Below are 57,671 nucleotides of genomic sequence, written 5' to 3'. Positions count from 1 at the left end.
AACAGAACGAACGGTCCAGACAACAGGCAAACATCGTGGTATTAAACGATCACGGCCGTCCCGCTTACGGCAACCATCAGCATGCCATCGCGAATGACTTCATAATCAATGTCGACTCCGACAATCATATTAGCTCCCATCCCTGAAGCTTTCTGAGTCATCTCAGCAAATGCCATATCTCTTGCTTCCTGAAGCTTGCCTTCGTAAGCGCCCGAACGCCCCCCCTACGAGGTCGGTAATCGAAGCCTTAAAGTCTCTGAATACGTTGGCTCCTATAATGACTTCACCGGTAGCAATGCCCAGATACTGCCGTATCGGGGAACCTTCAATAGTTGATGTAGTGGTTATAATCATAAATATCCTCCTCAATTGGCCTGGCTAAATGATAATACTTTTGTTGCTGTTTTCCGCTTCTGACCCCAACCGGCCTTTTTCGGATGAGCTCCTATTGGGCGCGAGTGTTCATCCAGTACATTCTGGAAAGCGCCCCATTAGAATCAACCGATGACCTCCCAAACGGGTTTGCCCAAAGTTGGCTTGACCCCGGTAGCTAATAAACTAAGCCTTTTTATGTCGAATAGCTTTCTCACCCCTATCCTACCAGCCCCAATGAAACAGAACCTAAACGGATAGACAAACATCAGCTTAATTTCACTCCCGCCGTTTAGGTTCTGTTAAAGTGATTATGCTACTATGGAAATGGGTGAAAACAATGACAAGTCTATCCGATATTAAAATCGCAATCGTCGACGACGAGCCTTCGATTGTCACGATGCTGCAAATGGTGCTTCACAGGGAAGGGTTTCATCAGCTGTATGCGGCCTCCACCTGTGCGGAAGCTCTCGATTTAGCGAAGCGTGAAGCCCCCGATATCCTCCTGCTCGACATCATGCTCCCCGACGGCAGCGGCCTGGAGCTCTGCTCCAAGCTCCGCAAATACGGGAATCCGCATATTTTGTTTCTGACCGCCAAGGCTTCTGATCTCGATGTCCTGCGAGGCTTCGCTATGGGCGGGGACGATTATATCACGAAGCCCTTCAATCCTCTGGAGGTGGCCGCAAGAATTCAGGCACGCATACGCCGACTGGAGCCAGAAACCTCGACGTCCAGTCCGGCGAAACGGCCCGATCCGGGGATTTATCGGTTTGGCCGCTTCACCGTCAACGAGGTGGAGGGCGAACTAATCGTGGAGGGACAGCCAGTTCCTTGCCCCGCGCAGGAGTTCCAGTTGCTGCTGCACTTCTGTAAGTTTCCCGGCATCGTATTTTCCAAAACACAGCTCTACGACAAGGTTTGGGGGATCAACGGACAGGGCGATGATTCGACGGTAATGGTGCATATCCGGCGCATCCGAGAGCGGATCGAGATCGACCCCGGTAATCCGAAGCTGCTGCTTACCGTACGCGGGCTTGGCTACAAGCTGGTGAAGGAGCCGCAGGAGCGATGAAGATCCAACAGCGCATGGCCTTCCACTTCACGTATCAATTGATTTTTTATGCCCTGCTTATGGTGGTTATTACTCTGGTTGCCTGCATCTTGTTTTTCCAGAACATGACGAGTAATGAGATACGCCGGAACTTTCCGGTTGGCGTCCTGCAACAGATCGCTCAAGAAGCTCATTACAAGGACGGGACGATTCAGATCTCCCCCGAGTGGGACAAGCTCATCGAGGAAAAAGGCATGTGGCTGCAGGTTGTCAGTGCCGAAGGAGAGGTGATCTACGCCGTCAATACAACTCCGCATCATACGCTGCCGGCCTCCTACTCCATCGCTCAACTGCTCGATATCCAAGAGACACGGACGTTTGAGACGTATGCCGTACACACTCAGCTTAATTTTGCTTTCCAAGACCCGCTTCTGTATATGCTGGGCTATCCTAGTCCTGACCTTGACCAGCTCGTTGCCTGGTTTGATGCCTACGGGCAGCTTGGAATCGTGCGTAGCGAAGCGGTTTCCCACTTGGACCGGCGGCTGCGCAAAACCGGCAGCTATCTGCAGGTCATCGACCCCGAGAGCCATATCGTACAAGGCATCGGCGATGGAGCATACGTGCAGAAGGCGTATCGACAGCTGGATATCCTGGCCATCCAGCAATCGCCCAGCAACTATGACACGAATATTGTCGCCCATCGGGACAAGCTGAGCGGAATGACGTGGATTCTCTATACACCCCATGCAGCGGAAGCCCCTCTGAAGCATCCTGTGATGGAAAAGGCAACGCGTGGACTCATCCGGATTACAGTTCTGATCCTGCTCTTGGCGCTGCCGATTTCCATCTGGCATGGCTACCGCTACGGTCAGCCGCTGATTCTGTTCGCAGGCTGGTTCGAACGTATGGGCCGGGGACAGTACGACCAGGTACTGACCGCCAAGGACATGCGCAAGGTATTCCGCCGCAACGGCATGATGCGCATCCGCTACAGGCTCTATAAGGAAGTGATTGAATCCTTCTATCAGATGACTCATCAATTGGCTCAGATCGAGAAGGAACGCGAGAGGCTGGAAAAGGCGCAAGCGGAGTGGATGTCAGGGATTTCCCACGATCTGCGTACGCCACTGGCCACAATTCAAGGTTATGGGTATATGCTAGAGAGCTTGCCTGAGCAATGGAGCCAAGAGGAGATGCGCATCATGGGCTCGACGATCCGGGAAAAGGGGGATTATATGCTGGAGCTGATCTCCGACTTCTCATTGATTCATCAGCTCAAGCAGGGCGATTCGATCTTGAAGTTTCGGGAGATCGACTTGGTTGAGCTGGTGCGCTGCTCCGTACTGAAGTATGTCAACGACGCCATGATGTCTGAGTATCAGTTTCACTATGTTGGGGAGGATTGTCCCTTGCTGATACAGGCCGATGAAACCTGGCTGATGCGGTTGATGGACAATTTGCTGTCCAACGCCGTGAAGCATAACCCGCCTGGCGTGATTGTCAACGTCTATGTCGGCAGGATGAACGACAAGGCATGCATACGAGTAATCGATAATGGCAAAGGGATGGACGAGGAAACGCTGCATCATTTGTTCAATCGCTACTACCGGGGAACGAATTCCGATGAATCGACGGAAGGATCCGGGCTCGGGATGAGCATCGCCAAAACCATCGTGGAAGCGCATAGCGGAGAAATCCAGGTAAAATCTAAAGTGTGGCAAGGCACGATAATTGAGATCTTATTGCCCAACTGAGCGTTTGGCTGGGAATGATTCTTCCCTGTGTAAACGCTCAGTTGAGCAAAATTCGAAGAGCAGCCCCCATGTAATACTGCCCGTCACTCCGCCCTTTTCATTCCGACAAATCGCTTTCCTTGAGCGTTGACCCCCAGAATACTTCCGTCGTGAAGTTATATCAGAAATTGGGGTTTGTCTATTGGGGCCTTTCCGGAACTTCATGGACCATGAAACTCGATGTTCAATCCCGTTAGGCTAATCGAGTACCTCCCTCAGACCATTTTGGCCGCTTGGCTACGGTAATCTCTACCTCGTTCATAGGCAGATTCGCCGTCCGCTCCCCCCTCTTCGCAACTAATCAAATTACAAAAAAAGACCCCTACAATTTAGCTTGTACGGGTCATTTATAAACATCGCCTCGCGAACCTATTGTTACGACATATGCAATTAAAAGAGCTTCTTTGATAGTGTAGAGAATGCGACAGGTCCCAACTCTTAAACGATAAAGGTTCTTTCTCCCTTGCAGCTTTTTGATATCAAGTTCAGCATGCCTGGGATTTTCGGCGAGTAGGGTTAAGTGATTTAAGAGCCTTATTCTGATTGGCTGATCCAGCTTGCGAAGGTACTTTGTCACTTCTGTACTTAACTCAATTTCGTAATTCATGCTCGATATCCTTAAGACGAATGGTTTTCCCTTGTCGGAACTCTAGTTCCGCTTGTTCAATTGCCTTTAAGTCGTCTTCTGTTAATTCTTCATCATCGAAGGGGATATGAGCATCAAGGGGATGACTAATGAGGCGTTTTAAGAAATCAGCTACGAGCGGAATATCTTTATCTGGTAATTGTTGAATAAGGTTAGCAATATCCTTCTTGGATACAGCCATATATAACAACCCCTTTCGAGAAGTAACTATAACCATTATAGCATCAGCTAACAACGTATTCACGCACCGGGTCTAGCTCACTTTGGTGCCACCTTCCCGCAACTGAGGTGTTCATCATCGGAGTGCATGTATCCTCGTTTTTCACCCTCGACTAAATTATAAAATCCGGCGTTTGGATTAGAGGTGTCGCTACCTTGAACATTCGAATCTACCGCAAGGAGCCCGCATCTCATACCAAGACGCGTGCTCCTCTTTCTACATAATCAATTACTACGCTCCCCCATCCCTACTTCAACTGCCACAAAGCAGGCACATTGGCCGGCTCCCATCCCGGAAGGGAAGTATGCGCCTGGATGCAGGTATAGACGCTGCCGTTGTAGGTCACCTGGTCGTTGACACTATAGGAAACCCATGCCTGCCAGGGTTGAGCTTCGCCCGGGTTATCCTGGGCTGTCGTTTTTCCTTGGACGGAGACAGCCGCGGAAGCATTGCCGGCGGCGTCTTTGGCAGTGACGGTAAACGTGTACGTCGTATTCGGAGACAAGCCGCTGATAGTCGCGGTGGTGGTGTTGACGTTCACGCTGCTTGTGCCGTAGACGACGGTGTATCCGGCAACGCCCACGTTATCTGTGGAAGCATTCCACACCAAAGTGATGCTATTCGGTGTAGTCGCAGTCACGCGAAGTTCACTCGGAACGGTTGGCGGCGTCGTGTCAGGATTTGGGTTAGGTTCTGGTCCCGGGTCCGTCCCGAGACCGTCCAGATAAGCCCGATGAGAGCGGGAAAATTCATAATTGGCTACTTTGTCCCAGTTGATCGACCAGGTCATCAGACCTTTGAAGCCGGGATAGCCTTGCGGATTGCGCAAGGTGTAGCTGCCTCCGAACGATTGGCCTTTCATAAGATAATCCAGTGCCTTGTGCACATTATCCGGCGTCGTATAGCCGCCGCCCGCTGCCGCTTGTGTGGCCGGAAGGCCGATGAGCAGCTGTTCCGGGCGAAGCGCCGGAAATTTATAATTCGCATTGCCGCCTACGTCAAATCCCTGCAGCAGCATTTCGGCCATGGCCACTTGAAAATCCGCTGTTCCTTGCGCATAGGATTTGCCGTCAAGCCCGGTCATCGGGCCGGAGTTGTAATGCTGAACATGCAGATAATCCAGTTGCTCGCGCAATGCGTAGATCACCGGCAAATAAGCGCCCCAAGGACCGCCGTACGCCACATACCCGCCTTGCACATATGCCGTTTCCGGAGCCATGGTCAGCATGAAGTCCGAACCGTAGCTGTTCAGAATATCCCGCACCGCAGAGATCAAGTTCACAATTTTCGGCGTCGTCGGGTTTCTGAAATCCGTGTCACCGCCGTTCAAGGACAATGAGCTTCCTTCCAGATCAATATCCAAGCCGTTAAAGCCGTAAGTATCGATAATATCCTTCATCGTCCTGACAAAATTTTGCCGAGCCTGCTCGGACGATAATTCTATGGTTCCGTTGGCTCCTCCGATGGAAATCAATACTTTTTTGCCTTGCCCTTGCAGTTGACGGATATCGCCCTGAAACTCGCTTACGGAAGCGTTATAAGGCTGAAATGCCATGCTCCCGCTCGTCGATCCTCCTGCTGGCTCTGCAAACGCTACCTGAATGACGTCAAAATCCGGGGAAACCTCTCTCAACCGAATATTGCTGGAACCATTATCAAAATTATGCCAATAGCCAACCAGCTTGCGGTCTCCCGCAGCTCCGGCAGGCTTGCCGTCAACAAATGCGGAAAACGAAAATAACGGAACAATTAGAGCCATAGCGAGCAGCCAAATACTTGCTTTACGGAATACTTTTGCCTGAGTCAATGTTTATTCCTCCCCGCAGTTTAATATTGTGCTCCCGGTCAGGAGCAGAAACTATCAGTCTATCCGTTGACCTCCTTTCCATAGATCGTCAATCTCTCAAGACAATCTAAAAAATGATTACATTTGATATATTTTACATATTCCTCCATGATTCCTGCTATAATTTTCTAAATAAACATAGTTATGAGAAAAACAAGCGGAATTAGGGCTCCTTATCTGTCGGGAATCTTACTCTACGAAAGGCTTGCGGGGAATTATGACAAAAAAAGAAACTATGAATTTGTCATAGTTTCTTAAATTTTCAAATTATGAGGTATATTTTTATCAGTCATGAGAGGTTGCCGGGGTCCGCTTGCGGTATTCCTTTGGCGAAAGCCCGGCTATTTTGTTGAACATATGCGTGAAGTAATTGGAATCATTGAAGCCGACGGCTTGAGCAATTTCGAAGACCTTCATGTCCGTGCTTTTGAGCAGGAGCTTTGCTTTCTTCACGCGCAGGTTTTGGATATAAGCAGTGACGCTCTCGCCGGTTTCTTTTTTGAACAGGTTGCTGAAGTAGCTGGGGTTGAGATGAACATGGGCCGCCACCTCGGCCAATCCGCATTCTTCCATGTACTTTTCTTCGATAAACCGGATTGCTTGCTTAACCGGATTGTCTTTTTTTCCGGCAAGCCAGTTATTATGGGAATCCAGAAATTCACGGATGTACATCTGCAGCCACTCGGTAATCTCTTCGGGCGTCTCGCATTTGTAGACGGAGCCCCACTCGATGGAACGTGAGGCCATCCGCCATTCGGGAAACTGTACCTGCACCAGCCGAAGAAGGGCTGCGGCCAAGAGCAGGGCTTCAATTTTGGCGGTTTGCTGGGGCATATTGCCGATTCGGGCCACTTGATCCAGAAGCTCCTTGTTCAAGCGTCCGTTGTCTTCCGACATCAGCCAGGACACGATTTCCTTCTCCTTTTCGTAAAGCGCCGTCTGGTTAAGTAAAGATTCATAGTCCGCGCTGCGCTCAGAGGCCGCCTCCCGGCCCGATCCGCTGCAATATCGCTCGTAAGCCTGGCGAAGGTCCTCCGCCGTGCGGCATCGTCCTTGTCCGCTGCAGGCAAGCGCCAGCTTCAGATAATGCTGAATCGAATCGGTGAGGGTCTGCAACCAGGTTGGGGGCATTTCCGGCCGGGACTCCTCTCCATCCACCAATAAAGCCCATTCCGATGAACTCAAGGAAAAGAGCCGAAAGCCTGCGCCATACCATTTATGCAAATGCTCTCTGACAATGTTGCCAAGAGCAAATTGCAATAGCGGCATATCCTGGGCAGAATATTGCTTTTCTGCGGAAATATAGGCAGGGATGCTAAGAAAGTAAAGCTCGCATTCCTTCATCCGTCCAAGCAAAGCCTGCACTTCTCCATTATTGCAGGACATGCCCATAAGCGCCGAACGAAGCTGGCTGTCCTCATGCTGTCGCTTCCAATCCTCCACCAACCGCCCGGACTGATTCTCTTCGATCAGCCGTACGTAGGTCTTGTCAAGCATGTTCAATATATCCGCTTCCACGCAGGGCTTCGTGATGAAGTCCAGCACTCCGAACTTGAGAGCGGACTGGGCATAAGCAAAATCCTTAAATCCTGTGATGATCACAATCTTGGTCCCCCAGCCGCGAGCCTTGATTTCCTCGGCTAGTTCGAGTCCATCCATATGGGGCATGCGGATATCGGTTAACAGCAGGTCCGGGACGCATTGCTCCATCGAGGATAGAGCGGCCCGGCCATTTGCCGCTTCTCCCGCCACTACCCACTCGGCGGACCGTTTCCCGGCCAGCTTGAGCAATCCTTTGCGAAAATTCGGCTGATCCTCGGCGATAAACAGCTTGGCTTTCACTCGGTTTCCCCCTCAAAGTTTTGTAAGTGTTACTTCCCGAGAAGCTTCGAGCATAACTTGCTTCGAAAGCACAGGCCTAGTTTTATGAACATTGCTTCCTCGACTCCTTATCATTCAATACTGCTTCAGAAGCATAAGCTTAGTATTCTTGCGGCATCGTCTGAACAGGAAGCCTGATGTGAACGGTCGTTCCTTTTCCCTTGACGCTGGAAATCTCTACTCCGTAAGGAGCCCCGTACACCAGCTCAATGCGCCGCAGCACGCTTTTAAAGCCGATTCCCGTTTTGTTGTTCTCCGGCAGCACATCCTCAACTTCCTTTAAAGCCCATAAAGTGCTGTCATCCATGCCGCAGCCGTTGTCAGCCACCTCGATATGAAGCGCTCCATCCTGTATAGCCGCCTTTACTCTGAGCACCCTGTCTTCATCCATATTGCGGAAGGCATGCACAAAAACATTTTCCACCACCGGCAGCAGCAGACATCTCATCATCCGCAGATTCAGTAACGCCTCTTCGGCCTGAATGATCGTTTCAACCTCACCGGTAAACAATTCGGTCTGAATTTTAATGTAGTTCCGTATCTGCTGCAATTCTTCTCCCAGCGTCGTATCGGTCTTGACGGATTTAAGCGAATACTTCAACATCTCCGAAATGGCATTGACCAGCAGCGCCGCCTCCGTCTGATCGTCATTATACAGCTTCCAGTACAGTTCATTGAACAGGTTGTGCAGATAATGCGGGTTCAACTGCGCCTGAATCGCTTTTAATTCCGATTCCCGCTGACTGATCTGGGCCAGGTACACTTTGTTGATCAGAGTGCTTACCTGCTCCGCCATGCTGTTGAAGCTCTCACCGATAAATCCCAGCTCATCGCCGGAACGGACGCTGATCCGCGCCGAGAAATCCCCTGAGCGCAATTTTCGCAGCCCCCTCATCAGATCGGCCAAAGGCTTCAGCAGGGTTCTGGTAGACAGCGTAATTAGCAGGGCGCTGAGAAGCACGACACCAATTCCGGCAAACACAAAGATATGAATGATGTCCTTGTTTTTGCGTTGAATCTCCTCCAGAGAGACCCCTCCGTATAGCGTGAAGCCTGCCGGTTCCAGGCGATGGCGGACAAATAAATAGGTGACCCCGCTCATCTTCGAATATTTGGGATCGCCTGCTTCGATCAAGCGCATGAGCTGCTCCGTCTCCTCCTGATTCGTATTGGAGTAGAGCAGTCCACCCAGAGGCTCCAGCAGCAGTACCTTGCCGTTGCCGTTCTCCGTAAGATCCCTCAGCACCTTGGATACCAAGCTTTCCTCCATGACCACTACCATGGTTCCGTACGGAATCAGCTTATCATTGAGCATCCGTCTGGCGGCAATCAGCACCGTCCGTCGTCCGCCGGGATCGACGGCACTGGGCAGACTGGCCCGTCCCCAGACCAGATTTCCCCGATGAGACTCCAGCTTGCCAGTTACCATGGCCATCTCCTCAGGACCGGGTTTTCCTGATGCCCCATTTTGAGAGAGAACCGCCAAATCTCCGTTTTCATTGAACAGAAAGATGGACCGAATCGACGGCGTATCCACTTGCAGCGTGATCAGCTGCTCCTCCACGTACTTACGGTTCTTGAATTGAGTATAGAGATCCCCTCCGGGATCAAGGCTTTCCGTGACGAACATTTCTATAGAAGGATTCAGTATAATGGATTGGGATACCCGGCTTACCTCCTGAAAGGTGAGCTCCAATCTGGCCAAAGCCTGTTCATTGGCAATCGAGAACTGCTTGCTGATCTCATCCTCCATCAATTGGACATTTAAGCGGGAGACCAGCCACCCCGCTAATGCAAAGGCTATTGTGACCATACAGGAGAGCAGTACAATCAGCTTCAGCTTGAAGCTGCCCTTCATTTTTCCGGCAATCCTCCCCGGCCAGCTTATCGGATTCAGCCTATCTCCCTCCCCGAAACGATGATGAAATCCAATTGTAACCCCTTACAAAGTAATTTTAAAACAAAACTTGGCCCGGCTGCTACCGGACCAAGTTCTTATTTACTTTTTTTACGGTGTTCCTTCCAAGCTTACTTTAAATAAATGTTCAAAAGGTCGGGTTTTCAGGACCAAGAAGGTTAAATGAAGCTAGGGACTGAGTAGCGCAGCGTAGCTGGAGGCTACGTGAGCAACGGAAGGCCCGGCTGAATTTAAGATTCGACGTCGAATCCGCTTCATGAATGGCTTCGTCATGGAAAGATGACTTTTTGAACTACTACTTCAGCTGAGAGCGAACCATCTCTAGTACATCATCGCCTAGGAAAGCAGTATCTTTATTTTCTTGATACCACGTATTCATGTATTCCTCAATCTGCTTGCCGCCGCCCTTCTCCCAGGCCGCTTTAGCATCCGCAATAGCTTGATCCGCCGTATATTTGGACCCGCCGATGATTCCTTTGACAATGATGTCGCTCACTTCTTTACTCACGTTGGTATTAATAACCACCAGATCGCTTGGCAATACCGGCATATGCTCGTAGTGGCTCAGAGCAGGATATTTGGCGTTCGGATTGAGCAAGAACTGATCCGCTTGCTGCATCATCTCCAGCCCTGCCTTCTGATCCGGATCCTCCACATTAAATGCCGACAAGGAAGTCAAAAATGGATTCTGCGGGAGGGAATAGAACATGGTGTAGTCCGCGGCCCAATCCACTTCCTTCGTATTCTTGTCGGGATCAATCACAACGGGCGCACCGTCCGCCCCCTTGTTCCAATGTTCTCCCTCCAGTCCTTTTCTCAGCGTGAGCGCCGTATCCGGCTGGAGCATGAAGTTGATATATTCCATCACGGCCTTAGGATCTTTGGCCGCAGCATTAACCACGGTCGTCATCTGAATCGGGTTGGTCACGTGATGGGTAAACTGTCCCATAGGCGACTCGGGCTGCATCATCGGGGCAATTTCCGCTTCCGGAACCACCCTTCTGATGGTCTTGATATCAGTGACCGTACTCTCAAACCAGTTATTGATTTGCGGAGGCAGGAAAACGCCCACCTTGCCGTTCAAATAATCCTGCTTTGCCTTGGAGCCGTTCGTGTCGGCCAGGTAATCCGGGTCGATCAGCCCTTCCTCGAACAATCTCTTCTTGAATTTCGTCGCCTCCAGCGTATTATCCCAGCTGCGGATGATTTTGTCATCAGCCGAGATCGCCCAGCCGCCCGCGCCGAACATGGAATCCACCATGCCGCCGGAGGTATAGCTGATATTCGTTCCGTACGTATCCTTCTTGCCGTTGCCGTCAGGATCCTGCTCTACAAAAGCCTTCAAGACTGTAATCAGCTCATCAGTCGTCTTCGGCACCTCCAGGCCCAGCTTTTTCAACCAATCCACCCGGATAAACGCCACGCTTTGCAGATGGGGCTCGTTAATTTTGCCGATTTCATAAAGCTTGCCGTCCGGCTTGGTGCCCACCTCGCGCAATTGAGGATACTTTTCCAGCAATTTTTCATATTCGGGGGCATACTGCAAGTAATCATCCAGAGGAAGCAACTGCTTCTGCTGGTAGAGGGAATCCCGGAAGCCCGTATCATAATCATTGACCATATCCGGCGCACTGCCCGAAGCGAACATCACATTCAACTTCTGGACTGCCTCCGACCGGAGCACGGGCACAAACTTGGCCTCAACCGGAGAATGCTCATTAATCCATTTGGTCCAGCGGTTCTCCTCCACGCTTCCCTCCGCGGCCGGGATATTGCCTCTGTCATAGTTAGATACGGTAATGACGGGCTTTTTTTCTACACTTCCTGTCTCTTCTTTGGGTTGGCTGCAGCCAACAACCCCCACTGTCAACACGATAGCCAGTACTGCGGATGACCAGACCTTTTTGTTCCACTTGGATGTTTGTTCAAACATTTGCAAGCTCCTCTCGATCTATGATCTATAATAAATGGATGTGTTGCCGCTAGCCTTTAATGGAACCGAGCATAATCCCTTGAACGAAGTACTTTTGCAAAAACGGATACACGACCAGCATCGGCACCACCATTACCATAACGCCTACCGCCTTGAGCTTCTCGGAGATCAGCTCCTGCTGCTGCATGATATCCATTGCCATCATGTTGTCCATGCTCTGAATCTGCAGCATGCTCTGCACGACTACCGTGAGATTCTGCAGTTCCGTCCGATTAATGTAAAGAATGACGTTCATGAACATGTTCCAGTAACCAACACCGTAGAATAGCGTCAATGTAGCCAGCATCGGCAGGGATAAAGGCAATATGACGCGCAGAAGCAGTTGCATCTCTCCGCAGCCGTCAATCTGAGCCGCTTCCGTCACTTCACCCGGAATGTTTTCAAAGAAGCTTTTCATAATCAACATATTATAAGTGCTGATCAGCCCTACAAACCATAGGGACCAATACGTATTCGTCAAATGCAGATTGTTCATCACCAGATAAGTGGGAATCATACCGCCGCTGAACAACATCGTGAACAGCGCGGCTGTTGTTAACGGCTTCCGGGCATATAGATAGCGGCGGGACAAAGGATACGCCGTCAGAACCGTCGTCAGCATGCTAAGCGCCGTTCCGCCCAAGGTGATGATGACGCTGTTGTTAAATGCCCGCAAAGCCGGCGTATTTTGAAAAAAATACTCATAAGCCGTAAAATCAAGGCCCACCGGCCAGAAGAAGACTTGTCCCAGATCCACCGCATGCCCTTCGCTTAAGGACAAGGCGATCAGATGAAGAAAAGGCAGAATACAGGTGAGTGCGATGATAATTAAAACCGTATGAATGAAAACCGAAAAAATCTTTCCGCCAGTCGACTCTCTCAATGTAGTTCCCCCCTAGAATAATCCCTGGTCGAATTTCCGGGCCAGTGCGTTCGCGGACAATAGCAGCACCAGGCCGACAAGAGACTCGAATAGCCCCATAGCTGTGGTCAGACTGAATTGGGCCTTCTGCAGCCCCACTTTGTACACATAGGTACTGATGACTTCGGCCTGCTCCAGGACTGTGGGATTCTGCAGATTGTAAACCTGATCGAACCCTACTTCCATCAAGCGGCCCATGCCGAGGATCAGAAGAAGAATAATCGTAGGACGGAGGCCCGGCAGCGTAATGTGCCAGATCTGTCTTAGCTTGCCCGCGCCGTCCAAGGCGGCGGATTCGTATAAGCTGGGATCGATGGACGAAAGGGCGGCGAGATAGATAATAGCGCCAAACCCCATTTCTTTCCACATCCCGGAGCCGATAAAGATTGCAACCCAGGATTGGATACGGTACAGAAAAGGCACCGGCGCCATTCCCCATTGCTCCAGCAGCTTGTTGACCGTACCGCCATCGATTGAAAACAAGGTGAGAACCAGCCCCGCTATAATGACCCAGGACAGGAAATGGGGCAAATAAATAATCGTTTGTATCCAGCGCTTCAGCCATCTTTTTCGAACCTCGTTCAGGGCGATGGCGATAATGATCGGCGCGGGAAAACCGAAGATCAGATTCAGAACACTCAGTTCGAGGGTATTCCATATGATCTGCAGCGTAGCGCTTGACTGGAATAATATTTTAAAATACTTAAGCCCCACCCACGGGCTGGATAAGATGCCATCGTGGAAGTTGTAATCCTTGAAAGCGATCACAAGTCCGCCCATAGGAAGATAACGGAATATCACGTAGTACAGGATCCCCGGTACGAGCATGAGGAGCAGCGGAATATTCTGCCGAAACCTCTTCGTCTCGTAAAAGGCTTGCTTGGCCTTCGGCGCACTGTCCGTTCCGGCGGTCACGGGTGTTGTTCGCATGTTCTAACCTTCTTTCTTGGTTGATTGCTTTATGATGATGTTTTTACTGTACCGCAGTCCCTTCGTTGCATACCTTAAGAATCTCTAGGTTTTTCTATAGATTTTTTGTTTTTCGCGCACTAAAAAAAGGGTGTCCCGAAGTCGTGGCAGACGATGGGGAGACGCCTTTTTCAGTGTGAGGTTACGCCGTGCGTTGTGAGGCAAGTGCCGATAAGCACTAAAAATATTGGCAGGCGGCTAGTACGGAGAAATAAATGCCAAAAAGCATTAAATTCGCTGGCGTGGGTGTTCGGGCGACGATTTTAGTGCCAAAAAGCATTAAATTCGCTGGCGTGGGTGCTCGGGCGACGATTTTAGTGCCAAAAAGCATTAAAATTGCTGGCATGGGTGCTCGGGCGACGATTTTAGTGCTAAAAGGCATTAAAATTCTCGGCGGGGTGCTTCATGCGGCGAAATAAGTGCCGAAAGGCATTAAAATTGCTGGCGTGGGTGCTACTACGGTGATTTTAACGCCGAAAGGCATTAAATTTGCCGGCGTGGGTGCTCGTGAGGCCATTATAATGCACATTGTCACTACAGTTTTGAGGCTTGCTAAAACCAGGCTAATACTTGTCAAGGTTTTTGTAAGATTGGAGGTCGGGCGGACTTCTCTCGCTGCTCATTTAATCAAGAAAGCCGCAGTGGACGCAAGAAACCAAGGATTCAAGCTAGAGAAGACCGCTTGAATCCTTGGTTTTATATGAATATTAGTTTTCAGTGACCAGGACTTTGAAATCGTCGAAGTCGATGGAGGCATTGGCGTAGCCGTCGATGCCGAACCGCTGACCGGTCAGCTTGTCGCCGCCGGTGTGACGGAAGCTGTAATCCGTGGCTACTGGAACATCATCGATATAGACGGTATAAGTCTTGGCATTCCAGTTGCCGACCATTTTAATGCTGTACCATGTGTTCAAAGAGAAGTTCTGGACGGCCTTCTTAGTCCCTCCGTCCTGCACAATGATCTTACCCCCATCAAAAGCCGTGACCATAGAATAGTTGCCTGTGCCGCTGTCATTTCTCACCATGGCGCCATTGGCGTACTGGAAGCTGCTGTTTAATCTGGCGCGGTATTCAATGACGATGCGCTGATTCGCTTCAGCCTTAACCTCGCCTGCATACGGCAGGAACAAGTTTGCCTTGCCCGAAGTTGCGGTTGTGGTCAGCCGCAGGAATTTATTCCCGTCCTCTTCTCGCACCGTGGCGGCAGCGCCATTGGTCAGATCCTCGGTGGTAATGCCGTAAGGGTACTTCCCCGTCTCATCGCCGGAGAAATCCCGGTAAGCATGATAGATCACGCCATTCTCGGTCAGGTTGAGCGAGCCTAACAGGGCTGCTTCCGCTTCTGCAAGGCGATCCAGCACCTGTTCAAACTGCTCTTCACTTAGGTCAGCGTCTGCGGACAACGCTTCCGCATGATCCAGCTCAGCCAGGAGAGCATTATATGCATCTTGACTATAGGTTCCCAAGCCCTCGCCCAAAGGATAGGAGAATCCGACTATCCTGTTGCGCATGATATCTACAATCTCATCAAGCCCCCATCCCGGGATGACTTCTACGGAAACGGCAGCAGGAATCTTCTCGCCATTCATTGTCAACAGGACAGGCACCTGAATCATGCCAAGTGAGTTGAAGCTGATTCCTTCCAGCTTCCAGGTGACATCGGCAGCACTTATCTCCCCCTCGTAGCTGACCTCAACGACACCGGGCAGCTTGGGTGTCACTCCGGAGGGAGTCTTTACTTGAGAAAGAATCTGAGGAACCTGAGACGGATCCGGAATTACCGTCAAGTTGAACAGTGCTTCCTTGCCGCCGTATGCGGCTTTGATCACCGTATCCCCCGGCCCGGCGCCGTATACCTGACCGGTGACCGTAACCTCGGCCACGTCGGGATTGCTGCTGAAGTACATAGCGTCAGCCGTCCCATCCTGAACCTCATAGGTGTTGTAGTGTGCCGCTACCTGCAGTTGCCCTGTGTCCCCACGGGTCAGGATGTTGTTCATTCCGCTGAGGGCAATGGACTGTACAAAGGTAGGTTCAGCAGCGACAGTAACCGTGGTCGTGGCCGTTTTCCCGTTATATGCCGCGGTGATCGTAGCGCTGCCTGCCTTGAGGCCCTTGACCACAATCCCGTCAATATCAGCAACCTCTTTGTTGGAAGAACTGAAGGAGACCTCGCCGTCAACAGGGGAATAGGTGGTAGTGCCTGTTACCGTATATACGGGCAAACTGCGGCTTTCACCCAATCCTAGCGTGTATCCCGGAGAATCGAAAAGAATTTCCGAATCAACATCAAGCTTGAATAGATCGATGCTATCAATTTCACCAAGGCCCGCCCCCGTCGAGAAACGGATGGTATTGTTGCCTTGCTTAAGATAGATTTTCGCCGTGGAGGCTCCCCAAAGATTCCAGCCGGAATAGACGATGTTCAATTTGGCGCCCGAACCGCCGTTGACCGATAAGATATGGGAAGCATCCGCTCCATTCGATGAACCGTTGGCATTGCGCACGGACAGCACATAAAATCCCGCCTCCGGCACATTGACCATAAACTGGGCATAATCATTTGCGTTCTTGATATTGCCGACCTTCTTACCGCCGGAAGCCGTACTTTCCCGCCAAACTCCGGGACCCGTTCCGCCGTTGGGATCTTTACTCAACAGGGCTGCTTCCGCCTCATAGCGCTGACGTGCCGGCTCCCCTGAAGGCACGGCAATCGGTTGGTTCGGATCGACAGGCTCTCCCAGGTTTGGCGTTCCGTCCGCGTTCCAGATGAATTTCTGTGCACGGACATTGCGGGTCCAACCTGATCCCGGCCAGCGGGCGGAATGGTAGATAATCCAGTCCTCGCTGCCATCGGGTGAGGTGGTGAGACTGTGATGACCCGGGCCGTAAACGCCGTTGGCGCTGGAGAAAACCGGCTGGTCCTGTTTTACCCAGGAGCCAGGGTTCATCAAATCTTCACCCATGTTGGCCGTGATCAATCCCAGGCAGTAGCTGTCCGTCCAGCTTCCATTTGCGGAATAGACCAGGTTAATGGTGTTGCCGCGGATATTGACCTGGGGACCTTCATTGATCCTGCCCGGGGACGTCTCCCAATCATGGTCAGGCGTCGAAATCAATACGCGTTGCGAGCTGATGGTCCGTGGATCGCTCATCTCCGCAATATATAGATTTTGAAAGCTTCCATCCGTTTCCTCCCAGCCGGACCAGATGAAATAGTGTTTCTCGTTTACCGTCAGCACAGTGCCGTCGATCGCCCAGCGGTCAGTAGAATCGGTGATTTTTCCTTTGAATTCCCAGGTTCCGGTCATCGGATTCTCACTGGCGTTCTCCAGCACGTACATGCGATGGTTTGCGTTGGTTCCATTGTCAGCCGCAAAGTAAATGTACCATTTGTAGCTGCCATCATTATCCTTGAGATAATGCATTTCCGGCGCCCAAACGTTGGAACTGTACATGGTCCCCTTAACCGGCGTCCAGGCTAGGCTCCTCTCGCCCGCATCAATGCCGGTGATGGTCTTCGATCTGCGGATCATGATTCCGCTGGCGTTGACAAAGACGTTATAGTAATAGCCGTCCGTGTGCTTGTAAACATAAGGGTCGGCTCCTACCTGCATGATAATATTATAGAAATCTGACACCTCCGACACCCCCGTTGTCGATGCCGACATCAAATCTGTCGCATCCGGCGTTGGTTCTTTCGCCGCAGCCGCTCCGCTCCATTGCGGCAACATCAGCAGCACCGCGAGACAAAGCAGCAGATACCTGAATCTTCTCCTGAGCATTTGCAGTCCTCCTTGGAATCAGTTAACTTCTCCGCCTTCGCCGAGGCAGATGGGATAAGGATTTCGCCGCACTCCGTACTATCCAGACTACTTTTCTCCTGCTTATTCGCTTTATTGACGACGCTCTGATCGAATCTTACTTCTTCGACACCTCCTGATTCAGATTTTCAACCCATCCATCCGGATAAACATCTTGTAAGCGATTACAAGGCTGTCCATAGGAAAATTTCATACATCCCGGAATTCAGGATCCCCGCCTCCGGCACACTGTCCGTTCCGGCAGTCGCAGATGTTGTTGGCTTGTTCTAACCTTCTGTCTTGGTTGGATACTTTTGGATGTCGTGTATACTGTACAGCAGTCCTTCCGGTTCAAACCTTAAAATTCTCTAGGTTTTTCTTTAGATTTTTTGTTTTTAGCTATCGTAACGGGCTGATTTTTTCAAGCTCTTCCCATTAAACCGTACATCAGAATAGTCCATCTGAGGTAAACGCCAATTTCCCGATAAATCCAGCCCTTCCTGTCAATTGCAAAAAAATGATGATATCCCCTGTGAATCATAGTATGATGATGGCGTTATCCTATCATTTGCGCATTCATGAAAGAGGTTTCATATGCGAAAAATCTGGATCGTCTATTTACTGCTAATCGCTTGCTTTGCCTTCTATGTGCTGAATTACCGCGCGCAAAGCCAAATCAGTGATCAACGAAATGCTGGCGGCTTACGCGGCAGTATGGACGAAAAATACGTCATGGTCACCTTTCAAATGGGCATCGATTATTGGAAGAGTGGCCTGAAGGGCTTTGAGGATGCGGCTCAAGCGTTGAACGTATCCGTTGAATATCGCGGCGCAACCCAGCGCGATGTCCATGAGCAGCGGACCGTTCTGGAGCAGGTCATTGCCAAGAAGCCGGCCGGCATCGCTATCTCCGCCATGCATGCAGCCGAACTGACAGCCACGATTAATAAGGCTGTAGAGGCGGGTATTCCGGTCGTTCTCTTCGACTCCGATGCCCCCGGCAGCCGGGCATACTCCTTCCTCGGCACCAATAACTACGCGGCCGGAGCCCGGGCCGCCGACAAGATGGCCGAGCTTACAGGCGGAAGAGGCAAGCTCGCCATCATCACGGTGCCTGATCAACAAAACCATTTAGATCGCACGCAGGGCTTCGCCGACACAATAGCAGCCGAATTTCCTGAGTTAAGCGTGGTTGTTATCAAAAACGGCAAGGGCGACCCGCTCTACTCCCGCCAGGCAGCAGAGGAAATCCTCCTCTCCTTTCCTGATGTAGCAGGCATCTTCACCACAGAAGCCAACGGGGGCATCGGCGTGGCGGAGGCCGTACGCGAATACAGCTCCTCTGCAGCTGGACCGAGAATTGTCAGCTTTGATACAGACAAGGGGACATTGGACCTCGTCAAGAGCGGCGACATTGACGCTACCATGGCTCAAGGCACCTGGAATATGGGGTACTGGGCCATGCAATTTCTGTTCTCGCTTAATCATGGCATGAACGATACCCGGAATCCGGGTTCGTTGCAGGTTCCGCAGCAGGTAGATACCGGGATAACCGTCGTGACCCGGCAGAATGTGAATGATTATTATGCAAAATAGACGCATGGAACGGCCCTTGGAGCTTCGTCGCTTTCTGCTAAATAACTTGCCGATTCGCTATAAGCTGATCGTCCATTTTCTGCTGATCAGTATCCTTCCCTCCATCGGGCTTGGCCTATTGACGAACTGGACGGTGGACCGCATTATCGAACGGCAAATTACGGACACCACCCTGCAACTGATCAGCAAGGTGAACCATTCCCTGGAGACCTATGTGGAAAATTTGCAGAACATAACCTATTTTATTTCTTTTAATCCCGAGGTGCGGCGGTTTCTCGAAGCCCAGCCGGGCACCTCTGACGGCAGCGTTCTGACGACGACCGCAGAGGATCGGGCCAGCATCGCCGCAAATCTGGCATCACCCCTAGCTGTCAGTGATACAAATACGCCCGAACAGTTGCTGGAGGCGGGCAACGAATATTATGAAATCCGCAAATTTCTGCAAGGCTTCACGACCCTGCATTCCGAGGTAGCCGGCATTCTGGTGGTGAACAGTCAAGGCCAGTATATCAGTAATGAAATGTATGCACGCACGGATCAAAGTCTGACTCGGGAAAGCTGGTATGCGGAGGCGATCCGGAACAAGGGGATTTTTAAGATTATCGGCCATCCCCATAACCGGAATGTCACCACGCACGTCAACTATCAGGATAGCGAGGTCGTATCCGCTGTACGGGCCATTCTTGATCCCGACACCCAGCAAGTCAAAGGCGTCATTCTCATCGACCTTAAGCTGCGCGTCATTGCAGAGACCGCTCAGGATGTACGATTGGGCAAAACGGGTTATTTAACCGTAGTCGACGGCGAAGGTGAATTAATCTATGCTCCGCCTGACCCTTATATTGAGCAAATCCCGCTGGAGCATCTTGATCCTTCGGGATCGGGAACTTATTCAGCGCATATCGGCGGACGGGACTTCCAATTCGTCTATCGGCATGCCACATTCCCCGACTGGACCACGGTCGGCATCTTTCCCATGGCGGAATCGGCAGCCGAGATGCGGGAAATCCGCTTCTATGTCGTCAGCTTCGTCTTTATCGTGTGCTTGCTGGGCATGACGGCTTCCTTCTACCTGGCTCACTCGATCTCAAGACCCATTGGACAGTTAGCCTCCTTCATGCAGAAGGCTCAGTCCGGCGATCTGACGATTCGCCATTGGAGTGATCGTACCGATGAGGTCGGCTTGCTGGGCCGCCAGTTCAATGCTATGCTGCTGCAAATTCACCGCCTGCTCTCCTTGACGGAATTGCAGGAGCGGCAGAAACGAGAAGCAGAGCTGCGCAGCCTGCAAGCTCATATTAAGCCGCATTTTCTCTATAATACGCTCGATACCATTCATTGGATGGCTCGCCGCCGGGGGGCTGAGGATATTGCCGAGATGGCCGAATCGCTCTCCAAGCTATTCCGGATCGGACTAAGCAAAGGAAACGATATTATCCCGCTAAACGATGAGACCGAGCATGTCCGCAGCTATTTGCAAATTCAGCATGTACGCTATCAGAATAAGCTGGATTATACGCTGAGTATCGATCCGAAAATTCAGGATGTCCACGTCCTCAAGCTGATCCTTCAGCCGATCGTGGAGAACGCCATTTATCATGGAATTAAGGAGCGACGCGGACCCGGACATATCACCGTGGAAGCAGCTGAGGAAGACGGCATGCTGGTGATGACCATTCGGGATGACGGCAAAGGGATTCCCCCGGATAAGCTCGCCGTCCTGCAAAGAAAGCTGCAAACAGCCTCTGCCGTCAGTACGGAAGGACAGGAGCAGATAGCAACCGCTCTGGATAGTGCAGGGGAGGATCAGCAAGGCTACGGCATGATGAATGTCCAGGCGCGCATTGCCTTGACCTTTGGCAGCAGATACGGATTAACGATCCAGAGCGAAGCGGATCAAGGAACGACCGTTACTATACTGCACCCGATTATCCGGGAGAACCCGGCATGGATGGGGGGAATGGAGCATGAGTGATTTCCGCTGGAAGGTACTGATTGCTGATGATGAGCTGATTATCCGTGAAGGTATTCGAGAAAGCGTCAATTGGGAGCAGTTGCGGATGAAGGTGGTCGCGGAGGCCGAGGATGGCGAGGAGGCGCTCGATTTAGCCTTGCGCCACAGCGTACATATACTGTTGGTCGATCTGAATATGCCGATTATGAACGGCATTGAGCTGATGAAGCTGGTACGCGAGAAGCTGCCGGAAGCCAAGCTTATCATTATTACCGGCCATGATGAGTTCACCTATGCCCAGAAGGCCATCCGCTTGCAGGTGAAGGATTACATCCTGAAGCCGGCCAATCCGGCTCAATTAGAGAAGGTACTGCGACAGGTACGCGGCGAACTGGAGGAAGAAGCAGCCAAGCAGCAGCATTGGCAGACGGCATCCCGCCAAATTTCGCGAAGCTATCCCTTGTTGCGGGAACGGTTCTGCCAGGAATGGATGGAAGGCGGCCTGACCGAAGCGGAAATTTTAGAGCAATTGCAGTTTCTGAAGCTGCCGGAGGCCAGTCCCGACTGGCTGGGAGTCATTCGCCTGCCCGAGCCGGGCGGCTCCCCCGCCGCTCTGAAGGAGGATGAGCGCCAGCTTTACTGGTTTGCGGTAGAGAATATCGCTAACGAGTGGCTCGCGCCCTATCCCAAGGTCATGTTCCACGATCCCTTCGGGTTGCTGGTCATCCTGCTCTGGGACTTACAGGCGGAGAAGAACTTCCACCGCATTGAAGCCTCAGTAAGGACGCATCTGAAGATTGCCGCGGAGATTCACCTTGCGGAAGGCACCCGCAGCGTATTGGAGCTCCCGTCCGTTTATCGGGCCAGCAAGGCCGTCGTGATGAAGGAGGCCGTTATCTCCCCCCTAGTTCGAAGAGCCAAGCAATATATGCTGGAGCATTATGCCGATAGTCAGCTTACCCTGGAGGGAATGTCTCATGATTTGCAGGCCTCTCCCGCTTATTTGAGCCGAATGATCAAGCAAGAGCTCGGCACAACCTTCGGCAGCTATCTCACGCAAATCCGCCTTCGCCGGGCCAGCAGGCTGCTTACATCCACCTCGCTGAGCATTGCCCAAATCTCCGAGCAGGCCGGATACGAAACCCAGCATTATTTCAGCACCGCATTCAAGCGCGCCACCGGCATATCCCCGATGCAATATCGCAAGGGTGCCTTCGAGAATGAGTCTGAAAATGAAGAATAATGAATGAGGCGTGAGGAGCGGGAGCTTTTTCCCGTTCCTCCGCCTCTTTCTTATCCCCTCCCCTTACTATCCCCTTTTCTCCTCCACTCCCCGGGTCCTCTTATTAAACAATCCCAATCCGTTTCAATTCTATAGAAAGTAAAGAATTTATAAAAAGAGTAGTTTCTATGTAAATACGACCTCCCTCCTCCCTTGCTATACTCTCTCACGAAAGCGCATTCACAAAACGTATAGGGGGAATGAGTTTTGAAGAGATCATTAGCAATGATGCTGGCACTGGTGCTTATGCTCAGCCTCGCGGCTTGCGCCGGCGGAAGCAGCAAGGGCGCAAGCGGTAAAGGAACGGTAGGTATAGCCATGCCGACCAAATCTTCAGAGCGCTGGGTTGGCGACGGTAACAACATGGTCAAGGAGTTTGAGGCACTGGGCTATGACACCGACCTCCAGTATGGAGAAGACGTCATCGAGAATCAGGTATCGCAAATCGAGAACATGATTACCAAAGGCGTTAAAATTCTCGTCATTGCCTCCATCGACGGCGGCGCGTTGACCGAGGTACTGCAAAAGGCGCATGACCAGGGCATTCAAGTCATCGCATATGACCGTCTGATCATGAACAGCGAGTACGTCGACTACTACGCTACCTTCGATAACTTCCAGGTGGGCGTGCAGCAGGCTTCCTACATTGAAGAGAAGCTCGGGCTTAAAGATGGCAAGGGACCATTCAATATCGAGTTGTTCGGCGGATCACCGGATGATAACAACGCTTATTTCTTCTTCAACGGCGCCTTGTCTGTTCTACAGCCGTATATGGACTCCGGCAAGCTGGTGGTTCGCAGCGGACAGACCAAGATGGAGCAAGTCGCTACGCTTCGCTGGGATGGGGCAACGGCTCAAGCACGGATGGACAATTTGCTGAGTGCACACTACTCCTCGGAGAATGTGGATGCTGTCCTCTCTCCTTATGACGGCATCAGCATCGGCATTCTCTCCTCGCTTAAAGGCGTAGGCTATGGCTCCGGCAGCAAGGCGCTTCCGATCGTGACCGGACAAGACGCAGAGCTTGCTTCGGTAAAGTCCATTCTCGCCGGAGAGCAGACGCAGACGGTGTTTAAAGATACGCGGGAGTTGGCAAAAAAGGCTGTTTCCATGGCTCTAAGCATCCTGGAAGGCTCGGAGGCCGAAGTTAATGATACCGAAACCTATGACAACGGCGTAAAGGTGGTTCCATCCTATCTGCTGGAGCCTCAATCGGTAGATAAGGACAATGTGGAAAGCCTGCTGGTGGAAAGCAATTATTACTCGAAGGAAGAACTGGGCCTCTAAAAGGGGGGTAAGCAAATAGCCGGATGGCCGGTATGGAGCTATAACAGCGAGCGAGCAGCAAGTCCATATCGGCCGCAGGCTTCCTATTGTTCCTATTGTTGACCACATGTCTAAGACTATCAAGGAAAGGCCGGGTGACGGCAATTGAGCGGGACGATTTTGGAGATGAAGGACATTACCAAGACGTTTCCGGGCGTTAAAGCGCTCAGCAACGTCAACCTCAAGGTAACGGAGGGAGAGATTCACGCCCTGTGCGGGGAGAATGGGGCCGGCAAGTCCACGCTGATGAAGGTGCTCAGCGGAGTATATCCGCACGGCACTTACGAGGGCGGAATTTTCTTTGACGGGCAGCCTTGCGAATTCAAGGACATCAAGCAAAGCGAGCAGGTTGGAATCGTCATTATCCATCAGGAATTGGCCTTGATTCCCTACCTGTCGATTGCGGAGAATATTTTCCTGGGCAACGAGCAAAGCAAGCGGGGACTCATCGACTGGAACGAGACCACGATGAAGACAAAAGGGCTGCTGGATACGGTAGGGCTGGACGAATCGCCAGCCACCCGTGTGCTGGAACTTGGGGTCGGCAAGCAGCAGTTGGTGGAGATTGCCAAGGCTTTGTCCAAGCAGGTCAGGCTGTTAATTCTGGACGAGCCGACGGCTGCGTTAAACGAAGACGATAGCGAGAACCTGCTGGCTCTCATTCTGGAATTGAAGAAACAAGGCATCACATCGATTATCATCTCTCACAAACTGGGCGAGATCAGTCGAGTGGCTGACTCAATTACCATTTTGCGTGATGGTCAGACGATTCAAACCTTGGATATGAAGGCCGATCAGGTCACAGAGGACATGATTATTAAGGGGATGGTTGGTCGGGACTTGACTCATCGCTATCCCGAGCGGACTCCCCAAATCGGCGATATCATCTTTGAGGTCCAGGACTGGGAGGCCTATCATCCTCAGCAAGAGGAGCGCAAGGTGCTGGACAGCATTAACCTGAACATCCGCCAGGGTGAGATCGTCGGCATCGCCGGACTGATGGGAGCAGGCCGAACGGAGCTTGCAATGAGTATCTTTGGCCGCTCCTACGGACGGCATATTCAAGGCAAGCTGTTCCTGCACGGCCGGGAGGTTCGATTTGATCATATCAGCCAGGCGATTGAACAGGGGGTAGCTTATGTTACGGAGGACCGCAAGCAATATGGCCTGATCTTAATCGATGATATTAAGCGGAATATTTCGCTGGCCTCGCTAGGCAAGCTCTCCCGCCGAGGTGTTATTCATGAACAGGAGGAAGTGCTTGTCGCCGAGGAATACCGCCGCAAGCTTAACATCAAAACGCCGAGCATTTTGCAAAAGGCGGTTAACCTGAGCGGTGGCAACCAGCAGAAGGTCGTATTGAGCAAATGGATCTATTCGCAGCCGGAGATATTGATTCTTGATGAGCCTACCCGCGGGATCGATGTCGGGGCCAAGTACGAAATTTATTCCATCGTGAATCAATTGGCTGACGAGGGTAAGGGCATCCTGTTCATCTCCTCCGAGCTGCCGGAAATTCTCGGGATGTGCGACCGGATCTACGTCATGAGTGAAGGCCGGATCACCGGGGAGGTCCGCCGCGAAGACGCCACGCAGGAAGTGTTAATGAAATCCATGACTCGAGGCAGGGGGGAGACAGATGCAAGCAGTCAGCGAGCTCTTTAAGAAAAATATTCGCCAGTACGGCATGATTATTGCTTTAGTCTTCATCACAATTTTATTCCAGATTCTAACTGAGGGCATTCTGCTCAAGCCGCTTAACATTACAAATCTGATCTTGCAAAATAGTTATATTCTGGTGCTTGCCATCGGGATGGTGCTAGTCATTATTACCGGACATATCGACTTGTCCGTCGGGTCCATCGCCGCGTTCATCGGCGCGCTATCTGCCATTATGATGGTGAATTTGCAACTACCGGTGTATCTCGCGGTTATTTTGTCACTTGCAGCCGGAGCGTTAATCGGGGCCTGGCAGGGCTTCTGGATTGCCTATGTCAAAATCCCGGCCTTTATCGTTACCTTGGCCGGCATGCTGCTATTCCGCGGACTTACCATGATTGTGCTGGGAGGCCAGTCGATCTCCCCCTTCCCGAAAACCTTTCAACGCATCAGCTCCGGCTTTATCCCGGACTGGCTTGGCGGAAGCGAAATTCACCTGCTTACGTTAATGCTCGGCATACTGCTGTCTGTCCTCTACATCTGGCAAGAATTCAAGGACCGTCGCACCCAGATTAAATACAACTTCGACACGCCGCCCATCTGGATGTTCGTAACGAAAATGGTACTGCTTGTAGCCGTGCTTAACATTTTCACATTTGTACTTGCTACTTATAACGGGCTGCCGAATATTCTCATCATCCTCTTCTTCCTGATCGTCATCTATTCTTTTGTCATGAACCGGATGGTGGCGGGTCGGCATATTTATGCTATCGGCGGCAATGAAAAGGCTGCCAGCCTGTCGGGGGTCAAGACGAAACGGGTGACATTCTGGGTATTCGTCAACATGGGCGCTCTAGCCGCCTTATCCGGCCTGATCTTTGCAGCCCGATTGAATTCAGCAACCCCGAAGGCAGGCATCAACTTCGAGCTTGATGCCATCGCAGCCTGTTTTATCGGCGGTGCATCCGCTTCCGGAGGGATCGGTACCGTCATCGGTGCGATCATCGGCGGACTGGTCATGGGCGTGATGAACAACGGCATGTCCCTCATCGGGCTCGGCGTCGACTGGCAGCAAGGCATCAAAGGGCTTGTCCTGCTGTTAGCCGTAGCGTTTGATATTTATAATAAGTCGAAGACGAATTGATTTAGAGGAATAATCGAGAAAGAGGCTGCTCACTAGTTGAGCAGCCTCTTTCTCACACCGTATACGGCGGTTCAACCGTGTTTCGGATTTTCTTGCCGCAGCTTTAGAAACACCTGATAGCTTCGCTCTGCCAAGGAAGAGATTGAAACAGGATCAAAACCGATCAAGTCCGCATAGAGCGTATCATTTAATGGCTCAATCCAGCTTGACGGCAATTGGTCCGCACCTAGCTTGGCTCCCATAATAGAGCCAACGGTTGCTCCATTACAATCGGTGTCCATCCCGCCATATACCGAGGTTACGACTGCCTTTTCAAAATCATTCCCTCCATAGATAAGCGAGGCCGCCACCAATGCCGCATTATTGTTGCTGTGAACCGGATCATAATGACTAAATTCATCCCAGATTCGGCTCACCAGTTCACGCTCACTTTTGGCCTGATGCGCAATCTCAATTCCCTTGATGACATCCGCCGCCAGACGGCTGGTCTTTGGAATTTCACTGAGTCCAATTTCAAGCAGCTTCTCATTATCCTGCTCTGCAAATGCCGCAGCAATCATGGCTGCATTAAACATGGCTGCATAGATGCCATTCTTTACATGAGAAAAGGACGCATCCCGGTAGGCCAGCTCCGCCGCCAATTCCGGCTGTCCCGCTACCCCATAGGCAAGACCGTCTACGCGAATCGCCGCCCCGATCCACTCCCGGTATGGATTCAAGTACATTCGCACGCGCTCTTGCCGAAGATCCCAGTCCTCCGGCTTGTCCCCGTTCAAATGAGACGTCTCCTGTGCAAAGTTCATGTAAGCCTGTGTCTCGGCCGTACATACCTGACTATAGGTCAGTCTGCTGTGCCACAGCTTGCCCACATCCCACGAATCAAAGCTCAGGCCCTTTTCCTCCAGCAGCAGCAGGCCGAGAATCGTATAGCGCAGATCATCATCACTTTCCATATATTTAATTTTGTCCGAGGTGCTTACATAGGACCACTCGCTTAATCCAAGCCCATATTGCTCCGCTGCTCGGGAATATCCCGGTGTATAGCCCTTAATCGGCCAGGCATCCGCACCGCGGAACCACAGCTCTATATTTTCCCAGCCCGGGCGGCCGTCCTTGCCGTACAAGTAGTCCCAATATTCAAGCGGCTTGCCCAGGGCACAGCCTACAGATCTCCCAAGCCAGGCCCCGTAGAACTTGTTGCGCCACTCCTCTTCACTCCATACTGCCTTCAGCTTGCGCGGCCCTTCCGGGCGCAGACTCCTGATCTCATCCCATGTGGATGGCTCTTGATAGGGGAAATCTGCTGCAACGGGAAGCTGCATAATCTCATGATAGAATTGCATCAGCTTGGTCTCATCCTTGCCGGCCAAAGCAAGCTTTTCCTGAAATCCTGCTACATTGCAGCCCTCCTCCCTTCGCTGCATCAGCTCGAAGGCCATCATTTCCTGCAATCTTTCCCAGCCTGCCACAGCCTACACTCCTCTCGCAGCAAGAAGCTGTTGGTCCAAACGTGCCAGGGAATCAAATAACAAATTTATAAATGCCGTCCGATCTACATCAACCAGCACCTCAACATTAGGCGCATGTTCTGTCTTTTTGCGTTGGTCGGCTACGGTCATTCCTCTTGTCAGCTTGCCCTCCGTCTCGACCGTAACATGCAGATGTCTGGACTGAAATAACTCAGGATGCAAAAGCCAGGCCACGGCACACGGGTCATGCAGCGCATTGCCGACGTACCCCATCTTTTTACCATAGATCGAGTAAAAATCAAGCAGTTCTCCCACGAGGACAGATACCGGTCCGCGTCTTTTCAGTTCCTCAATTTCATCCTCAAAAATAGCTGCCTTGTCCGTCACATCCAGACCGCTCATGATAATCGGAATGCCGGATTCATAGACAATTTTGGCCGCCTCCGGATCAACATAAATATTGAACTCAGCCGTAGAGGTCACGTTGCCATAGCTAATGCCGCCGCCCATTAATGATATCCGTTCGATCTTATCCTTCACTTCCGGATAGGCGGTAAGCAGCAAGGCAATATTGGTCAAAGGAGCAAGCGGAACAAGCGTAATCTTATCCGCACTGGACCTGATAAGCTCAAGCATAAACTCCACTGCGCCCTGGTCCGTCGGCCGGGCGAGACTAGGGGGAAGCGCCGGACCATCCATTCCTGATTCCCCATGCGCTTCTTCCCCCGTCACCAGCTTGCCCAGCAAGGGACCTGCCGCCCCCTTGGCTACAGGAATATCAGCTCCAATAAAGCTAAGAATGCGGAGCGCATTGTCTGTAATCTTCTCCAAAACCTGATTGCCGCCTACCGTCGTGATCCCTCTTATGTCTAATGCATTCCGGTGTGCATAAGCGAGTAAAATCGCAATAGCATCATCATGGCCTGGGTCGCAGTCAATAATAATCGGTGTTGCCATATATCATCACGCTCCTCGCTATTTCTTTACAGACGACTTCGCTAACCTGGTTATTTAGCGTTTATCTTCCGATTTTTCTTGCGCGTCTCGGAAACCGCATAGATGACTAATCCCACCACAGTTGCTGCATAAGGCAGCGTGGCGATTAGCTCCGCAGGAATCTTCAACACCTGGAAGGCGTTGGATAGCGCATCTGCTGCACCAAACAACAATGATGTTAATGCGGTCCCTGCCGTTGTGCTTCGTCCCATGGATTCAGCCGCAATCGCAATCCAGCCGCGTCCGGCAATCATATCTCTTGTGAACAGGGATAAATAGCCCATGGACATATAAGCTCCTCCGAGTCCGGCAAAGAAGCCGCTGAGCAGTAAAGCTGTATACTGGATGTTCATCACACTGACCCCTACAGATTGTGCTGCATGCGGATTTTCACCGACAGACCGGATACGCAAGCCCAGGGAGGTGCGGTTGAGCAGATAGTAAACAACGAATACCGAGATAATGGATATATAGGTCAGCACATGATGTCCTGATAGAATCGGACCCACTACAGGGATATCCTTGATCAGGGGAAGCTCAAGGCTGGGCAATACCTTGCTCGGCAAGGAGGTGGACGATCCCTTGTCCCCGCTAAGCAGGTACAGGATGAACACGGTGCCGCCGGAAGCAAACATATTAATGGCAATACCGCCTAAAATAATGTGCGTTTTGAATTTCAATGTGAAAAAGGCTAGCAAGCCTGCAATAAGTGTGCCAGAGAGCACGGCGCCCAGCAGGCCTACCCAGGCGTTCTGCGAGTAGGAACTGACGATCACGCCTGTCAAGGCGGATACAAGCATGATCCCCTCCATCCCGATATTGATAATACCGGCACGGTTGGAGATTAACGCGCCTAATGCTGCAAATAAAATAGGGGTCGTTACCCGCAAGACGGAGAAGGCAAAATCTGTTGTCAAGATCACATTGAACAAGCTGTCCAGACCATTCATGCTTCACGCGCCTCCTTCAGCAGCATCCGATTCTTCCAGAATTTCAGGAATTGCTCGGCCGAGATCAGTAAGATAATGACGGCTTGGATAATGGAGATCATCTCGGCAGGAACATCAGACAGGCGGGCCATCAGATCAGCGCCGATCCGAATATAGGCCAGGAACAAGGCCGAACCGATCACCGACAAAGGGTTATTCTTGGCCAGCATGGCGACCAGAGCACCATCCAGACCATAGCCAGGCAAGGCAGTCCATTGGAAGCGGGTATACATCCCGAGCACTTCCACAGAACCGCCCATGCCTGCAACAAAGCCTGCAAGCAAGTGAACGAGAATGATCACCTTGGCCGTCTTCATTCCGGAGTAGCGGGCAAAGCTGCGATTGGCTCCCGTCATGCGAAGCTCATAGCCCCATTTCGTTTTATACAGAAAAAAGTGAGCAAGCACGATAAGCGCCAATACGATGATTAAGCCCGTGTGAATCCGTGTGCCCGGAATGATTTTATCGAGCAGCGCCGTTTTCTCGAATTTAAATGATACGTTGGCAAACGCCTTTGCATCCCGTAATTGATAATTTAACAGGTACAGGCCGATTCCAAATAAAATATTGTTGAACATTAAGGAGGTCACTAGCTCATTCGCATTCCATTTCGCCTTCAATATGCCCGGAACAGCAGATAAAATGGCTCCCACTATCGAGCCTGCAAGAATAGCAACAACAGGATGCAGGAAGCCGCCCAGCGACCAGTGAATGGCAACCGCAGACGCTACGACGCCAGAGAAATAGAATATTCCCTCTGCGCCCAGATTGAACATGTTTGCACGAAATAGCAAGGAGACTGCAAGTCCAGTAAACATCAACGGAATCGCCATCTCGATCACATTTCCGATATGTCCCTTCGAGTTGAGCGGCTCAAACAGAAAAATGCCGATTGTTTTTACGGGATTGTCGCTAACAAGCGCAATAATAAGAAAAGCAATCACAAGCGCAATCAAAATGACTGCTGTTGTTCGGATCGTCTCGAAATATTTGGATTTAAACATGACTCAGAGCCCTCCTGATCTGCTGTGCATCCTGTCGCTTGATTCCCAGCATGTAGAGCCCAAGCTCCTCTTCACTCATGCCGGAAGGGTTCTCGATATAGGCAACGATTTGTCCTTCATACATGACCAGCAGGCAATCACTAATTTCCAGCACTTCATTCAAATCGGCAGATACGAGCACAATGGCGCTCTGCTTCTCCCGCAGCTCCAGCAGCTTCTGGTGAATTAACTGTGCTGCCCCGACATCAACCCCGCGTGTTGGCTGTTCTGCGATTAATAACTGCGGATTGGCAGAGCACTCACGTGCCACCACAACCTTTTGCATATTCCCCCCCGAGAGCATTCCGATAGGTTGCTTGGGGCCTGAACATCGTATTTTAAAATCCTCAATCAAACGCGTGGCCAATTCCAGAATACTCGAACTCTTCAGAAGGAAGTTTTTATTCAGGGTCCTGGAACGATAGCGCGTAGAGATCAGATTATCGGAGATACTAGCCTCTGCGGCTGACCCCTGGGACATCCGGTCCTCGGGAATATAAGCTACGCCAAGATTTCGTATGGCCAGTATGTCCGCTTCCCGTATTTCGGTTCCTTTGACCTGCACAGTGCCGTTGCTGGATACTCCCTGAAGTCCGCCCGTCAGCGCCTCAATCAGCTCACGCTGCCCGTTGCCCTCGACTCCGGCAATCCCGACAATTTGTCCGCCATGTACGGTAAAATTCACATCCCGCAAAAGGGAGTTGCCTTGCCGGTCGCTCACATTCAGCTCCTGCACCGTAAGCACAGGCTCTTTAAGCGCTACTTGGGGCTTGTCGTATTTCAACACAACATCCCGCCCAACCATCAGGCGGGAAATCTCCTGTTCGCTCACATCCGCGGTCTGGAATACACCTTCACTGCTTCCGCCCCGCAAAATCGTAATTCGATCACAAATCGCCTTTACTTCCTTTAGCTTGTGCGAGATAAACACGATGGTATGACCATGCTCCTTAAGCTGCTGCAGCTCACGAAACAATTCCTCCGTCTCCTGGGGAGTCAATACGGCTGTGGGCTCATCCAGGATCAGAATCTTGGCACCGCGAAGCAAAGCCTTCAATATCTCCACCTTTTGCTTCATGCCTACCGTCAAATCCTCGACCTTCGCTTTCGGATTTACCGCCAGATTATACTTGCGGGCCGTCTCCTCTGTCATTCGGATCGCCTCGGCATAATGAATGCCCAAGCCCTTGCGGGGCTCCATGCCCAGCACCATATTTTCTGCAACCGTAAAGGAAGGCACCAGCATAAAGTGCTGATGGACCATCCCGATCCCCCGATCAATGGCATCCTGAGGGGATTGCAGCCTTACTTTTTCTCCCCGGATATAGATTTCACCTTCGCTCGGCTCCTCCATTCCGAAGATCATTTTCATTAAGGTCGATTTTCCTGCGCCATTTTCACCTGCCAGAGCATGAATTTCCCCTTCGCGCAGAGAGAAATTCACATCCCGGTTAGCCACGACCCCATTGGGGTACACCTTTGTAATCCCGCGCATTTCCAGCAAAGGAGTTTCCATGGTAGAGCCTTCACATCCTTCTAACTTGAAGATTAGTAAACTGCGAGTTCGAAAAGTCAGCTTTTCAGCACCGAGAAGGTTGCAAGAACCCGATGACATTTGAATTACCTCTTAAATCGTTGAAAAAATAAGCAGCTTGAAGCCCCTCATATCGAAGGACTTCTTGCTGCGCTGAATGACAGATTGTACGCTTAGTTATGGTTTAACGGCATTCCGGATCGCTTCAACCTCGGAGGTTTCCATCCCCATGGCGTTGTCCACTTTAATTTCTTTGTTAATCAGCTTTTGCTTCACTTCTTCGATCTTCGCTTGAACATCTTCCGGGAAAGCGGCTGTATAGATTTCATTTTCCGCAATGCCTACACCGTCTTCTACAAAGCTAAGGATGTCGCGCTTGCCCATTTCCAAGGTGCCCTCGCTCAATCTCTTCACTGCGCCCAGAATGGCTGAATCAATCTTTTTAATAGCCGAGGTAACGATCAGATTCGCTTTTTCAGGATCCGTATCCTTCAGCAGCATTGCTTGGTCGGAATCGACGCCAATCGCGTATTTTTTCTTTTCTTTTGCCGCGTCAAAGATCCCCAGGCCGGTACCGCCGGCGACATTGAAGATAATATCTACGCCCGAATTATACTGGATCAGAGACAATTCCTTGCCCTTCGCCGGGTTAACAAAATCACCTGCATAAGAGACCGCCACTTTAACGTCAGGATCAACATATTGGGCCCCCTGGATGTAGCCGACAAGGAAAGCGTTAATGCCAGGGATGTCCATGCCGCCGACAAAACCAATGACATTGTCTTCATTTGCATTTTCCATGTCCGACCGGGTAGCATAAGCCGCCGCAGCCCCTGCCAGGAAGGATACCTCATTGGTTGCATAAGTCATGCTGTACACGTTGTCCGGAGCTTCTTCAATATCTGTATCATAGTTAATGAATTTTTTATCAGGATTTGCTTCTGCTACAGCGTTGAACATTTCAGTAATCTCAGATCCGCCGGAAATAACAACATCCCAGTCCTGAGCGGCAATATCATTGTAGGTAGGCTCCCATTTGGTTTTGTCCGTTCCCATCTCGACCACTTTGGTTTCTGCGCCAAGCTCTTCTTTAACCTTGTTCAAGCCGCTATTTGCCGCATCAAAGAACGATTTGTCTCCAAGCGTACCCGGAATCAGCAAAATAACCTTCAAGTTCCCATCTTTGCTTGTCCCGCCGTTTGAATCGCTGTTTCCTGTTGAAGCCTGATTGTCTGTGTTGCTGCCGCATGCAGTTACCAGCACCATTACCATTGCTATCAGCAAAACCAGTACATTCTTTTTCATTTCTCGCTCATCGCTCCTATTTCCGAATAAAGTATTTTTTCCATCGGACCTTTGCAGAATTTTACGACTCATTTCCGAACATGGTGGCCAGCCTAGTTGAAAAACTTCCGTCTAATTGATAAGATCATAACAAAAATGAATGCAAAAAATTATAAGATTTCGGTCAATTTTTTATACGATTCGGCTAATCATACCGCGCGGGTTCTGCAAGACATTGAATTTCTTACTTCAGGGAGGTGCTTTATGGATCGTGTTCTTTATATTGTAAATGCTGTTCATGAGCCTAATACGCATATTCCCCCGCATCAGCATGAATGCTATGAACTCGTATATTACGTCAATGCATTAGGCACCTCTAACGTAGGCGCGAAAAATTTCCATTACCGTTCATCCTCGTTTGCTATCATCCCCCCTGGTTATAAGCACGATGAGAAGCATACGCCGGATGCGGAAGCAGAGGTGCTGTTCATTGGCTTTCTATGTGATAATTCCCGCCTGTCTAACCTTGCAGGCGTGTATGACGATGATAAGGAACACACCGTACTGCAAACCTTACTGCGGATAAAGCAAGAATTTCAGCGAAAACGGGAAGGCTTTGCTGAATTGATGAACCTGCAGCTCAGCGAAATCATTGTTCATTTGCTGAGAAATGTGGACGACGGCCTGTCCTCTTTACCTGCTGAGGATCGCATGCAGTATGTCATGAATTATATGGATGAGAACTTCCTGCATAGACTTACGATATCCGGCTTGTCGGAACTATCCGGGTACAGCTACGATCGTTTTCGCCACCTGTTTAAAGAACGCTACCATTTATCCCCGCTTCGCTATCTTTTGCTAAAACGCCTGGATTATGCCAAATCGTTATTGCGCCATACCCAGCTTCCCATCTCGGAGGTATCGGCAGCTTCCGGATTTGTGAACGATGCTCAGTTCTGCAGCATTTTCAAAAGAGAAATCGGCTTAACTCCGCGCAAGTTCAGAATACAGCACAAGGGGCTGGACCCGTTACATTAAACGGTCAGCCCCTTAGGTATGAATTCTCCCTATTTCTTCTTATAAAACTCATGATACAGCTTCATGAGCGCTCTCTTCTCGATCCGTGACACATAGCTCCGGCTAATCCCGAGCTCCTTGGCGATTTCGCGCTGGGTCCGTTCTTCTCCCCCATGCTCCAGCCCGAATCGCCCTTTGATTACTTCTTGCTCTCGCTCGTCCAGGATGTCGAGGTTCTGGTAGATCTTGCTCTTTTCCAGCTTCAACTCAACATGGTCTGCCACTTCATCATTATCACTGCCCAGAATATCAATCAAGGTAATTTCGTTGCCTTCTTTATCCGTTCCGATTGGATCATGCAAAGAGACATCTTTGCGGGTTTTCTTCAGCGACCTCAGGTGCATTAGAATCTCATTCTCTATACAGCGCGCTGCAAATGTCGCCAGCTTCGTCCCTTTACCGAGCCGGTAGCTCTCAATCGCCTTGATCAGACCAATCGTTCCGATGGAGATCAGGTCCTCGAGGTCTTCGCCGGTATTGTCGAATTTTTTGACAATATGCGCAACCAGCCGCAGGTTGTGCTCAATCAGTAAGTTACGGGATACAGGGTCGCCCTGGGCCATTCTTTCCAGGTGCTTCGCTTCCTCCTCCTCCGTTAGGGGCTGGGGGAAGGCGTTATTCTTCACATAAGAGACGAGCAGCGTCAACTGCTTGATGAACATTGCAATTGCAGTAAACAAACCAGGCATTGATGGCACCTCCTGCTGGATCACAATAGAGCAAACTTTAACCACTTCTTCTGGGTCAATTTATTCTATGTGGGTGGGTGCCTATCTGTGCCTGTACGGGAAACAAAAGGGGTTCACTCCCTGTTGTTTCATGTGAATATCCTCCTGATCAGTTTCTGCACCCATTGAGATGCCGCTCATACGCGCTGACCTTTGACTTGATTATCTTGAAGAAAGGTCTTGAATAACAAAAATAACCCGCCCGGCAAAAGCTGAGTAAGCGGGTCATTAATTATCTGGCACAATTTAGTCTAGTGATTAAACCAATCAAAGCTATCAAGCCTCGAATCAATCCTGATGATAGCTCGTCATTCCATCAATAAAGCTCTTCAACCGGCTGCTGGTCTCCTTCAAGTGGTCAATGCTGTCCATGAACTGTGTGACGAGTCGGGATTGGTCTTCGGATGCAGCCGCAATCTGTCCAATATCGGATTCTGTGTGTTCGATAGACCCTTTCACCGCCGCCAAGGAGATCTCAATCTGCTCTGCTGCCGCTTTACTGTTATCGGATAACTTTCTGACCTCTTTTGCTACGATTCCGAATCCCGATCCTGCGTCGCCAACCCGTGCAGCTTCAATAGCTGCATTCAGCCCGAGCAAGCTCGTCTGCTCGGAGATTTCACGGATCATTTGAGTAATGGAGGTGATGCCTGTTGAATTCTCGACGGCCTTCCGGGAGTTAGTCAGAATCTCTGCCGCGACCGCGGTCAATTCCTCTGAATGGGCCGCTACTTGCTGCACGCCGTTAAGAAGCTCGGAGATGGCTTCGTTGGTCTCGTTGATCATTCCTTCGAGCTTCTTCTGATTCTCCATGGAATAATTAATACTAAGGACAGCTTCAACCTCATCCTCCTGGCTCTTGACTGGAATAAATACGACATCGAAAGGCACGCCAAAGGTTTCGGCAGGAATATGACTTGTGTTCAGCTCACGCCCATCCTTCAGGCATTTAAAATCCCGATGCTCCTCAAACAACGCATCTCCAATCTTCAAGCCGAGATTAACCGTCCTGCTATCGGAAATATACATCACCTTCTCCCGATCGAATACAGTAATCGAGACGTCCTCCCGGAACAATTGCTTAACAAAAGGCATGCTCGCAATCAAGCTCTCCACAATACTCATATGAAATTAGACATCCTCTCTATGTATAAATAACTATATTTTATAAAGTGACTTTATTTTCGATATTCTAAAATTTATATCGGTTTGCTTTCCCGAAAAATGAATACAAATAAGCAACCGGGCAGAAGCAGCACATGCACAGATGCACAACAAAAAGCCGCTCCACCATGCTAGACAAGCATCCTGAAACGACCTTTGGATTACACTTGCTTTTCCCTATAATCAGTAGGACATAATCCGGTATATTCTTTGAATACTTTGGAGAAATAATGCTGGTCGCTAAAAGACAGGGCGTCCGAAATCTCCTTCACCTTCATATCGCTTCTGTCAGCCATCAGCCTGCAGGCTTCAGTGATTTTCAAGCGGGTGTAATACTGCACAAAAGAGCTCTCCGCATATCTCTTCATAATTCTGCTGACATAAGAGGGGCTCACATGGAACTTTCGGGCTACATCCGTAATTGAAAGCTGGGAATATAAATTGCCTCGGGTGTACTGGTCAATTTGCCGGAACAACTCCTCCGCGCTTTTACGACGAAGGGATTGCAACTGCTCGAAGACTTGCTTCAACCAGGCCTCGAATCGGATGCTGAAGTCTTCATAACTATCCGCATTCAACAGATGTCTGGCCTCATGTTCCATACTTATCCGGATGTCGGTATCCAGCTCTGCTCCTGCTTGCATGAAGGCTTCAGTAAGCATACGGATAAATCGCTCCAGCTGAGCCAGCCGAGAATCCTCCTCCGCCCATCTGGACATTTGCTCCTTCCCCTTCAACAGAAGCTGCTCCTTGCGGTATCCCCGCAGCATATCCGTGAAGCTTGTCAGAAGCTCTCTCTCCATGCTTTCCTGATCCGAGTCCGATTGAGATTGAGGGACGGCATGGTCCCCATCTAGAACGATACTTTGCTTGATCCGCAGACGCGCCTGAAGCAAATCCGACATCTGGTGATAGACCGCCTTCAGCATGCCCGGCTCCGGCGACTGGCTCCGCCCTACTATAGATACCGGCAGCCCGTGCTGCTCCAGATGCTTACGCAGCTTGTTCGCACACTCATTCAACGATCCGTACCCTTCCATCGCCGCTTTGGGAACGACAGCCAGCATCTGCTTGGGATTCCAAGACGGGTAGACGAGGCAGCCATGCAGCTTGAAAAATTCAGCCGTGTATTGTTGAACGGCTTGTCTGCTCCAGGCTGTGCTCCCCTTAGTAAAAGGCTGCTTTTGTAAAATCAGCAGGTTATTCCCGTAAAGCTGCAGCCCTTTCCGATCTGTATCCGGTACTTCCCGCAGATCAACAATTTCTTTCCAGCTCTCAAGCTCTTCATGACCTTGGCCGTTGAGCTGCTCCATTGCCCGCCCCATCACCTCCGCAAGCTGCTTACGCTCCACCGGCTTCAGCAAGTAATCAAAGACCTGCAGGTTAATCGCTTTACGCGTGTACTCAAAGTCATTGTAGCCGCTGATAAGAACCGCGAGCAGGCGGGGATGAAGCTGCTTAGCTTGCTCAATGAGCGTGAGACCATCCATTTTTGGCATGCGGATATCCGTCAGCAGCAGATCAAAGTGCTGTTTACGGATCAGCTCCAACGCTTCTTCTCCATTCGCGGCCTTGGCGGCAAGCTCCAGCGGCAACTCCAATGAAGTGAGCAGAGACTGAATATTCCGCAAAATCGGCTTGCTGTCTTCCGCAATGAGTACTCGATACACGATCCCCGCCTCCTTTTAGTAGAACTCTCTTGTAAGGGACCCGATAATCTGAACCGTAGCCCCCTCTTCTCCATCCGCATGATTAAAGATATTAAAAAACAGCCGGTTCTGGTACATCAGCTTCAAGCGATGAACGCTGTTGATAATGCCCATATTTCCAATCGACACATGGTCGTTTCTTCCTTCAAGGATTCCCGAATCCGTTATCCCGAGACTATCTTTGATCTGCTTGATCTTGTCCGGATGGAATCCGGACCCGTTATCTTTAATCTCCAGCACCCACAGTCCATTGAATTGCTTGACTGTAATCTTGATCCGCCAGGGAGGGCTCTTTTCGAGAAAAGCATGCTCAATGCAGTTCTCGACGAAGGGCTGAATCGTCAGTCTCGGCAGTTGAATACTGTGCGACAAGGCGTCCGCATGGATCTCCCAGACAAGATCCTCTTCGTACTTCTGCTGCACCAAAGACAGGTAATGCCTGGTATGCTCCAGTTCCTCCGCCAAGGTGACATGAGCATAAGGGGAGGACACAATATACCGCAGGCTATCTGATAGATGCTTGCACATGTCCGATACGAGATGACTCTTCCCCTCTTGGGCCGCGATGCTGATCAAATAGAGAACATTGTGAATAAAGTGAGGGGCAATCTGGGCTTGAAGGGCCGAATTCCGCGCCTTTACCTCTTCATGCAAGGCCGCCTTTTCCCGTTCAATCGATTCCTGCAGCCGGTTCATCAGGTCCTGAAAGGCCTCATTCAGCAAAATCAATTCATTATTTTGGCGCCGGGAGTAATCCTGCTTAATATTCATATTGCTGTAGCTAAGCCGCCATATCTGACTGCGCAGCCTGCGAATCGGGAGCAACAGATTGCGGGTAGACAGGTAAATATAAACGAATGAAACCAGCATTAATAACGTAATGAGCAGCACGGATACTTTGATAATCGAATTGATAGGCCCGGTCACATCCTGCTTGGGAGTAACGAGATAGGCGGTCCATCCTGTGCCCGGAGATTGGTAATAGGCGATGTAGTTCTTATACGGGTCCACATATACGCCCTGCCCGTCCGCAACGGTTGTCAGTTCAATATGTTCATGATCGGAGTTGCCGGATATCCTGTTCCCGCTTCCGTCAAGCACATGCACGGCACCAAGGGCTGCCCCTTCCGTAATCCGCTCGATATAGGACTCATCCAATTGAATCGATAAGTACCCGTACACCCGGCCATTCTGATTCGAAATCGCGCGGATAAAAGACAGATCGCTGTCCTGATGACGCAGCAAGAAGCCGACACCATTCCAAGCCGTATCTGATCTTCCGTCAACCAGCGGCAACTGAAGCATCTGCGGGTTTGTCCCCATGCCGATATAGGATAAAAGCGGTCTGCCCTCCAGGTCGTAAATGGTCATATCCTTGATATTCGTTCGCGGCCCAATGGCCTGAAACATAATATCGAGCAGCTTTCGGTTCTGTTGCAATCTTTCCACCAACGGTACGGACTGATTTCTCTTCTCTAGAATTGCGAATACATCCTTACTGGACAAAATTCGCTGGGACAGCTGATTTTGGCTGTCAATATAGAAATCAATCTGTCCGCTTATGCCGGCGACTGTCTCGATTTTTTCTTCCAAGGTCCTTTCCTTCAATGGGGAAATCACCATCTGGTTCACATAGATCATGAAGCACCCCAATACAAACAGAAGCAGGATGACAAGCGTTAAAAACACCCTCGTTTGAAGACTAAAATGAAATCGGTCCATCAACCTCTTGACCATGGGCAACCCTCTCTTTCATCCTGCGCTTTGCATCAAATGTACCATTATTCCGCAAAATTTGACAACGGTTTCAAGTTCAGAATTTTACACATCATTTGTCATGTACAAACATGTACCCTGTCGGAAATCCATTCTATACTTTACCTGTAAGCGCATTCAATTAGAGGTTAGGGGGATGTTCTTTATGAGAAAAGGAAGGAAAGCAGCAGGAATACTCACCGCTGGCTTGTTGGCCTTCGCGTTGGCCGCCTGTGGTTCCGGAGGCTCCAAATCCGGTGGTGCGGGAGATCATTCGGCAGCTAAAGAGAGCAGCGGAAAAAAAGTAACGATTGAGCTGGCCATTTCCAAAAGCTCGCAGGACTCGGCCTTTATTCAACAGGATCTGCTCGATGAGTTTGAGAAGCAGACCAATATCAAGGTGAATCTGCAATTGATTCCCGCGGAACAGACAACAACCGTGCTTCAGACCAAACTCGCCGTTGAGGAAGCGCCTGACATTATCCAATACAACCTGGCGAGTGCTACCACGGACCTGAACCTGGAGCGCAACTTCGAGATTCTTGATGATGAGCCTTGGGCCAGCCGGCTATTAAATAAGGATGTGCTGTCTGCCTATGGCCACATTTACAGCTTCCATGTCAGTCAAGATACCGGGATGCAGGGTGTCGTCTATAATAAAGATATTTTCGAAGAGCTGGGACTCTCCATTCCGAATAATTATGAAGAATTTCTTGCCGTATGTGAAAAGATCAAGGAGAGCGGCACCACGCCCGTCTTTATGCCTTACAAGGACAACTGGGCGATTAACATCTGGCCGGCAGCTGCATTTGCAGATTTTGTCTCCAAGACCGACCCGACCTTCTTTGACGAACTGAACAACAACAAGCGGAAATGGTCGGACATTCCTGAATTCCAGACCTTTCTGCAGCAGCAATATGACATCTATAAAATGGGATACACCAACACCGACGTCCTCAGTGACAGCTATGACATGGCCGTAGGCAAATTCCTCAATAAAGAAGTCGCTATGATGTTCATGGGTGATTGGCTGATTGAAGGGGTAGCGCAACAAGATCCTAATATGAGATTGGGCGTCTTCCCGATCCCGGCCATCGACAACCCTAGTCTCGGAGCCAGTCCGCTGGGCGGACAGCTGTTCATTCCGAAGACAGCCAAGCACATCGAAGAAGCAAAGAAATTCCTGGACTTCATGGCTTCCAAAGAAATTGCTCAGCAAATCGTAGATTCCAAAGGCTATGTATCCAACTTTAGCGATGTAACGACACCGGCATTGCCCGAGTACAAACAGGAGATCGTAGACCTCTACATTACTCCGAAGAGAACGGTATTGACCACTGATGCTTACATGCTGGTTGACCGTAACGAATTGTACCGGATGCTTCAAGATCAGTTCGCGGGAGGCATGACGCCGGAGGAGCTGCTCAAGGCATGGGATGAGAAGTTTAATCAACTGATGACAGACAAGCAAGTTCCTGGCTTCTAAATAGACAGTGCAATGGCAGCATAATTTCTGCGAAAGCGGATCTTGTGCTGCCACTGGCACAAATGGGGTGTGAGAAATGAAAACAACCAAGCAACTCTACTCTTATTATCTAGTGTTGCCTGCTTTGTTGATTTACTCGGTTTTCTTCGTCATACCTGCCTTTGCAGGCTTCTACTATTCCTTTACGGACTGGCGGATGGATCGGTTGACACTGGAATTCATCGGCTGGAACAACTTCCGGACCATTTTTTCGGATAAGACACTGATCCTTGCGCTCAAGAACACGCTGATCTTCGCAGTAGTGACCGTGCTCGGCAAAAATTTGGTCGGAATTGCGCTCGCGGTCGCTTTAAATATGAAGCTGAGAACCCGCAACCTTCTGCGCGCTATTTTTTACTCGCCATCCATTCTTAGCATTCTTGTTATTGGAATCATCTTTACGCCGATTTTAAGAACAGAAGGTACGCTGAACCATGTATTCGATACGCTCGGGCTTCACTCTCTATCTCAAGCCTGGCTGACCAACCCGAATATCGTCGTCTTCACCATTGCTATGATTTCAATATGGCAGCATGCCGGATTCCAGATGGCGATCTATTTGGCTGGCCTGCAGTCCATTTCCAACGAATATTACGAGGCTGCCACGATTGACGGTGCAGGCTCCTGGAAGAAATTCACGAATATCACGCTTCCTTTACTGCTCCCTGCAATCAATATTAACGTGATGCTCACCCTGATCGGCGGACTCAAAGTGTTCTCCGAGGTCTTCGTCCTTACCGGCGGAGGGCCAGGCAACGCTTCCCAGGTGGTGGGTACCATTATTTTGCGTGCCTTCGGGGAAGGCAACTGGGGACTGGGCACCGCCATCAACACCTTGCTCTTCGTGGCCGTCACCATTACTGCGATTCCGCTGTTAATCTTCATGCGGCGAAAGGAGGTCGCTGAATGATGGGATTCTCACGCAAACTTAAAATCCGCAACTATATCGTTGAAAGCTTCTTGCTGCTTTCTTCCCTGCTGATCTTGCTGCCTGTGATGATCATGATTATCGGCTCCTTCAAGACCAGCGCTGAAGTATTGGACTTCTCCTTGAAGTTCCCCAAGAAGTGGATGTTCTCCAACTATATGACGGTATTTAGAGAGGGAGGCATCGGAAGGGCCTTCCTGAATAGTGTTGTAATCACGGGCATCTCATCCGTCATCAATATTGTTGCTTCCTCGGCTGCATCCTTTATTCTGGCACGGCGGGAGACCAAATTTGCGAATACCCTGTACATGTATTTCTTTATGGGGCTGATTGCCCCGATGTCCACCATTACTACGATTCGCATCGTTCAATGGATGGGCTTCTACGGCAGCGTAACTAGCGTTATTCTCATTTACGCCTCGTTGAATACGGCCTTTAGCGTATTTCTGTACAGCGGATTTATCAAGACTATACCGAAGGCACTGGACGAGGTTGCCTTTCTGGAGGGTGCCGGCGTCTTCAGTGTATTCTTCCGGATTGTTACCCCGTTGATCCTGCCCGTCAATGCCACTGTAGCGATCATGGTGTTCATGTCGGTCTGGAATGATATTACGATTCCGCTCTACTTTTTGACCGACAGCTCAACCTGGACCATGCCGTTATCCATCTATAATTTCTACGGCAAATTTAGCCGGGACTGGAACCTGATCTTCGCAAATCTGGTACTGACCTCGCTTCCTGTCTTTATCCTGTATTTGTTTGGTCAAAAGTATATCGTCAGCGGCTTAACCGCAGGTGCGGTCAAGGGCTGAGCAATACAAAAGAAGGGGTCCCCAAAGTCCGTCAGCTTAGCTGACGGAATAGGGACCCTTTTTCACTTCATCCTTACATCGATAGCACTTCTCCGTGCAGCCTGCTATAAATTCCATTACGCTGGATCAATTGCTCATGCGTGCCATCCTCGGCGATGCCTTTGTCTGCAACGACCAGAATGCGATCCGCATTTCGTACCGTTGTAAGCCGATGCGCAATAATAAACGTCGTGCGCCCTCTGGACAGCTCGGACAGCGCCAGCTGGATCGAAGCCTCTGTCTCGGTATCCAGAGCCGATGTCGCCTCATCCAGAATGAGAATAGGCGGATTCTTCAGGAAGATTCGTGCAATGGACAACCGCTGCTTCTGACCGCCTGACAGCTTCACGCCGCGTTCGCCGATCATCGTATCCAGCCCTTCCGGCATGGACCGGATCATTTCAGCCAATTGAGCCCGCTCTGCAGCCTGCCAGATTTCCTCTTCGCTGGCTCCCAATCTGCCATACTCAATATTTTCACGGATCGATCCGTCGAACAGGAAGACATCCTGCTGCACAATCCCAATCCGGCCCCGCAGACTGCTCAGCGTCAGCTCGCGAATATCTATTCCATCAATCAGGATCTGCCCTTCCTCCACATCATAGAACCTTGGCAGCAAGCTGCAGATCGTCGTCTTGCCTCCGCCGGATGGGCCAACCAGAGCCACCGACTCCCCGGCCCGGATGCTGAGATTCAGCTTCTCAACGATCCGCTTGCCCGACTCGTAGCCGAAGCTGACGTTCCGATAGCTGATTTCCCCAGCCAGCGTAGTTGCTTCATGAGCCCCTGCCTGCTCCTTGACGTCTGATTCCGTATCCAGCAGCTCTTCAAATCTTCTGAAACCGGCCAAGCCTTTTGGAATCGTCTCAATCATGGAGTTGATCGTACGAATCGGCCCGAGAAATACGTTGGACAACAGAATAAAGGCCATAAAATCACCGTAGCTCATACTGCCTTCAATCACAAACCAGGAGCCGCATACGATGACGAACAGGGATACGAACTTCAACATAATGAAGCTGATCGATGAATGCCAAGCCATCACTTTGTAGGTCAATAATTTCGTCAGCCGGAATTGCTCATTGCTTTTTCTGAATTTCTCAATCTCATACGGCTCATTGGCAAACGCCTGAACCACACGCATGCCGCTTACGTTATTCTCAACCCGGGCATTGTAATCCGCAATGTCTTCAAACATCTTGCGGAACGCCCGATTCATCTTGCTTGAAAAATACAGGGATATGCCAATCATGAATGGAACGATGACGAAGGTCAGCACCGCAAGCTGCCAATTGATGCCCAGCATGATCCCCAATGCCCCTAACAGCGTCATGATGGCAATGAACAAATCCTCAGGCGCGTGGTGGGCTACTTCCCCCATATCCATCACATCATTGGTCATCCGGGAGACCAGGTGGCCTGTCTTGTTGTTATCGAAGAAGCGGAAAGACAAGCGCTGCACCCGTTCGAACAGCTTGCGCCGCATATCCGTCTCGATATTAATCCCTAATTTATGCCCATGATAAGTAATCACAAAGTGAAATACGGAGCTGAGCACATAGACAGCGAGCAGAATCAATCCGGCCCAAAAAATCCATTTCCAATCGCCTGCAGGCAAGAAATCGTCAATGATCACGTTAATTGCCAGCGGGAAAGCCAGCTCAAGCAAAGCGGCCATAATGGCGCTGCCGAAATCAAGCATAAACAGCCACTTATAAGGCTTATAATACGAAAAAAAACGAACCAGGGTCTTGATGAGATCACTTCCTCTCCTTGACTATGCCTTGGACAAAAGGTATAAAAAGTACGGTGTGCTAAGAATCGTGATGATAATGCCTGTAGGCACATCCGTTCCGAAGCTGACTGTACGAGTAATCGTGTCTGCTAACAGGACAATCATCGAGCCGGCCAGGCAGGAAGCCGGCAGCAGCAGCTTGTGGTTCGGTCCAACCAGCCTTCTAGCTAGATGGGGTGCGATCAGGCCGACAAAGAAGAAGTTCCCGCCAAGCGCCACACTCCCAGAAGACAAGGCTACCGCAGCAATAGAAATGCCGATAAATTCCGGCTTGACTGCAACCCCTAACCCCGTTGCCGTCTGGGTACCCAACTGCATCAGGTTTAATGTTTTGGATCTGTAAAAAATGTAACCGCAAAGTATGAGCGTCCAGGGAAGCAGGATGGACAGGTACCTCCAGTCATCTCCCCAGAGATCGCCCGCACTCCATCTCAGCATGAAGTCCATTTGCTTATCATCCAGCCTTAACGTCAGCATGATCGTAAATGCGCTATAACCGCTGGACAGAGCTACCCCGTTCAGAATCAGCCCTGTAGGCGACAGCTCCCTGCCCCGCCGAAAGGATAGCAGAAAGATGATCGCCGCTGCGGTCATTCCTCCGATAAAGGATAGAAGCGGAAGCATCATTGCGGATGAAATTCCTTTTGCGGAAAAGAGGACTACAAATACCAGCACAAACAGTCCCGAACCCGAGCTGATCCCCAGCGTCCCCGGACTTGCCATATCGTTGCGGAGCAAGCTCTGCATGATACAACCCGCGGCCCCCATGCCAATTCCTACGAGTATAGCAAGAACAATGCGGGGAAGCCGAAATTCATAGACAATCAAATTTTGTTTATCGGTTCCCTTGCCGAGGAGAACGTTCAACACATCCCCCGGAGAAATATTCATTTTCCCCGAATTCATACCGATTACGGCTATGATCAGCGTTAGAGCCAGCATAACCAGAATAATCATGATTCCGCGTCTTAACGCACCATGCCGCTCCTTCATTCGAATTCCCTCCTCTGCTTGCGAACCAGATAGAGGAAATACGGCACCCCGATGACGGCAAGGACAACACCCAACGGCGTCTCAAAGGGCTTGTTAATTAACCGGCCGACCAGATCAGCCGACACGGTAAGCAATGCGCCAAAGACACCGGATGCCGGAATAATGTAGCGGTAATCCACACCGACCAGACTTCTCGCAATATGAGGGGTAATTAGGCCGATAAAGCCTACAGGCCCCACCACAATGACGGAAATACCGGTCAACAACAACACTACAATCGTAGAAAAGCCTTGGACTACCCGAGTCTTCAACCCTAGTCCGGACGCCACATCCTCACCAAGGCTCATTACGGTCACCGAAGGTGACAGGGCAAGTGCAACAAGGACACCAAACAGGAATACAGGCGCAACCAGCGCCAGCTCTTCCCATTTGGCCCCTGCTGTTGCTCCCGCTGTCCAGAAAGCCAATGCCTGTCCCAAACGATAGCGGATAGATATGTATTGGGAAAAGGCGCCGAAGAGCATCGAAATCGAAATCCCGGCCAGAACCAGCCGTTGCGGCGTCATCCCTCTCTTCCCAAGTGAAGCGACGAAATAAGTGATTCCCGTAGCGACAGCCGCGCCGAGACAAGCGAATATCATAGTAGTAACATAAGTCCGGTCCGGCAAAAAAGCCATGCACAGCGCGATAGAAAAGGTTGCTCCTGAGCTGATCCCCATTAACCCGGAATCGGCGAGCGAATTCCGGGTGGTGCCTTGCATAATGGCTCCGCAGATGGCCAGGCTGCAGCCGACCATAATATCAGCCGCGGTTCTTGGAACCCGGAAGGTACGGATAATGTTGTGCTCCGTCACGGCCGGATCAAAATGAACAATGGCTGCCCATGCGGTCGACATGCTCATATCAGCGGCGCCAAAAGCAATGGAGGCCGCCGATACGAGCACCAGTAATATGCAACCTCCAAGCATATACATAGCAAATCGTGCCTTACCCCGAAGCTTGACGAGGGGAGCATTCATCGCAGATATTCCTTTCAATATTATTCTGCTACTGAATTAATGGCATCCACCATATAATCAAGCTGTGCAGTCAGACTTAATACATCGGAGTAATAGAATAGACCTTGATAGTTACCCGGAATTTCAACCACATGATTTTCAATTACAGCCGGAATGCTTTTCCAGATCTCCGTCTTTTGATATTCAGATTCCACTCCTTCTTTACGGAACCACAGAATATAATCCCCGAAGTATTCATGGGCAACTTCATAGCTGAGCGTTCCCCTTCCCTGACCGCTGTCAATCAGCTCTTGCAGCTTCTGAGGAATGCCCAGGCCCAAGTGATGATAGACTAATGTGCCGCCGCGGGAGTCAGTCTCGTAGCCAATGCCGCTCCAATCACCGGAAGGACCCCAATCCTCCAAAATGCTGAATGTCTTGCCTTCAAAGGCTTCCCCTTTAAACTTCTCCTTGGCTTCGGCAAGCTTGGCTTCAAAGGTCGCTACGGCGTCATTCGCCAGATCCTCACGGCCTGTTGCTTCTCCAAGAATCTTCACCCGTTCGAGTGAGGTAATGTCTCCCTCCGGAACAACAAGCACAGGGGCAATGCTGTTGAACTTGTCAAAATCCGCCTCATCATAAGTAACGATCAAATCCGGATCCAATGCCATGACATCCTCGCGCTCCCAATTCTCTATCTTGGTGGAGTCCATCATTTTATCATAGAAAGGCATTGTTTCTTGGGCCCAGCAATAATAGCCCACAATGTTAAGATCCAGTGCAAATACATCCCCTGCATACCAGTTCACCACGACACGCTGAGGATTGGTTGGCACCTCGATTTCCCCCTTCACCGTTTGAACGGTTCTAGTAGCTGACTGCTCCGCCGCTGTGGCATCTGAGTTAGTCTCTGCTTGTGTCTGTGCAGAGGCCGAATTTGCCGAGCCTGTATTGTTGGCTGGAGCTGGAGCGCCGCATGCTGACAGAAGCAGCATCACACTCATAGCTCCCGCAAGAACGACTGTTTTATTACCAGATAATCCGAACATTGATAACTCCCCATCTTCTTTAGATTTGACCAGTCCAGCTAGCCTTTCCCCATTGTAGCGATGGTGATAATGATTATCAATATCATTATTGGTAATTCCGGTTATCATTTTTCTTCTATATTCACTTGGCGTCATTCGGGTTTGCTTTTTAAACATCCGAATCAAGTTCAGCTCATCCGTGAATCCGCAGCCTGCAGCGATTTCCTGGATTGTGGCCCGGCTATGCCGCAAGCCGTGCATCGCTGCCTCAAGCCTTTTTTCATTCAAGTACTCCTGAAGGCTTTTCTGCTCGCGTTTGCGAAACAGCTTGTTCAATAGACTGCGGCTTATGGGAAGCATTTCGGACAGCTGCTGGATGGAAACCGGCTCCGTAAAGTGCTTGTCCAAATACTGCTTAACCCATTCCACGTAATCCGGATCAATATACGAGATGTCTCCCCTTTCCAGCTCCTTATACAGCTCATGAACAAGCTGATAGAAGGAAGACTTGGCATGCAGATGATTGAGCGCCGAGCCTCTGCTCCAGCTAGTGTACAGATCATGGAACCTTTTCGTGAAAAAAATAGGATTCCCCGGTGAAAAGCCATACACTTGTTCAAACGGCTTGGCATGCTCCTTCCATCGGTGGGGCTCCCGCTTATATAAAGGAGGCTTTGCTTTATATAACACCATGTAGAGCTCAAGCTGCGAACCGGACGGATAGATCGCCAATTCGGTGCCCTTTCCGCCGTGAAACAGATTATAACGCTCTAACGGATAGAATGTTTGATTCAGTCTTACATCTCCGCTCCCCCCATAAATATAGAGCATCGTGCTTGTCGGCATTGTATAGCCGTCGATCGGTTCGGCGGGATCAAGCAGCGAATGGCGAATATCAATCAAGGAAATAGATGAGCGTGCCCACTGCCAAATAGCATCCTCGATCACCTCCGGGGTAAAGCGTTTGGTTAAGCACTCCTCATCCGGCATCACTCTTCACTCCCTTGTAGGTACTAAAAAATAACAGCCCCTTCTAGGAGCTGCAAAGTGAGATTACTCGATCAGTTTTAGTTTATTGATAATGATTATCACTGTCAATAAATTTTTAGATTCGCTTTCCAAGAATGCGACAACATAACCACTCTGCCCTTACCATTTGAAGGTCATCATCGATTTTCCAGGGACGTTATAAGTAAACGCTTGGTTCCCCCACTGAATCTTAATGTTCTGACTTAAGGATTGAGGATTATACACGACGATGACTTTAGAGCCATCCGGGTTTTTGAACGCCACATTCTTCATATCTCCGTAAGTATTGGAGTCCACACGATATGCGCCGGGAACGACAAACTTGCTGTAGTGCCCGAGCAGATAGTACTGCTTCTTGTACGTTACGATGTTCTCAGGCCGATCGTTGCGGTTATCTGAATTTTGAATCGTAATCATCCCGCGATTGCTGTTGTTCGCCGCTAGCAGCGTCGGTCCGCTTCGTTGATCCAGTGCCGCGTTCCACGTAATGATCGACTTCGACCAGTTGCGGGTAATGTTAATGAATTCGTTTGCCATATTATCAAATCCGGAATGTGTGCCGTTCTCCGGATCATTCCAGGTTCCGAAGCCGCCTTCGGTGAACCAGATATCCTTATCCGGGTGAGCGTTATGAAGACTGGTCATTTGCGAGCCATCGCCGCTGTCATAGTGGTGGAAAGCGCTTCCGGAAACGAAGTGGCCTTTTCCGGCATTTTTAAGATCAGTGATCACTTTATTAGGGAAACCCCAGTCTAAATAATTGTGGTCAAACGTAATGATCTTAGTGTTTAATCCCGCGCTTTGAAAGGTTGGACCAATAAAATCGCCGATCGCGCCAATTTGATCCTGTTCATTCATTTTCATCGTCGGGTAGTTTGACGTTTCATATAAAGGCTCATTTTGCACGGTAATCGCGTAGATCGGAATGCCTTCATTTTGGTAAGCCTGGACAAATTTCTTCAAGTAATCTGCGAACGTCTGATAATTCTCGGCCTTCAGTTTCCCCCCATTTAATGAGTTCGAATATTTCATCCAAGCAGGTGCGCTCCAGGTGGACGCAAATACTTTTATGTTTGGATTTTTGGCTAATGCCTGCTTCACCATTGGAACAATATACGGCTTATCTCGGCCGATCGAGAAATTGTTCAAATTATTATCGTTTGGAGTATCCGCATAGGTATATGCCTCCCAGTTAAAATCGGATGCACCGATCGGCTGACGCAACACGCTTAATCCAATTCCGCTATGACCAAATAATTTTTCCATGACCTCCGCACGTTTGGAAGAATCCAGCTTGTAATTCAGCAGCCAGGCAGAAGCATCCGTAATTGAAACGCCAAAGCCATCCATTTGCTGCCTCGTCGCATTCTCATCGATGCGAATGCTGTAAGTCACATTGCCCGTATCGGCACCAAAGGACACATCCCCTTTACGGGTCAGTCTGGCAGAAGTGCTAAGACCTGAATCCGTCTGCGAAGGATCGGACGTTGAAATCCATACCTCAACCGCTTCCCCGGCCGCATTAGCATGTATCGGTGCAATTAAAGAAGATAAAGCTAATCCACCGGCTAAAGCCATACAAAAACTCCTTTTGACTACTTTTCTGGACAAGACCGCCAATGACATTTCCAATTCCTCCCTTGTAATCGATTACAATTGGATAATATCACGTTTTAAATAACTTTTAAAGTAGCATTTTCCAGATAAACTAATCTGAGTCTAATATTCCATTTGTACGAAAAGATCAAAAAGCGATCCTCTCAGGCTCCATGGAACCGAAAGTATCGCTCTTTGTTCACAAGCTATATCACCTGTGTTGATTGCTAAGCGGTCGCCTTAATAAGGTCCGCGAATATGTCCCGCCACTTCCGTCTTGTAAAAATTGTTTAGGCGCTCCAGCTCATCGGGACGAAACGCCGGAACCTGCAACGTACCAAGGTTGTCTTCCACCTGACGTACATTCTTAAATCCAGGAATGACGCAGGTCACTTCAGGATGCTCAAGAATCCAGCGCATGGAAGCACGGGCCATGTCCCCGCGACCCTCGGCAATCCAGGACAACCGGGAAGCAAGTTCTACCCCTTTAGTGAAAGGCAAGCCGGCAAAAGTCTCACCCACATTAAATTGCTCTCCATTCGCGTTGAAATTCCGGTGATCGTCCTCACTAAATTTCGTATCCTTCGAAAATTTACCTGTCAACAAGCCGCTAGCCAGCGGCAATCTGGCCAAGATTCCCACACCGGCGGCTTTTGCCTCAGCAAATAATTCCTCAGCAGGCTTCTGGCGGAACAAATTGAAGATAACTTGAAGCGCTTTCACTCCAGGTGCACTCAGACAAAACTGACCTTCCTCCACCGTCTCCACACTAACGCCATAGTGACGAATTTTCCCTTCGGCTTGCAGCTTGTCCAACACCTCGAACACCTTACCATCCTTCAATACCGCTAGTGGCGGACAATGAATTTGATATAAATCAAGGCGCTCGCGCTGCAGTCGCTTCAGGCTGCCCTCACAATAAGCTCGGACCGAGTCTTCGGAATACGTATTGAGGTCATAAATATCGCCCGCTCGGCAAAATTTTGTAGCAATATGAATCTCGTCCTCTTTGCCTTTTGTCGCTTTAGCCAGCAACTCTTCCGCATGCCCGGAGCCATAGACATCCGCTGTATCAAAAAAGTTAACGCCTTGTTCCATCGCTGTCGCAAGACCTCGCAGCGCCTCCTGATCGTCGGAATGGCCCCAACTGCCGCCGATTGCCCATGTTCCAAAGCTTAGCTCGCTCACTCGTAATTCTGTATCTCCCAATTGACGATAATTCAACGTTTTCCCTCTCCTTAATTACCTGTCTCAATAAGAGAATAGTCAAAAAAACGTTTTTTTGCAACATGCAGCGGTCTTGGATCAAAATAACCACTGTACGTACTCCTGGTTGTCAGTTACAATACATCCATATGTCCATTCCGCGGTATCGGAGGAATGGCTGCAAATGAACTATGGAGGCTCAACTTACACTATGCACAACGCAACATCTACTCAAGTAAAAATCGTTACGGCTGATCCGAGCGGAATCGGCTTATTCGGGCTGGCGATTGTTACCCTGGTCGCGTCCTCGCAAAAGCTCGGATGGACCGAAGGTCTTAGCTATGCCATTCCGTGGGCCATCTTCCTTGGGGCCTTCGCTCAGTTATTCGCCAGTATTCAGGACGGCAAGCATAATAACACCTTCGGGATGACCGCATTCGGTGCATACGCCTTTTTCTGGTTTGCTATGGGAACAAGCTGGTTGATCAAGCTGGGCGTATTCGGGGCTGAGCTTGCTTCCGGCGTGGACGGCAAGCAGTTGGGATTCGCCTTCCTCGGCTATCTTATTTTTACGATATTTATGACCATCGGTGCGATGGAGACGCATAAAGTACTATTCTTTATTTTTGCGCTGATTGATGTCCTGTTCCTGGGTTTAAGTCTGGATGCCTTCGGCATTGTTCCTGAATTCTCCCACGCTCTGGCAGCATGGGCGGAGCTCTGTATCGGGCTTCTCTCGCTCTATGGAGCCGGAGCTGCGGTGCTGAACGTCCATTTCGGAAGAAGCTTTCTTCCCGTAGGACGTCCATTCGGGATTTTCAAGCCACGGGCATAAGATTTCACAATATATTTAGAAAATAGCCGTCCTGCTGCGCTCCGATACGCGCGGCAGAACGGCTATTATTTTGATCATCCTATATAAGCTGAACCAAAGAAATTTACCGATTTTTTCGTCCAGAGAGATATTGCGTTCCCAGAAAGAGCACTCCCCCTAAGAGGGAAACCAGCGATGCGAACAGATACATACTCTCTCCGCCATATAAATCGTTAAGGCTCCCCCCGATCAATCCGCCTGACATGCCTGCCAGACCAAGGTATACCATGCTGAGCAAAGAAAAGCCTGTCGCTCCCAGCTCAGGAGGGAGAACCCGGGCGACGTAGTGCATCGCAACTAACCAGAAAATTGCAAAGGTCAGCGCGGCTCCCGCCTGCAAGAACAACAGCACCCACGGCTCATCCGTTACATAGTATATCAACCATCGTAATGCATATAAAAGACCGACAATGCCAAGCAGGGCAAACTCATGGATTTTGTGCAGATATCTGCCCAGCAAAGCGAACACCGGAATTTCCACGGCAGCTGCAAGCGCCCACGCCCAGCCTACCATCGAGTCCGTTGCCCCTAGTTCCTTCATATACAGGCCGAGCATGACGTCATTGAGCCGATGCGGTACCGAAATGATAAAGACAAGCACAAGAAACCAGAGAAACGACTTATTCTTGAAAATGGCACCCAGCGACTTGAGCGTCATACCGCCGCCCTCAGCCGGTTCATCCTTCAGGAAGATGAGCAGCAGCAAGGGGATCGCCCACACAGCCCATAACAAATAGGGCAGGCGGGTAATTCCCCCCAGCAAGGCCAGAATCGCGCCTCCTGTGAGAGATATCATCGTATATCCCATGGAGCCGAACAACCGTACCGAGCCATAAGAAATTCCTCTTCGCGACGCGGACTGAACCGATATACTGTCCACCAGCGGCATGGACGGCTGAAAGAAAAAGTACAATGCCAGCACAAATATCAAGGTAAGAACATAATTAGAACCTGCATGAAACAAGACAACACTGCTGGCAATAGCGAGGGTCCATAAGACAAAAATGATAGCCTTTACGGCCTGAAGGCGGTCGCTAACATACCCCCACATCGGTTGAACCAGACTTGCCACAAACGGGCCGATAACCATAAGAAACCCGATCTGTGAAGAAGAATAGCCCTGATTTGAGAAATAAAGCGGCAAGAACGGTGCCACCACAGCCAGAATAGCGTACTGCCAAAAATTTAACCACCGGAGAACCAGGACTTGCTTATCCTTGCGATCCCCATCCTTAATCTCTGTCTTCAACCTCAATCTCTCCGCTCCATTATGATGGCCTCATTTCTTATAGTCCAAGCATGAATTGCAGGGTCCGGTCGCCAAATCCCGGGAGGTATTCATGCCCAAAGTCGGGATAGACCTCGACCTGCTTCGGTGCTTGAATCTTATTATAGGCTGCAAATTGGGTCGACGGAGGGCAAATCGTATCCATCAGACCGACCGCCATCAGCACCTCGCCTTGAATCCGATCAGCTAAGTGCTGGATATCGATATAGCCCAGCTTGTTGAATATCTCTTCCTCCCTCGTATGCAGCGGGTCGTGAAAACGGAAGAAATTTCGAAGCTCCTCATAAGCATCCTTAGCCAGATCCATCTCCCATACACGGCGGTAATCACTGAGGAACGGATACACCGGAGCCAGACGCTTGATCCGTGGTTCCAGCGCTGCACAAGCAATGGTCAATCCGCCGCCCTGAGAGCCCCCGATCGCTCCAACACGCTGCTCATCCACCTCGGGGAAGCTCATCACGATTCGTGCCAACTGTACAGTATCCAGAAAAATCTGGCGGAACAAGAGCTTATCCGGATGATCATCAAGTCCACGAATAATATGTCCCCGAAGTGTTGTCCCCTTTACTTGTCCGGCATCCTCGGAGCTTCCCCCCTGTCCCCGGCAATCCAGTGCTGCAATGGAATAACCGATCGAAGCATAGGCCAGCTTGTCGCTCCAATCGCCGCTGTTCCAAGCATATCCATGGAACTGCAGGACGGCAGGATGCGGAGTCGTAGCGGCTTTGGGCCTTACATATTTCGCATGAATTCTCGCCCCCTGCACGCCTGTAAAATACAAATCGAAGCATTCCGCATGTGGAGCCTGAAAGTTGCTTGGCACCAGCTCAACCTGAGGATCTACGTCTTCCAATTCCGCAAGCGCTCTGGCCCAGTATTGATCGAAATCATCCGGCCTGGGGCTGATCCCTTGGTATTTCACTAATTCGGGCATCGGCATATCAATAATCGGCATCGTTTCTACTCCTTATATGTAAAATGAAAGCGAAAACACATGGTAATCATAGAACAATTGCCTGAGTGCTTCAAGTATATTTCTTCGCAATTTGACCTGTTTAAAAATAAAAATACCTCCGGCCAAATGGCGGAGGTATTTCATCATTGTAAAGAGATCTCCCTTATTCCGATACTACAGGTTCACCTGTTACTTTTCCCGGTTCCTCGGGTGCAGCGGCAGCCTGATTCGACGTGCGAAGCGGCAGCTCCTTCAGGAAAAAGACAAGGAAGAAGGCAATGACCAGAACCAGAGTCCCTGTCAAGAATACATGAGACAAAGTATCCCCGAGAATATCGCGGATGCTTTGAATCAATTGAGCAAACATCGGTTGAATCTCTGTCGGCAGGCTTGCTTGCGTCTGTTCGATCAACGGCTTATTCATCAACTGGTTCGGATTGGCGAAGGACGCCATCTTCTGGGCAATCTCCGGATCAAGGCCGCTGAGGTCTGCGCTGGCTGAGCCCATTGCGTTCTTCAGGTTACGAGTCAGGCTATTCGACATGACCGTTCCCATCACTGCGATCCCGATTGTACCGCCAAGATTACGGAACAACTGGGAGGATGCCGTAACAACGCCAAGCTCCTTATGAGGCACGGCATTTTGCGTTGCCAATGAGAAGACCGGCATGCCCAGACCAAGACCCAGGCCAAATATGATCATGCTCACAATCGCCATCCCTACGCTGTTCATGAATACCATTAACGCCATCCCGGCAATCATAATCGGCATGCCGATCAGGGCGAAGCGTTTATATTTACCGGATTTAGCGATCAATTGACCGGTCACTGCACTTGTTATCACCATGAATATCGACATCGGCATGGTCACATATCCCGCGTAGGTCGGGGAGATTCCCATGACCCCTTGCACGAAGAACGAAATGTAGATCAACGCCCCCATCATTCCGAAGTTCATAATAAATCCGATAAGATTAGAAATGGTAACTACACTGTTCTTGAACAGATGCATAGGCAGGATCGGGTTGCTTGAATACAATTCAACAATAACGAAGATAATTCCGGAAGCAATCGTTGCTGCCAGCAGCCCCAGAATTTGCGCTGAGCCCCATGAATATTGGGTGCCTGCCCACGAAAAAGCCAGCAACAATGGGACAATCGTTGTTGTCATGAACAGCGAACCCAGAAGGTCGATCTTCTCGCCCGGCTTGCGCTCCACCTTCGGGAACAGAGTCAGAATCATAATGAAGGCAACTACACCCAGCGGCAGGAAGATCCAGAACAACCAGTGCCAATCCAGATGATCGACCAAGTATCCGCCTAGCGTAGGACCAAGTACACTGGAGAAACCGAAGATGGCGGTCATAAAGCCCATCCACTTCCCGCGCTCGCGCGGCGCGAACAGGTCGCCTACTGCCGTGAAGGCGGTCGACTGGATAATCCCCGCTCCAATCCCTTGAATCCCCCGGTAAGTAATAAATTGAAATACATTATCCGACGTTCCTGTCAGGAAGGCCCCGACCATGAACAGCAATATACCTAACAGAATAAACGGCTTCCGTCCGAACATATCGGACAGCTTGCCGACCAGCACCGTAGCAATAGTTGAGGTCAGCAGATAAATATTGATGGTCCAGGTGTAATAATCCATGCCATCCAGTATTGAAATAATACGCGGCATTGCCGTACTGACGATCGTTTGGTTGATCGCGGCAAAGAACATGGCGGCCATAACAGCTACCATAATTGATAATTTACGTTTTTGTGTTAAATGTTCCATTCTTCTCTCTCCACCTCGTTGTTCTTGAATCCTGTTCTGATTTCTTTTTCTCTCTGTCTTATAGAATGATCTGAACGTGCTACAGTTTATCCAGATTTCCAAGCAAAATGGAATAGATCCGCTTCAAATGATCAATATCCTCATCACTAAGGTCAGAAAATACCTGAAGAAGGGTCTCACGCTGACTTTCGCTTAGCTTGTCGACCATCTCGCGGCCTTTTTCGGTAATCGAGATCATAACCACCCGTCGATCCTGTTCTGTGCGGGTTCTCTCCACATACCCATCCACCAGCAGCTTGTCAGTCAGTCCGGTTATTGCCGCCGAAGTAAGGCCTTGCCGCTCTGCAAGCTCGGATACCTTCAGAGAGCCGCACCGGTTCAGCATATAGAGCATCTTGAACTGGGGAAAACTGATGTTATCGTTCTTCTGTCTATTCCATAGATGGGTTATCCCCTTAACCAGCATCCTGAACATCGATGAAACTTCAAATATGGCCTCCCGATCTGCCAATGACAGCAAACCTCCTCCTTTAATTTAGTTAACTAATTAATAATTTATAACTAAATAAATTAATACTGAATTATTAAAGCATTTACTAATATAACGCCTTCAGCTTCTGCCGTCAAGATAGAATAAATAGAAATGTTGTTGTGCTGTGATAATGTCACCCTATAACTGTTCTGAGATAATGTCACTATGGGACAGGAGACATT

Annotated in this window: 44 protein-coding genes and 1 pseudogene; 15 read left to right on the top strand and 30 right to left on the bottom strand. The window is 50.1% G+C overall.

Annotated elements, in window-relative coordinates; translation table 11 throughout:
* Positions 1-41: 41 nt before the first annotated feature.
* Positions 42-354 (bottom strand): annotated as a pseudogene (locus KQJ23_RS18325) (YbjQ family protein).
* Between the two features lie 358 nt (positions 355-712).
* Here KQJ23_RS18325 and KQJ23_RS18320 point away from each other — a divergent pair.
* Both KQJ23_RS18320 and KQJ23_RS18315 read left to right on the top strand, forming a co-directional pair.
* Complete coding sequence (locus KQJ23_RS18320) at positions 713-1,447, top strand: response regulator transcription factor (RefSeq protein ID WP_216480397.1); 735 nt, start codon at positions 713-715, stop codon at positions 1,445-1,447.
* A complete protein-coding gene (locus tag KQJ23_RS18315) occupies positions 1,444-3,183 on the top strand; it encodes a sensor histidine kinase (protein WP_216480357.1) in 1,740 nt (579 codons plus the stop codon). Before KQJ23_RS18320 ends, KQJ23_RS18315 begins: the two co-directional genes overlap by 4 nt.
* Before the next feature lie 382 nt (positions 3,184-3,565).
* On the opposite strand, the gene KQJ23_RS18310 is transcribed toward KQJ23_RS18315, so the two are convergent.
* The 8 genes from KQJ23_RS18310 to KQJ23_RS18275 all read right to left on the bottom strand — a co-directional run bounded on the left by KQJ23_RS18310 (position 3,566) and on the right by KQJ23_RS18275 (position 13,557).
* The gene (locus KQJ23_RS18310) at positions 3,566-3,829 is read right to left on the bottom strand and encodes a type II toxin-antitoxin system RelE family toxin (protein WP_216480356.1); all 264 of its coding nucleotides are present in this window, start codon (positions 3,827-3,829) and stop codon (positions 3,566-3,568) included.
* On the bottom strand, positions 3,813-4,049 hold the full coding sequence (locus KQJ23_RS18305) for a hypothetical protein (RefSeq protein WP_216480355.1): 237 nt from the start codon (positions 4,047-4,049) through the stop codon (positions 3,813-3,815). Before KQJ23_RS18305 ends, KQJ23_RS18310 begins: the two co-directional genes overlap by 17 nt.
* Positions 4,050-4,335: 286 nt before the next feature.
* Complete coding sequence (locus KQJ23_RS18300) at positions 4,336-5,847, bottom strand: carbohydrate-binding protein (RefSeq protein WP_216480396.1); 1,512 nt, start codon at positions 5,845-5,847, stop codon at positions 4,336-4,338.
* 372 nt (positions 5,848-6,219) lie between these two features.
* Positions 6,220-7,776 carry a response regulator transcription factor gene (locus KQJ23_RS18295; RefSeq protein WP_216480354.1) on the bottom strand — a complete coding sequence of 519 codons (1,557 nt, stop codon included), beginning with the start codon at positions 7,774-7,776 and terminating at the stop codon, positions 6,220-6,222.
* A gap of 139 nt (positions 7,777-7,915) precedes the next feature.
* Positions 7,916-9,673: a sensor histidine kinase gene (locus KQJ23_RS18290; protein WP_249529887.1), complete on the bottom strand. Its 1,758-nt coding sequence runs from the start codon at positions 9,671-9,673 to the stop codon at positions 7,916-7,918.
* A gap of 355 nt (positions 9,674-10,028) precedes the next feature.
* Positions 10,029-11,666 carry an extracellular solute-binding protein gene (locus KQJ23_RS18285; protein WP_216480353.1) on the bottom strand — a complete coding sequence of 546 codons (1,638 nt, stop codon included), beginning with the start codon at positions 11,664-11,666 and terminating at the stop codon, positions 10,029-10,031.
* A gap of 49 nt (positions 11,667-11,715) precedes the next feature.
* On the bottom strand, positions 11,716-12,588 hold the full coding sequence (locus tag KQJ23_RS18280; RefSeq protein WP_216480352.1) for a carbohydrate ABC transporter permease: 873 nt from the start codon (positions 12,586-12,588) through the stop codon (positions 11,716-11,718).
* A gap of 12 nt (positions 12,589-12,600) precedes the next feature.
* Positions 12,601-13,557, bottom strand: a complete 957-nt coding sequence (locus tag KQJ23_RS18275; protein WP_216480351.1) for an ABC transporter permease — start codon at positions 13,555-13,557, stop codon at positions 12,601-12,603.
* A 254-nt stretch (positions 13,558-13,811) separates the two neighbouring features.
* On the opposite strand from KQJ23_RS18275, the gene KQJ23_RS18270 reads away from it, so the two are divergent.
* Together KQJ23_RS18270 and KQJ23_RS18265 are read left to right on the top strand one after the other, a co-directional pair.
* Positions 13,812-14,015 carry a hypothetical protein gene (locus tag KQJ23_RS18270; protein WP_216480350.1) on the top strand — a complete coding sequence of 68 codons (204 nt, stop codon included), beginning with the start codon at positions 13,812-13,814 and terminating at the stop codon, positions 14,013-14,015.
* Complete coding sequence (locus KQJ23_RS18265) at positions 14,016-14,282, top strand: hypothetical protein (protein WP_216480349.1); 267 nt, start codon at positions 14,016-14,018, stop codon at positions 14,280-14,282.
* Positions 14,283-14,303: 21 nt separating this feature from the next.
* On the opposite strand, the gene KQJ23_RS18260 is transcribed toward KQJ23_RS18265, so the two are convergent.
* Positions 14,304-17,381 (bottom strand): family 43 glycosylhydrolase, encoded by a 3,078-nt coding sequence (locus KQJ23_RS18260; protein WP_249529886.1) that lies wholly within the window; start codon positions 17,379-17,381, stop codon positions 14,304-14,306.
* Between the two features lie 612 nt (positions 17,382-17,993).
* On the opposite strand from KQJ23_RS18260, the gene KQJ23_RS18255 reads away from it, so the two are divergent.
* The 6 genes from KQJ23_RS18255 (at position 17,994) to mmsB (ending at position 26,360) form a co-directional block, all read left to right on the top strand.
* Entirely contained in the window at positions 17,994-18,995 is a 1,002-nt protein-coding gene (locus tag KQJ23_RS18255) for a substrate-binding domain-containing protein (protein ID WP_216480348.1), read from the top strand.
* The gene (locus KQJ23_RS18250) at positions 18,976-20,970 is read left to right on the top strand and encodes a cache domain-containing sensor histidine kinase (protein ID WP_216480347.1); all 1,995 of its coding nucleotides are present in this window, start codon (positions 18,976-18,978) and stop codon (positions 20,968-20,970) included. Before KQJ23_RS18255 ends, KQJ23_RS18250 begins: the two co-directional genes overlap by 20 nt.
* Positions 20,963-22,192, top strand: a complete 1,230-nt coding sequence (locus KQJ23_RS18245; RefSeq protein WP_216480346.1) for a response regulator — start codon at positions 20,963-20,965, stop codon at positions 22,190-22,192. Before KQJ23_RS18250 ends, KQJ23_RS18245 begins: the two co-directional genes overlap by 8 nt.
* A gap of 264 nt (positions 22,193-22,456) precedes the next feature.
* Positions 22,457-23,518, top strand: a complete 1,062-nt coding sequence (gene chvE / locus KQJ23_RS18240) for a multiple monosaccharide ABC transporter substrate-binding protein (protein WP_430522316.1) — start codon at positions 22,457-22,459, stop codon at positions 23,516-23,518.
* 144 nt (positions 23,519-23,662) lie between these two features.
* Positions 23,663-25,222: a multiple monosaccharide ABC transporter ATP-binding protein gene (gene mmsA / locus KQJ23_RS18235; RefSeq protein ID WP_216480344.1), complete on the top strand. Its 1,560-nt coding sequence runs from the start codon at positions 23,663-23,665 to the stop codon at positions 25,220-25,222.
* On the top strand, positions 25,197-26,360 hold the full coding sequence (mmsB, locus tag KQJ23_RS18230; RefSeq protein WP_216480343.1) for a multiple monosaccharide ABC transporter permease: 1,164 nt from the start codon (positions 25,197-25,199) through the stop codon (positions 26,358-26,360). The genes mmsA and mmsB overlap by 26 nt, the downstream gene beginning before the upstream one ends.
* 71 nt (positions 26,361-26,431) lie before the next feature.
* Here the strand turns inward: mmsB and KQJ23_RS18225 are convergent, their stop codons facing one another.
* The 6 genes from KQJ23_RS18225 to KQJ23_RS18200 form a co-directional block, all read right to left on the bottom strand.
* Positions 26,432-27,829, bottom strand: coding sequence for an ADP-ribosylglycohydrolase family protein (locus tag KQJ23_RS18225; RefSeq protein ID WP_216480342.1), 1,398 nt, complete (start codon positions 27,827-27,829; stop codon positions 26,432-26,434).
* A gap of 3 nt (positions 27,830-27,832) precedes the next feature.
* On the bottom strand, positions 27,833-28,786 hold the full coding sequence (locus KQJ23_RS18220; RefSeq protein WP_216480341.1) for a nucleoside hydrolase: 954 nt from the start codon (positions 28,784-28,786) through the stop codon (positions 27,833-27,835).
* A gap of 50 nt (positions 28,787-28,836) precedes the next feature.
* Positions 28,837-29,775 (bottom strand): ABC transporter permease, encoded by a 939-nt coding sequence (locus KQJ23_RS18215; RefSeq protein ID WP_216480340.1) that lies wholly within the window; start codon positions 29,773-29,775, stop codon positions 28,837-28,839.
* Complete coding sequence (locus KQJ23_RS18210; RefSeq protein WP_216480339.1) at positions 29,772-30,818, bottom strand: ABC transporter permease; 1,047 nt, start codon at positions 30,816-30,818, stop codon at positions 29,772-29,774. The genes KQJ23_RS18215 and KQJ23_RS18210 overlap by 4 nt, the downstream gene beginning before the upstream one ends.
* Positions 30,811-32,373 carry an ABC transporter ATP-binding protein gene (locus KQJ23_RS18205; RefSeq protein ID WP_216480338.1) on the bottom strand — a complete coding sequence of 521 codons (1,563 nt, stop codon included), beginning with the start codon at positions 32,371-32,373 and terminating at the stop codon, positions 30,811-30,813. Before KQJ23_RS18205 ends, KQJ23_RS18210 begins: the two co-directional genes overlap by 8 nt.
* A 195-nt stretch (positions 32,374-32,568) precedes the next feature.
* Positions 32,569-33,696, bottom strand: a complete 1,128-nt coding sequence (locus KQJ23_RS18200) for a BMP family ABC transporter substrate-binding protein (protein WP_216480337.1) — start codon at positions 33,694-33,696, stop codon at positions 32,569-32,571.
* 243 nt (positions 33,697-33,939) lie between these two features.
* Between KQJ23_RS18200 and KQJ23_RS18195 the strand changes: the two genes are divergently transcribed.
* The gene (locus KQJ23_RS18195) at positions 33,940-34,713 is read left to right on the top strand and encodes an AraC family transcriptional regulator (protein WP_216480336.1); all 774 of its coding nucleotides are present in this window, start codon (positions 33,940-33,942) and stop codon (positions 34,711-34,713) included.
* Positions 34,714-34,742: 29 nt separating this feature from the next.
* Here the strand turns inward: KQJ23_RS18195 and sigK are convergent, their stop codons facing one another.
* The 4 genes from sigK to KQJ23_RS18175 all read right to left on the bottom strand — a co-directional run bounded on the left by sigK (position 34,743) and on the right by KQJ23_RS18175 (position 40,075).
* Positions 34,743-35,441 (bottom strand): RNA polymerase sporulation sigma factor SigK, encoded by a 699-nt coding sequence (gene sigK, locus KQJ23_RS18190; protein ID WP_044479583.1) that lies wholly within the window; start codon positions 35,439-35,441, stop codon positions 34,743-34,745.
* A 327-nt stretch (positions 35,442-35,768) separates the two neighbouring features.
* Complete coding sequence (locus KQJ23_RS18185; protein WP_216480335.1) at positions 35,769-36,605, bottom strand: methyl-accepting chemotaxis protein; 837 nt, start codon at positions 36,603-36,605, stop codon at positions 35,769-35,771.
* A 200-nt stretch (positions 36,606-36,805) separates the two neighbouring features.
* Positions 36,806-38,314, bottom strand: coding sequence for a response regulator (locus tag KQJ23_RS24135; protein WP_216480334.1), 1,509 nt, complete (start codon positions 38,312-38,314; stop codon positions 36,806-36,808).
* A gap of 15 nt (positions 38,315-38,329) precedes the next feature.
* Positions 38,330-40,075, bottom strand: coding sequence for a cache domain-containing sensor histidine kinase (locus tag KQJ23_RS18175; protein ID WP_249529885.1), 1,746 nt, complete (start codon positions 40,073-40,075; stop codon positions 38,330-38,332).
* A gap of 199 nt (positions 40,076-40,274) precedes the next feature.
* Here KQJ23_RS18175 and KQJ23_RS18170 point away from each other — a divergent pair, with 199 nt between their 5' ends.
* From KQJ23_RS18170 to KQJ23_RS18160, 3 genes are all read left to right on the top strand, one after another.
* On the top strand, positions 40,275-41,594 hold the full coding sequence (locus tag KQJ23_RS18170) for an ABC transporter substrate-binding protein (RefSeq protein ID WP_216480332.1): 1,320 nt from the start codon (positions 40,275-40,277) through the stop codon (positions 41,592-41,594).
* A 76-nt stretch (positions 41,595-41,670) separates the two neighbouring features.
* Positions 41,671-42,543 carry a carbohydrate ABC transporter permease gene (locus KQJ23_RS18165; RefSeq protein ID WP_216480331.1) on the top strand — a complete coding sequence of 291 codons (873 nt, stop codon included), beginning with the start codon at positions 41,671-41,673 and terminating at the stop codon, positions 42,541-42,543.
* On the top strand, positions 42,543-43,373 hold the full coding sequence (locus tag KQJ23_RS18160; protein WP_216480394.1) for a carbohydrate ABC transporter permease: 831 nt from the start codon (positions 42,543-42,545) through the stop codon (positions 43,371-43,373). The genes KQJ23_RS18165 and KQJ23_RS18160 overlap by 1 nt, the downstream gene beginning before the upstream one ends.
* A gap of 73 nt (positions 43,374-43,446) precedes the next feature.
* Here the strand turns inward: KQJ23_RS18160 and KQJ23_RS18155 are convergent, their stop codons facing one another.
* The 6 genes from KQJ23_RS18155 to KQJ23_RS18130 all read right to left on the bottom strand — a co-directional run bounded on the left by KQJ23_RS18155 (position 43,447) and on the right by KQJ23_RS18130 (position 52,075).
* Positions 43,447-45,114 carry an ABC transporter ATP-binding protein gene (locus tag KQJ23_RS18155; RefSeq protein ID WP_216480330.1) on the bottom strand — a complete coding sequence of 556 codons (1,668 nt, stop codon included), beginning with the start codon at positions 45,112-45,114 and terminating at the stop codon, positions 43,447-43,449.
* Positions 45,115-45,189: 75 nt separating this feature from the next.
* Positions 45,190-46,200 carry a FecCD family ABC transporter permease gene (locus KQJ23_RS18150; RefSeq protein ID WP_216480329.1) on the bottom strand — a complete coding sequence of 337 codons (1,011 nt, stop codon included), beginning with the start codon at positions 46,198-46,200 and terminating at the stop codon, positions 45,190-45,192.
* Positions 46,197-47,219, bottom strand: coding sequence for a FecCD family ABC transporter permease (locus KQJ23_RS18145; protein WP_216480393.1), 1,023 nt, complete (start codon positions 47,217-47,219; stop codon positions 46,197-46,199). Before KQJ23_RS18145 ends, KQJ23_RS18150 begins: the two co-directional genes overlap by 4 nt.
* 20 nt (positions 47,220-47,239) lie before the next feature.
* A complete protein-coding gene (locus KQJ23_RS18140) occupies positions 47,240-49,216 on the bottom strand; it encodes an AraC family transcriptional regulator (RefSeq protein WP_216480328.1) in 1,977 nt (658 codons plus the stop codon).
* Positions 49,217-49,375: 159 nt separating this feature from the next.
* Positions 49,376-50,833 (bottom strand): glycoside hydrolase family 30 protein, encoded by a 1,458-nt coding sequence (locus tag KQJ23_RS18135; RefSeq protein WP_216480327.1) that lies wholly within the window; start codon positions 50,831-50,833, stop codon positions 49,376-49,378.
* Between the two features lie 258 nt (positions 50,834-51,091).
* Entirely contained in the window at positions 51,092-52,075 is a 984-nt protein-coding gene (locus tag KQJ23_RS18130; protein ID WP_216480326.1) for an aldo/keto reductase, read from the bottom strand.
* Between the two features lie 193 nt (positions 52,076-52,268).
* On the opposite strand from KQJ23_RS18130, the gene KQJ23_RS18125 reads away from it, so the two are divergent.
* On the top strand, positions 52,269-52,892 hold the full coding sequence (locus tag KQJ23_RS18125) for an acetate uptake transporter (protein WP_216480325.1): 624 nt from the start codon (positions 52,269-52,271) through the stop codon (positions 52,890-52,892).
* Positions 52,893-52,995: 103 nt separating this feature from the next.
* On the opposite strand, the gene KQJ23_RS18120 is transcribed toward KQJ23_RS18125, so the two are convergent.
* The 4 genes from KQJ23_RS18120 to KQJ23_RS18105 form a co-directional block, all read right to left on the bottom strand.
* A complete protein-coding gene (locus tag KQJ23_RS18120) occupies positions 52,996-54,180 on the bottom strand; it encodes an MFS transporter (protein ID WP_249529884.1) in 1,185 nt (394 codons plus the stop codon).
* 37 nt (positions 54,181-54,217) lie between these two features.
* Positions 54,218-55,177: an acetylxylan esterase gene (locus KQJ23_RS18115; RefSeq protein ID WP_216480324.1), complete on the bottom strand. Its 960-nt coding sequence runs from the start codon at positions 55,175-55,177 to the stop codon at positions 54,218-54,220.
* A gap of 163 nt (positions 55,178-55,340) precedes the next feature.
* A complete protein-coding gene (locus KQJ23_RS18110) occupies positions 55,341-56,957 on the bottom strand; it encodes an MDR family MFS transporter (RefSeq protein ID WP_216480323.1) in 1,617 nt (538 codons plus the stop codon).
* Between the two features lie 79 nt (positions 56,958-57,036).
* The gene (locus KQJ23_RS18105) at positions 57,037-57,468 is read right to left on the bottom strand and encodes a MarR family winged helix-turn-helix transcriptional regulator (RefSeq protein WP_216480322.1); all 432 of its coding nucleotides are present in this window, start codon (positions 57,466-57,468) and stop codon (positions 57,037-57,039) included.
* Positions 57,469-57,671: the final 203 nt, after the last annotated feature.

The organism is Paenibacillus brevis (assembly GCF_018919145.1).
GTDB lineage: Bacteria > Bacillota > Bacilli > Paenibacillales > Paenibacillaceae > Fontibacillus > Fontibacillus brevis.
Note: the sequence above shows the minus strand (reverse complement) of the source record. Positions and strands in the feature narration are given on the sequence as shown.

Excerpts from the sequence above, each read along its gene's own strand:
- KQJ23_RS18305 (WP_216480355.1), bottom strand. The coding sequence starts at position 4,049 with ATGGCTGTATCCAAGAAGGATATTGCTAACCTTATTCAACAATTACCA.
- mmsB (WP_216480343.1), top strand. The coding sequence starts at position 25,197 with ATGCAAGCAGTCAGCGAGCTCTTTAAGAAAAATATTCGCCAGTACGGC.
- KQJ23_RS18165 (WP_216480331.1), top strand. The coding sequence starts at position 41,671 with ATGAAAACAACCAAGCAACTCTACTCTTATTATCTAGTGTTGCCTGCT.
- KQJ23_RS18175 (WP_249529885.1), bottom strand. The coding sequence starts at position 40,075 with ATGGACCGATTTCATTTTAGTCTTCAAACGAGGGTGTTTTTAACGCTT.
- KQJ23_RS18260 (WP_249529886.1), bottom strand. The coding sequence starts at position 17,381 with ATGCTCAGGAGAAGATTCAGGTATCTGCTGCTTTGTCTCGCGGTGCTG.
- KQJ23_RS18195 (WP_216480336.1), top strand. The coding sequence starts at position 33,940 with ATGGATCGTGTTCTTTATATTGTAAATGCTGTTCATGAGCCTAATACG.
- KQJ23_RS18320 (WP_216480397.1), top strand. The coding sequence starts at position 713 with ATGACAAGTCTATCCGATATTAAAATCGCAATCGTCGACGACGAGCCT.
- KQJ23_RS18250 (WP_216480347.1), top strand. The coding sequence starts at position 18,976 with ATGATTATTATGCAAAATAGACGCATGGAACGGCCCTTGGAGCTTCGT.
- KQJ23_RS18210 (WP_216480339.1), bottom strand. The coding sequence starts at position 30,818 with ATGTTTAAATCCAAATATTTCGAGACGATCCGAACAACAGCAGTCATT.
- KQJ23_RS18285 (WP_216480353.1), bottom strand. The coding sequence starts at position 11,666 with ATGTTTGAACAAACATCCAAGTGGAACAAAAAGGTCTGGTCATCCGCA.
- KQJ23_RS18185 (WP_216480335.1), bottom strand. The coding sequence starts at position 36,605 with ATGAGTATTGTGGAGAGCTTGATTGCGAGCATGCCTTTTGTTAAGCAA.
- KQJ23_RS18270 (WP_216480350.1), top strand. The coding sequence starts at position 13,812 with ATGCCAAAAAGCATTAAATTCGCTGGCGTGGGTGTTCGGGCGACGATT.
- KQJ23_RS18115 (WP_216480324.1), bottom strand. The coding sequence starts at position 55,177 with ATGCCGATTATTGATATGCCGATGCCCGAATTAGTGAAATACCAAGGG.
- KQJ23_RS18220 (WP_216480341.1), bottom strand. The coding sequence starts at position 28,786 with ATGGCAACACCGATTATTATTGACTGCGACCCAGGCCATGATGATGCT.
- KQJ23_RS18275 (WP_216480351.1), bottom strand. The coding sequence starts at position 13,557 with ATGCGAACAACACCCGTGACCGCCGGAACGGACAGTGCGCCGAAGGCC.
- KQJ23_RS18245 (WP_216480346.1), top strand. The coding sequence starts at position 20,963 with ATGAGTGATTTCCGCTGGAAGGTACTGATTGCTGATGATGAGCTGATT.
- KQJ23_RS18300 (WP_216480396.1), bottom strand. The coding sequence starts at position 5,847 with ATGGCTCTAATTGTTCCGTTATTTTCGTTTTCCGCATTTGTTGACGGC.
- chvE (WP_430522316.1), top strand. The coding sequence starts at position 22,457 with ATGATGCTGGCACTGGTGCTTATGCTCAGCCTCGCGGCTTGCGCCGGC.
- KQJ23_RS18160 (WP_216480394.1), top strand. The coding sequence starts at position 42,543 with ATGGGATTCTCACGCAAACTTAAAATCCGCAACTATATCGTTGAAAGC.
- KQJ23_RS18135 (WP_216480327.1), bottom strand. The coding sequence starts at position 50,833 with ATGGCTTTAGCCGGTGGATTAGCTTTATCTTCTTTAATTGCACCGATA.
- KQJ23_RS18310 (WP_216480356.1), bottom strand. The coding sequence starts at position 3,829 with ATGAATTACGAAATTGAGTTAAGTACAGAAGTGACAAAGTACCTTCGC.
- KQJ23_RS18205 (WP_216480338.1), bottom strand. The coding sequence starts at position 32,373 with ATGGAAACTCCTTTGCTGGAAATGCGCGGGATTACAAAGGTGTACCCC.
- sigK (WP_044479583.1), bottom strand. The coding sequence starts at position 35,441 with ATGCCTGGTTTGTTTACTGCAATTGCAATGTTCATCAAGCAGTTGACG.
- KQJ23_RS18125 (WP_216480325.1), top strand. The coding sequence starts at position 52,269 with ATGCACAACGCAACATCTACTCAAGTAAAAATCGTTACGGCTGATCCG.
- KQJ23_RS18255 (WP_216480348.1), top strand. The coding sequence starts at position 17,994 with ATGCGAAAAATCTGGATCGTCTATTTACTGCTAATCGCTTGCTTTGCC.
- KQJ23_RS18140 (WP_216480328.1), bottom strand. The coding sequence starts at position 49,216 with ATGCCGGATGAGGAGTGCTTAACCAAACGCTTTACCCCGGAGGTGATC.
- KQJ23_RS18315 (WP_216480357.1), top strand. The coding sequence starts at position 1,444 with ATGAAGATCCAACAGCGCATGGCCTTCCACTTCACGTATCAATTGATT.
- KQJ23_RS18170 (WP_216480332.1), top strand. The coding sequence starts at position 40,275 with ATGAGAAAAGGAAGGAAAGCAGCAGGAATACTCACCGCTGGCTTGTTG.
- KQJ23_RS18145 (WP_216480393.1), bottom strand. The coding sequence starts at position 47,219 with ATGAATGCTCCCCTCGTCAAGCTTCGGGGTAAGGCACGATTTGCTATG.
- KQJ23_RS18155 (WP_216480330.1), bottom strand. The coding sequence starts at position 45,114 with ATGCTTGATTTCGGCAGCGCCATTATGGCCGCTTTGCTTGAGCTGGCT.
- KQJ23_RS18150 (WP_216480329.1), bottom strand. The coding sequence starts at position 46,200 with ATGAAGGAGCGGCATGGTGCGTTAAGACGCGGAATCATGATTATTCTG.
- KQJ23_RS18290 (WP_249529887.1), bottom strand. The coding sequence starts at position 9,673 with ATGAAGGGCAGCTTCAAGCTGAAGCTGATTGTACTGCTCTCCTGTATG.
- KQJ23_RS18215 (WP_216480340.1), bottom strand. The coding sequence starts at position 29,775 with ATGAATGGTCTGGACAGCTTGTTCAATGTGATCTTGACAACAGATTTT.
- KQJ23_RS18110 (WP_216480323.1), bottom strand. The coding sequence starts at position 56,957 with ATGGAACATTTAACACAAAAACGTAAATTATCAATTATGGTAGCTGTT.
- KQJ23_RS18200 (WP_216480337.1), bottom strand. The coding sequence starts at position 33,696 with ATGAAAAAGAATGTACTGGTTTTGCTGATAGCAATGGTAATGGTGCTG.